Below are 47,954 nucleotides of genomic sequence, written 5' to 3'. Positions count from 1 at the left end.
ATTAGAAAAAGAGACGACAAAAAGAAGAGGAGATGATGAGAAAGTTAATGGTGGGGGTGGATGCGCGCTTCCCCGCCACTAAAATGTGGGAAGACCATCTCAGCAAATATTACGCGCCGAAAAACTTCAACTTCTTCTACTTCTTCGGCTCCCTGGCCCTGTTGGTGCTGGTCAACCAGATCGTCACTGGCGTGTGGTTGACGATGAGCTACACGCCGTCGGCGGAAGAAGCGTTTGCTTCTGTCGAATACATCATGCGTGACGTCGAGTACGGCTCGATCCTGCGCCTGCTGCACTCCACCGGCGCGTCGGCGTTCTTTATCGTCGTCTACCTGCACATGTTCCGCGGCCTGCTCTACGGCTCGTACCAGAAGCCTCGTGAGCTGGTGTGGGTCTTCGGCATGTTGATCTACCTGGCGCTGATGGCCGAAGCCTTCATGGGCTACCTGCTGCCCTGGGGCCAGATGTCGTACTGGGGCGCCCAGGTGATCATCTCGCTGTTCGGCGCAATCCCGGTGATCGGCAACGACCTGACCCAGTGGATTCGTGGTGACTACCTGATCTCCGGCATCACCCTGAACCGCTTCTTCGCCTTGCATGTGGTGGCCTTGCCGATCGTGATCCTGGGCCTGGTGGTACTGCACATCCTGGCGCTGCACGAAGTGGGTTCCAACAACCCGGATGGCGTGGACATCAAGAAGCACAAGGACGAGAACGGCATCCCGCTGGATGGCATTCCGTTCCACCCGTACTACACCGTGAAAGACATTGTCGGCGTAGTCGTGTTCCTGTTTGTGTTCTGCTCGATCGTGTTCTTTTTCCCGGAGATGGGTGGTTATTTCCTGGAGAAGCCTAACTTCGAACAGGCCAATGCCTTCAAGACACCCGAGCACATTGCCCCGGTCTGGTACTTCACGCCGTTCTACGCGATCTTGCGCGCGATCCCCGACAAACTCATGGGCGTGATCGCCATGGGCGCGGCCATCGCGGTGCTGTTCGTGCTGCCGTGGCTCGACCGTAGCCCGGTCAAGTCGATGCGCTACAAAGGCTGGCTGAGCAAGATCTGGCTGTGGGTGTTCTGCATTTCGTTCGTGATCCTGGGCGTGCTGGGCGTATTGGCGCCTACCCCTGAGCGCACGTTGCTGTCGCAGGTCTGCACCTTCCTGTACTTCGCCTACTTTATTCTGATGCCGTTCTATACCCGGCTCGAGAAGACCAAACCGGTTCCGGAAAGGGTGACTGGCTGATGAAAAAATTACTCGTTGCATTCGTGCTTGCGGCACTGCCGCTACTGTCCTTCGCCGCCGAACATGGCGCAGAGCTGGAAAAAGTCGATATCGATGTGTCTGACAAAGCCGCCATGCAGGATGGGCTGCGTACATTCACCAACTACTGCATGGGGTGCCACAGCGCCAAGTTCCAACGGTATGAGCGCGTTGCCGATGACTTGGGCATTCCCCATGAAGTGATGCTCAGCCACGCGGTGTTCACGGGTGCCAAGATCGGCGACCACATGAACATCGGCATGCAGCCGGCCGACGCCAAGACCTGGTTCGGCGCCGCACCGCCCGACCTCACCCTGGTGGCCCGTGTACGCGGTACCGACTGGCTCTACGGTTATCTCAAATCCTTCTACGAAGACCCTGCGCGCCCCTATGGTGTGAACAACAAAGTCTTCCCGAACGTCGGCATGCCGAACGTTCTGGTCGGCCTGCAGGGGCGCCAGGTGGTAGGATGCAAGCAGGTTCAGGTCGTTGAAGACGGCAAGAAGCAATATGATCCGTTGACCGGCACGCCGCTGACCCATGAAGCGTGCGATCAACTGACCATCGTGCCCAAGACCGGTACGCTGAACGAAGAGCAGTTCGACGAGAAGGTCAAGAACCTGGTGACCTTCCTGGCCTACTCGGCCAACCCGGTCAAACTGCAGCATCAGCGCATCGGTACCTACGTCTTGCTGTACCTGGCTTTCTTCTTCGTATTCGCTTATTTGCTCAAGCGTGAATACTGGAAGGATGTGCATTGATCCAACCGTAAGCAATTGCTGTTAATCTTGCGCGCCCAGCGGCATCTCTGAACACGTAGCGCCGGTTTGAACCGGTCGTTACAGGGATGCTTCTGGGCGCGCTCGTTTTTGAGCTTTCGATAATTTCAACAAGCGAGGAGGACCGCCATGGGCGTGACCAATCGGTTGGCCTGTTACTCCGACCCCGCCGACCACTATTCCCACCGAGTACGCATCGTGCTCGCAGAGAAGGGTGTCAGCGCCGAGATCATCAGTGTGGAGGCGGGCCGTCAGCCGCCGAAGCTGATCGAAGTGAACCCTTACGGCAGCTTGCCCACCCTGGTCGATCGTGACCTGGCGTTGTGGGAGTCGACCGTGGTGATGGAATACCTGGATGAGCGTTACCCTCATCCGCCTTTGCTGCCGGTGTACCCGGTGGCGCGTGCCAACAGCCGCCTGCTGATCCATCGGATCCAGCGTGACTGGTGCGGGTTGGTGGATGTGATCCTGGATTCGCGTTCCAAAGAAGCCGCTCGTGTGCAGGCGCGCAAGGAATTGCGCGAGAGCCTGACCGGCGTTTCGCCGTTGTTCGCCGATAAACCTTTTTTCCTCAGTGAGGAACAAAGCTTGGTGGATTGCTGCCTATTACCCATACTCTGGCGCTTGCCGATTCTGGGCATTGAACTGCCACGGCCGGCCAAGCCGTTGCTTGATTACATGGAGCGCCAGTTTGCGCGTGAGGCTTTCCAGGCGAGTCTGTCTGGCGCCGAACGCGATATGCGCTAAGGCTTAAGGAGCCGTTGATGAACTCCAGTCGACCTTACCTGGTCCGCGCGCTCTATGAGTGGATTGTGGACAACGATTGCACCCCGCACATGCTGGTCAATTCCGAATTTCCTGCGGTTCAGGTACCCCAGGGTTTTGCCAGTGACGGGCAAATTGTGCTGAACGTATCGCCCAGTGCCGTGCGCCACCTGCACATGGACAACGAAGCGGTGAGCTTCGAAGGGCGTTTCGGCGGTGTGCCCCATACGCTGTTCGTGCCCATCGGTGCCATCCTCGGGATCTACGCCCGGGAAAATGGCCAGGGCATGGTGTTCGATCTGGAGTCGCCTTTAGAGGATGACGAAACGATTGAAGGCGAAGACGGTGATGATGTACCGCCACCGGATGCCGAGCCGCCGCGCCCTAGCGGTCGGCCAAGCTTGAAAGTGGTGAAGTAGGCGGATTTCGCTTACAGACCCATCTGAAAAATGCCTCGACAGCTGTCGGGGCATTTTTTTTGCGTGAAGGATATGGATGAAAGTCGCGCCAGAACGGTGATCGTACAACCACCATGGGCTATGATGCGGTCTTCAGTTCGTCGAGAAAGATGGTTCATCATGGAAAACGCCAGCGCCGCCCCACGTCTTCCCCGCAAGCGCCGCAGCCTTGCCCAGGAATTGGTCACGGTGTTGTCCGAGCAGATCCGCGATGGCCAGCTCAAACGCGGCGACAAGTTGCCCACCGAGTCGGCGATCATGGATGCCCACGGCGTCAGTCGGACGGTGGTGCGTGAAGCCATCTCGCGCCTGCAAGCGGCGGGGCAGGTCGAGACTCGCCACGGTATCGGCACCTTCGTGCTGGACACGCCAAGCCCCAGCGGTTTTCGCATAGACCCTGCCACCGTGGTGACCTTGCGTGATGTGCTGGCGATTCTGGAGTTGCGTATCAGCCTGGAAGTGGAGTCTGCGGGCCTTGCTGCCTTGCGCCGCAGCGATGAGCAACTGGCGGCCATGCGCGCGGCCCTCGATGCCTTGAATGAAAGTGCGGCCCACGCTGGCGATGCGGTGGCGTCGGATTTTGCCTTTCATCTGGAAATTGCACTGTCTACCGGTAACCGCTACTTCACCGACATCATGACCCACCTGGGCACCAGCATCATTCCGCGTACCCGCCTGAATTCGGCGCGCCTGGCCCATGATGATCAACAGCACTACATGAGCCGCTTGAGCCGCGAACACGAAGAAATCTATGAGGCGATTGCCCGCCAGGATTCGGATGCGGCACGTGCGGCCATGCGCCTGCATTTGACCAACAGCCGTGAGCGGCTGCGTCATGCCCATGAAGAGGCAGAGGCGCAGCGCGGCTGATCGTTCCCACGCTCTGCGTGGTAACGCCTCTATGGACGCTCCGCGTCCCGATGCGCGTGAATTTCTCAAGCCCTCGCAGGGTGACGCGGAGCGTCATAGGCTGTATTCCCACGCAGAGCGTGGGAACGATCATGCCAGCCGTTAGTTGGCGGGTTGGTTTGGCTTGTAGTCCTTAAGCAATAAGTACGTACTCCATCCCCACCAATCATTGGTCCAGTGCTTGTCGTTCAAATCATTGACGTCCTTGCGCCGCAGCACCTTGTCCCCCTCCATCTTGAACAGCGGCGAGAAGTTATTCGCCGGGTTTTGCGCGGCGTTCAGGTCGGGCACATACAGCGGTGCCTTGAACTCAGCTGGGGAGGGCGCGATGCCGCTGATGAAGGTTTCGAAGATCTCATCGGCCGAGGCCTGTACGGCCCCTTTGACCTGCACGCGATTGTCGGCGTCGATGCTGTCGAAGTAGCGCTTGTCGCCGTAGGCATGCCACTGAGCGCCCATGGCATTGCGCACCTTGAGCCCGAATTTACTGTCTTCATCGTGCATGAAGCGGCTGATCAGCGAGCCGAGTTCTCCTGGCGTCACCACTGCCGCCAGTTGTTTGCGCGGTACCCGCAGGTGGCCGGCGGAAAACAGGTCGGTCAAAAAGTGATCGGCAAAGCTGTTCATGGCGTAAGCCAATTCCAGGGCCTGGTCGGTGCCGGTCTGATGAGCCACCACGGCCTGTTGCAGAGCCGCTGCGTGACCGGCCAAATAGGCGGACAGGGCCCATTCACCGAAGTGGTCGGCGTTGTCCGCTGCCAGCTTCAGGTAGCGGCCCAACGGTACGAGGGCCGAAACAGCACTGCCGCCGCCGGTTATGCGATTCCACTCCTCGGACAACGTATCTCCCAGGGCGTCATAGGCTTCATGAGGCTGTTTGCCGTCCTTGATCGCCTGGTTGACGGCGTTGATCTCCTTTTGCATCACCGCCAGGATCTTCTGCGCTTCTTCCCGTGAAGCAGGCAACACGGCGAGAGAATTGAACGCCGCGGTGAAGCGTTGCACGCGCTCGGTCGGAGAATTGCCATCGCTGATCGGTTGGCCGGGGATGCCATAGAAGTCGCCGCCCAGGGCGATCACTTGGCCATAGGTCAGCGCAAGCCCGTTGGGCAGGTGCAGTTCGACTTGGCGCGCAGGAATGGCCGAGGCGTCCTTGCTGAAGCGAAGCAGGGTGTCATCGCCGATGGCGGTGTGTTCACCGCCTTCGAAGCGCAGGGTAGGCGGAGTTTTTTCGGGTGCTGCGAGTTCAAGACCTGACATGTTAGCTCCTTGCTATGTCGTAGGAATCTTCCGTGATAACTGTATGCATATACAGTCACCTGAATCATAGGTGAGAAATTTCCTACGTCAAGAGCCGCGTCTTAAGCCTTCGCAGGAGTACGCCGGATGAATTGCAGTTGACGAATTTATTTATAGTTGTACGATGACGTACGACATCATCAAAACCAACAACAACCTTTCGTTAGAAAGTCTTCGCCCAGGGTGTTCGAATAATGAATCCACAAGAACTGAAGTCCATCCTCTCCCACGGTCTGCTGTCTTTCCCAGTGACCGATTTCAACGCCCAGGGTGATTTCCACCAGGCGGGTTACATCAAGCGCCTGGAATGGCTGGCCCCTTATGGCGCCAGCGCCTTGTTCGCCGCGGGTGGCACAGGTGAGTTTTTCTCACTGGCGGCCAGCGAATATTCCCAGGTGGTGAAAACCGCCGTGGATACCTGTGCGTCCAGCGTGCCGATCCTGGCCGGTGTAGGCGGTGCCACCCGCCAGGCCATCGAGTACGCCCAAGAGGCCGAACGCCTCGGCGCCAAAGGTTTGCTGCTGCTGCCGCACTACCTCACCGAAGCCAGCCAGGACGGGGTTGCCGCCCACGTTGAAGCCGTGTGCAAGTCGGTCAAGATCGGCGTGGTGGTGTACAACCGCAACGTCTGCCGCCTGACCGCACCGCTGTTGGAGCGTCTGGCCGAGCGCTGCCCGAACCTGATCGGCTACAAGGATGGCCTGGGTGATATCGAGTTGATGGTGTCGATCCGCCGTCGCCTGGGCGACCGTTTCAGTTACCTCGGTGGTTTGCCGACCGCAGAGGTTTACGCCGCAGCCTACAAGGCCCTGGGCGTGCCGGTGTACTCCTCGGCGGTGTTCAACTTCATCCCTAAGACCGCGATGGATTTCTACCACGCCATTGCCCGCGAAGATCACGCCACCGTTGGCAAGATCATCGACGACTTCTTCCTGCCGTACCTGGATATCCGTAACCGCAAGGCTGGTTACGCGGTGAGCATCGTCAAGGCTGGTGCGAAAATCGTCGGTTATGACGCCGGCCCCGTGCGCACGCCACTGACCGACCTGCTGCCGGAAGAATACGAAGCCCTTGCTGCGCTGATCGACAAGCAAGGCGCGCAATAAATTATCCACAAGGCCGCTGAGCAATCAGCGGCCTTTTGCGTCAGGAGAAGATTCGTGTCCCAAGCAAAGCGTTTTGAAAACTACATCAATGGCCAATGGGTAACCGGCGCCGACTACTGCACCAATATCAACCCGTCGGATGTGTCCGACGCCATTGGCGAATACGCCAAAGCCGACGTGGCCCAAGTCAACGCGGCCATCGACGCTGCCCGCGCCGCGTTCCCGGCGTGGTCCACCTCCGGTATCCAGGCGCGTCACGATGCGCTGGATAAAGTCGGCAGCGAAATCCTCGCCCGTCGTGAAGAGCTGGGTACTTTGCTGGCGCGGGAAGAGGGCAAGACCCTGCCTGAAGCCATTGGCGAAGTGACCCGTGCCGGCAATATCTTCAAATTCTTCGCCGGTGAATGCCTGCGCCTGTCGGGCGATTACGTGCCGTCGGTGCGCCCGGGCGTCAACGTTGAAGTGACCCGCGAAGCCCTCGGTGTGGTGGGCCTGATCACTCCGTGGAACTTCCCGATTGCCATCCCCGCGTGGAAAATCGCCCCGGCCCTGGCCTACGGCAACTGCGTGGTGATCAAGCCTGCCGAACTGGTGCCGGGCTGTGCCTGGGCCTTGGCGGAGATCATCTCCCGCGCCGGCTTCCCTGCCGGTGTGTTCAACCTGGTGATGGGCAGTGGCCGTGTGGTCGGCGACGTGCTGGTCAACAGCCCGAAAGTCGATGGCATCAGTTTCACCGGGTCTGTGGGCGTTGGGCGTCAGATCGCCGTCAGCTGTGTCTCGCGCCAGGCCAAGGTGCAGTTGGAAATGGGTGGCAAGAACCCGCAGATCATTCTCGACGATGCCGACCTCAAACAAGCTGTCGAGCTGTCGGTCCAGAGTGCGTTTTACTCCACCGGCCAGCGTTGCACCGCCTCGAGCCGTTTGATTGTTACTGCCGGGATTCACGACCAGTTCGTCGCCGCCATGGCCGAGCGCATGAAGTCGATCAAGGTCGGCCACGCGTTGAATAGCGGCACCGACATTGGCCCGGTGGTGTCCCAGGCCCAGTTGGATCAGGACATGAAATACATCGACATCGGCCAGAGCGAAGGCGCCCGGCTGGTGAGCGGTGGCGGCCTGGTCACCTGCGACACCGAAGGCTATTACCTGGCGCCCACACTGTTTGCCGACAGTGAAGGGGCGATGCGCATCAGCCGTGAAGAGATCTTCGGCCCGGTGGCCAACGTGGTGCGCGTGGCCGACTACGAGGCCGCGCTGGCCATGGCTAATGACACCGAGTTCGGCTTGTCGGCCGGCATCGCCACCACCTCGCTCAAATATGCCAACCACTTCAAGCGCCACTCCCAGGCCGGGATGGTGATGGTCAACCTGCCGACGGCGGGGGTGGATTACCACGTTCCATTTGGTGGCCGTAAGGGCTCATCCTACGGTTCGCGTGAGCAAGGTCGCTATGCGCAAGAGTTCTACACCGTGGTGAAAACCAGCTACATCGGTTCGTAACACGCAGCACCCTGTGGCACCGGCCTTATGTGGGAGCTGGCTTGCCTGCGATAGCATCACCTCGGTCTAGCTGACACACCGAGGTGCCTGCATCGCGGGCAAGCCCGGCTCCCACAGGAAAAACAAAAAATCATTACCCGCAAAAAAAATAATTAGTGGGAGTACTTCTACATGCAAGCGACCAAGCCGACCCACGTCCGCTATTTGATCCTGCTCATGCTGTTCCTGGTGACCACGATCAACTACGCCGACCGGGCCACCATCGCTATCGCCGGCTCCAGCCTGCAAAAAGACCTCGGTATCGACGCGGTCACCCTCGGTTATATCTTCTCTGCATTCGGTTGGGCCTACGTGGCCGGGCAAATTCCCGGTGGCTGGCTGCTCGACCGTTTCGGCTCGAAAAAAGTCTATGCCCTGAGCATCTTCACCTGGTCGCTGTTCACCGTGCTGCAAGGCTACGTCGGTGAGTTTGGCGTCTCCACTGCGGTGGTCGCGCTGTTTATGCTGCGCTTCATGGTGGGCTTGGCCGAGGCGCCGTCGTTTCCGGGAAATGCCCGTATTGTTGCGGCGTGGTTTCCTACGGCTGAACGCGGCACTGCGTCGGCGATCTTCAACTCGGCCCAGTACTTCGCCACGGTGCTGTTCGCGCCCTTGATGGGCTGGATCGTCTATCGCTTCGGCTGGCAGCACGTGTTTATTGTGATGGGCGTGATCGGCATTGTGTTCTCGCTGATCTGGCTGAAAGTTATCCACAGCCCGCGCCAGCATCCGATGATCAACGAGGCCGAGTTCAATCACATCGCGGCCAATGGCGCGATGGTCGACATGGACCAGGACAAGGGCAAGGGTAAGAAAACCGACGGGCCGAAGTGGGATTACATCCGTCAGCTCCTGACCAACCGCATGATGCTCGGCGTCTACCTGGGCCAGTACTGCATCAACGGCATCACCTACTTTTTCCTGACCTGGTTTCCGGTGTACTTGGTGCAGGAGCGTGGCATGACCATCCTCAAGGCGGGTTTCATTGCTTCGTTACCGGCGATCTGCGGTTTTATCGGCGGGGTGCTCGGTGGGGTGATTTCCGACTACCTGCTGCGCAAAGGCCATTCGCTGACCTTCGCGCGCAAGGCGCCGATCATCGGTGGCCTGCTGATTTCCAGCAGCATCGTGGCCTGCAATTACGTAGACATCGAATGGATGGTGGTGGGCTTCATGGCCTTGGCCTTCTTCGGCAAAGGCGTTGGCGCACTGGGTTGGGCGGTGGTGTCCGACACCTCACCGAAACAAATCGCCGGGCTCAGTGGCGGCTTGTTCAACACCTTCGGTAACCTGGCGTCGATCACCACGCCGATTGTGATTGGCTACATCATCAGCACCACCGGCTCGTTCAAATGGGCCCTGGTGTTCGTTGGCGCCAACGCGCTGGTGGCGGTGTTCAGTTACCTGGTGATTGTCGGCCCGATCAAGCGTGTGGTGCTCAAGGAGCCGCCTACCCAGGGCCCTGAGTTGACCAACCTTTCTCAAGCGCATTCCTGAGGTTCGTGTGATGCAGTTGATTGAACATGCCGACTCGCCGCGCTCGATCCGTTTGCACGAGCGCGACAATGTGGTGATCGTGGTGAACGATCAAGGGGTGCCCGCCGGTACCGAGTTTCCCGACGGCCTGGTCACCGTGGATTTCATCCCGCAGAGCCACAAGGTGACCCTGGAAGACATCCCCGAGGGCGGCCAGATTATTCGCTACGGCCAGACCATCGGTTATGCCCTGGCGCCGATTCCCCGCGGCAGTTGGGTGCAGGAGGACCAGTTGCGCATGCCCACCGCACCGCCGCTGGACAGCTTGCCGCTGTCCACCGAGGTGCCTGAAACCCAGGCACCCCTGGAGGGGTTTACCTTCGAGGGCTATCGCAATGCGGACGGCACCGTGGGCACGCGCAATATCCTCGGCATTACCACTACCGTGCAATGCGTCACGGGCGTGCTGGACCATGCGGTCAAGCGCATCAAGGACGAGTTGCTGCCCAACTACCCGCATGTCGATGACGTGGTGGCGCTGACCCACAGCTATGGCTGCGGCGTGGCGATTACGGCGACGGATGCCTACATCCCCATCCGCACCGTGCGCAACCTGGCGCGCAACCCCAACCTGGGCGGCGAAGCCTTGGTGATCAGCCTGGGCTGCGAAAAGCTCCAGGCCGGCCAGGTGATGCACGACAACGACAGTTCTGTAGACCTGAGCGAGCCGTGGCTGTATCGCCTGCAGGATTCCAGCCACGGCTTTACCGAAATGATCGAGCAGATCATGGCCCTGGCCGACGTGCGCTTGAAAAAACTCGACCAGCGTCGCCGCGAAACCGTGCCGGCCTCCGAGTTGATCCTGGGCATGCAGTGCGGCGGCAGCGATGCGTTTTCCGGCATCACCGCCAACCCGGCGCTGGGCTATGCCTCGGACCTATTGCTGCGCGCCGGCGCGACGGTGATGTTTTCCGAAGTGACTGAAGTGCGCGATGCGATTTACCTGCTGACTTCACGCGCGCAAAACGAAGACGTCGCCCGCGAGCTGGTCAGGGAAATGGACTGGTACGACCGTTACCTGGCCAAGGGCGAGGCGGACCGTAGCGCCAATACTACGCCGGGTAACAAGAAGGGCGGGCTGTCGAATATTGTCGAGAAGTCGTTGGGCTCCATTGTCAAATCCGGCAGCAGTGCGATCAACGGTGTGCTTGGCCCTGGGGAACGCTTCAAGGAAAAGGGCCTGATCTTCTGCGCCACACCGGCCAGTGATTTTGTCTGCGGCACCTTGCAACTGGCGGCGGGGATGAACCTGCACGTGTTCACCACCGGGCGCGGCACGCCGTACGGGCTGGCGATGGCACCGGTGGTGAAGGTCTCCACCCGCACCGAGCTGGCCCAGCGTTGGCCTGACCTGATTGACATCGACGCCGGGCGCATTGCCACGGGGCGCGCGAGCATCGAGGAGCTGGGGTGGGAGCTGTTCCACTTCTATCTGGATGTGGCCAGCGGCAAGAAGCTGACCTGGGCAGAGCGGCACAAGCTGCATAACGACATCACGCTGTTCAACCCGGCGCCGATTACCTGAAACCAGGCGCTAACCCTGTAGGAGCGAGCTTGCTCGCGAAAAACGTCAACGATAACGCGTGTTAACTGAATGAACGCGGCGCCTGGGAGTTTTTCGCGAGCAAGCTCGCTCCTACATTTGAAGTGCGTTGCCCACACGAACCCGCTCGTACTGGCTTATCATTAGCCAACTAACGACGCCCACCAAGGTTCTCCCCGGCATGCTGGCAATCTTCCTCACCACCCTCACCATCACCGCGCCGGTGTTTGCCATGCTGTTCCTGGGCGTGTTTCTAAAGCGCATCAATTGGATCAACGACAACTTTATCCACACCGCATCGTCCCTGGTGTTCAACGTTGCCATGCCGGCGCTGCTGTTCCTGGGCATTCTGCATGCCGACCTGCACTCGGCGCTCAAACCGGGGCTGCTGATCTACTTTTGCGTCGCCACCTTGGTGAGCTTTGCCATGGCCTGGGGCTGGGCGATCTTTCGTTGCAAGCGCGAAGACCGAGGCATCTACGCCCAGGGTGCGTTTCGTGGCAATAACGGGGTCATCGGCCTGGCGCTGGCGGCCAGTATGTACGGCGACTACGGCATATCCCTGGGCGCGATCCTCGCCGCGCTGGTGATCCTCTTTTACAACACGCTGTCGACCATTGTGCTGGCGGTGTATAGCCCGGTGATCAAGTCCGACCCGTGGAGCATCTTCAAAAGCGTATTGGCCAACCCGCTGATTATCAGCGTGATCGTCGCCACGCCGTTCGCGTACTTCCAGATCGGCGTGCCCGGCTGGCTTGAGAAATCCTTGCAGTACCTGTCCGACACCACGCTGCCGTTGGCGTTGATTTGCATCGGCGGCACCTTGTCCATGGCCGCGTTGCGCAAGAGCGGCAACATGGCGTTGAGCGCAAGCCTGATGAAGATGATCTGGCTCCCGGTGATCGCGACTCTGGGCGCGTGGTTGCTGGGGTTCCGAGGGCCGGAGTTGGGGATTCTGTTCCTGTATTTCGGCGCGCCGACTGCGGCCGCGAGCTTTGTGATGGCTCGGGCGGCGGAAGGGAATCATGAACTGGCGGCGGCGATTATCGTGATCACCACGCTGATGGCGGCGGTGACCACGAATATCGGGATTTTTGTGTTGCAGGCGGGTGGTTGGATCTGAAATAGGCGGGCAGCTTAAGGCCCCATCGCAGGCAAGCCAGCTCCCACACTTGAAGGTATTCACACATCCACATGTGGGAGCTGGCTTGCCTGCGATAGCTATCTGGCAGTCACTGCTGATCGGCCTGATACGCCTCAATCACTTCCTGCGCCGCCCGAAATGCATCAATCGCCGCCGGCACCCCGGCATACACCGCGCAATGCAGCAGCGCTTCGCGAATCTCTTCAACCGTACAGCCATTATTCAGCGCACCGCGCACATGCCCCTTGAGTTCCTGCGAGCACTTGAGGGCGGTGAGGGCGGCGAGGGTGATCAGGCTGCGGGTCTTGAGTGGCAAGCCTTCGCGGTTCCAGACGCTGCCCCACGCGTGCTCATTGACGAAGTCCTGCAGCGGTTGGGTGAACGCCGTTGCATTGCCCAGGGCGCGGTCGACGAACGCATCGCCCATGACTTGGCGACGCACTTCAACCCCTGGCTTTTTCTGATCGGTCATTGCGATTCCCTCTTGTGTTGGCGGTGCCAGGCGCGCAGTGAGGTGAATAACAGCAGAGCGCCTAACGCCGGCAGGACGTAATACAGCATCAATTGTTCAAGCTTGTTGGCCAGCGGCATGCCGGTGGTGAACGCCATCACATGCAGGCCGTAGGCCAGGTACAGCCCCAGCAGCACCACCCCTTCGATGCGTGTTACCCGGTAGCCGGTATAGAACACCGGCAGGCACAGGATGATGGCGCCGAGCATCACCGGTAAATCGAAGTCCAGGGCGTTGGGCGATACCGACAGCGGTGTCGGCGCCACCAGGGCGGTAAAACCCAGCACGCCGAGCAGGTTGAACAGGTTGCTGCCGATCACGTTGCCCACGGCGATCTCCCGTTCGCCACGCAAGGCGGCGATCAGCGACGTGGCCAGGCACGGCAGCGAGGTGCCGACGCCGATCAACGTGAGGCCGATGACGCGCTCCGATAATCCGAGATCGCCCGCCACCTCAACCGCTGCGCCGAGCAACAAATGCCCGGCCAGCACCAGCACCAGCAAGCCGCCGAGCATCAGCAGTACACTGCTCAGCCATGGCGCTTTGGCCACGGTGTCGAGGGTGCGCGGGCGGCGGGAGTGGCGTGTCTGGTAATGCAATACGCCCAGGTAAGCCAGCAGCGCCACCAGCAGCACGGCGCCATCGAAGGGCGTCAGCATTTCATTGGCGGCCAGGATAAACACCAGCAGGCCGGCGACGATCATCACCGGGATATCCACGCGCACCAGCTGCCGCGAGACTCGCAGTGGAATGATCAGTGCGGACAAGCCCAGGGTCACGAGGATATTGAAGATGCTGCTGCCGATGACACTGCCCACGGCAATGTCCGTGTTACCGGCCAGCGTGGCCTGCAGGCTGACGGTCATCTGCGGCGCACTGCTGCCGAAGGCGACGATGCTCAAGCCGATGATCAGTGGCCGCACCTTGAGGCTGGCCGCCAGGCGCACCGCAGCGCGCACCAGGATTTCAGCGCCGACGATCAGCAAGATCAGGCCGCCCACCAGTTCGAGCAGGCTCCAGGGCGATAGGGCGTTCAATCCGAAAATGCTCAAGGCTGCCTCGATCAGTTGTTCAGGGCTTGCACGCGAACCCGCGCGGTGCCGCTGCTCAGCATGCGCAGTTGCTCGGCAGCCTTGCGTGAAAGGTCGATCAGGCGGCCACGGGTATGCGGGCCGCGATCATTGATACGCACCACGACAGAACGGTTGTTGTCGAGGTTGGTCACCTTGACCTGGGTGCCGAAGGGCAGGCGCCGATGGGCGGCGGTCAAGGCGTTCTGGTTGAAAGGTTCACCGCTGGCAGTTCTCTTGCCATGGTGCTTGGCGCCGTAATAGGACGCGGTGCCGGTTTCGTCGTAGCCGTTGGGGTCGATGAGGCCGCTGGCGCAACCGGCCAGCAGGGAGGACAAGGCCAGGAGGCCGAGTAGACGCTTCATTTCAAGATGTCCCCGTTGGATCGTTCCCACGCTCTGCGTGGGATTGCAGCTGGTGACGATACGCGTCACAAAAGCGGACGCGGAGCGTCCCGTGAGACGTTCCCACGCAGAGCGTGGGAACGATCATGGATCAGCCTTCGAGCTTGCTTTTGAGCAGTTCGTTCACCTGTTGCGGGTTGGCTTTGCCCTTGGAGGCTTTCATCGCCTGGCCGACAAAGAAGCCGAACATCTTGCCGCGCTTGGCTTCGTCCGCCGCGCGGTATTGCTCGACCTGCTCGGCATTGGCCGCGAGCATTTCATCGAGTACGGCCGAGATAGCGCCGCTGTCGGTGACTTGCTTGAGGCCACGCTTTTCGATGATCTCGTCGGCACTGCCTTCACCGGCGGCCATCGCTTCGAACACGGTCTTGGCAATTTTGCCGGAGATGGTGTTGTCCTTGATGCGCAGCAGCATACCGCCCAGTTGTTCGGCGGTGACCGGCGCTTCGTCGATTTCCAGGCCCTGTTTGTTCAACAGGCTGCCCAGCTCGACCATCACCCAGTTGGCCGCCAGCTTGGCGTCGCCGGCAATGCTCACGACTTTTTCGAAGTAGTTGGCTTGTTCGCGGCTGGAAGCCAATACGCTGGCATCGTAGACCGACAGGCCGAACTGTTCCTGGAAGCGTTCGCGTTTTTGCTGCGGCAGTTCCGGCAGGGTGGCGCGGATGTCATTGAGGAAGGAATCCTCCAGCACCACCGGCAACAGGTCCGGGTCGGGGAAGTAGCGGTAGTCGTTGGCTTCCTCTTTGCTGCGCATGGCGCGGGTTTCGTCTTTGTTCGGGTCGTACAGGCGCGTTTGCTGGATCACCTTGCCGCCGTCTTCGATCAGCTCGATCTGGCGACGTACTTCGCTGTTGATCGCCTTCTCGATGAAGCGGAACGAGTTGACGTTCTTGATCTCGCAGCGGGTGCCGAACTCAACCTGACCCTTGGGGCGGATCGACACGTTGCAGTCGCAACGCAGCGAGCCTTCGGCCATGTTGCCGTCGCAGATGCCCAGGTAGCGCACCAGCGCGTGGATGGTCTTGACGTAGGCCACGGCTTCCTTGGCGCTGCGCATGTCCGGCTCGGACACGATCTCCAGCAGCGGCGTGCCGGCACGGTTCAGGTCGATACCGGTAGCGCCCGGGAATTCTTCGTGCAGGCTTTTGCCGGCGTCTTCTTCCAGGTGCGCACGGGTGACGCCGACGCGCTTGATGGTGCCGTCTTCCAGGGGAATGTCCAGGTGGCCCTTGCCGACAATCGGCAGTTCCATCTGGCTGATCTGGTAGCCCTTGGGCAGGTCCGGGTAGAAGTAGTTCTTGCGCGCAAACACGTTGTGCTGGCCGATCTCGGCGTCAATCGCCAGGCCGAACATCACCGCCATGCGCACCGCTTCCTGGTTCAGCACCGGCAGCACGCCGGGCATGCCCAGGTCTACCAGGCTGGCCTGGGTATTGGGCTCAGAGCCGAACGTGGTGGCGCTACCGGAGAAAATCTTCGATTGGGTGGCGAGCTGGGTATGAATCTCCAGCCCGATCACAACTTCCCATTGCATAGTGTTCTCCTCAGAAGCCGGTAGGGGTGCGGGTGTGCCAGTCGGTGTTCAACTGGTACTGGTGCGCCACATTGAGCAGGCGGCCTTCCTGGAAATACGGGGCGAGCAATTGTACGCCCACCGGCAGGCCATCGACGAAACCTGCGGGCATGGACAAGCCCGGCAAGCCCGCGAGGTTGGCGGTGATGGTGTAGAGGTCTTCCAGGTACTCGGCGATCGGGTCGCCGGTCTTGGCGCCGATCTTCCACGCCAGGTTCGGCGCGGTCGGGCCGAGGATCACATCGACTTCTTCAAAGGCGGCCATGAAGTCGTTCTTGATCAGGCGACGGATTTTTTGCGCCTTGAGGTAGTACGCGTCGTAGTAGCCGGCCGACAGGGCGTAGGCGCCGACCATGATTCGGCGCTGCACTTCACTGCCGAAGCCTTCGCCACGGGAGCGTTTGTACAGGTCGGTGAGGTCTTTCGGGTTTTCGCAGCGATAGCCGAAGCGCACGCCGTCGAAACGCGACAGGTTGGAAGACGCCTCTGCTGGCGCGATCACGTAGTAGGCGGGAATCGCATGCTGGTTGTTCGGCAGGCTGATTTCCTTGATCACGGCGCCAAGTTTTTCCAGCTCTTTGATGCTGTTTTGCACCAGATCGGCGATACGCGGGTCGAGGCCGGCGCTGAAGTATTCCTTCGGCACGCCGATGCGCAGGCCCTTGATCGAGGTGTTCAGGCTGGCGCTGTAGTCCGGCACGGGCTCGTCGATGCTAGTGGAGTCCTGTTTATCGAAGCCTGCCATGCCTTGTAACAATATTGCGCAGTCTTCAGCGGTGCGTGCCAACGGGCCGCCCTGATCGAGGCTGGACGCATAGGCAATCATGCCCCAGCGAGACACACGACCGTAGGTCGGCTTCAGGCCGGTGAGGTTGGTGAAGGCCGCTGGCTGGCGGATCGAACCGCCAGTGTCGGTGGCGGTAGCGGCGGGCAGGAAGCGCGCGGCCACGGCCGCCGCCGAACCACCGGACGAACCACCCGGCACGTGTTCCAGGTTCCACGGGTTTTTCACCGCGCCGTAGTAGCTCGACTCGTTGGCCGAGCCCATGGCGAATTCGTCCATGTTGGTCTTGCCCAGGGTCACGGCACCGGCAGCGGCCAGCTTGGCGACCACAGTGGCGTCGTAGGGCGCCTTGAAGTTGTCGAGCATCTTCGAGCCGCAGCTGGTGCGAATGCCCTGGGTGCAGAACAGGTCCTTGTGGGCGATCGGTGCGCCAAGCAGCGCGCCGTTCTCACCGTTGGCGCGACGGGCGTCGGCGGCCTTGGCCTGGCTCAGGGCCAGCTCCTCGGTGAGGCTGATGAAGCTGTTGACCTTCGGATCGAGCGCGGCGATACGCGCCAGCAAGGTCTGGGTCAGCTCTTCGCTGGAAAACGATTTGTCGGCGAGACCGCGGGCGATCTCGGCCAGAGTCATGTGATGCATGAAAGGCTCTTTCCCTTTAGTCGATGACTTTCGGAACCAGGTACAGGCCGTTTTCGACCGCTGGCGCGATGGACTGGTAGGCCTCGCGATTATTGCGTTCGGTCACGACGTCTGCGCGCAGGCGCTGGCTGGCTTCCAGTGGGTGAGCCAGGGGCTCGATGCCGTCGGTATTCACGGCTTGCATTTGGTCGACCAGCCCGAGAATGCTGTTCAGGGCTGCGGTGGTCTGTGGAAGATCGGCATCATTAAGGCCAAGCGAGGCCAAATGTGCGATTTTTTCCACGTCGGAGCGTTCAAGCGCCATGGGATTCTCCAGTGGAAAACAGAACGGAGGGCGTCCGTGTGTTAGATTGTCGGAACACTACCGCATTTCTACGGTCATAAGGCCGCGATTGTGGGGGTTGGTGCACAGAAAGTCGGCCAATTTAGCACATTGGCGCCTTGCCCAAAATCCCTGTCGTTGTTAGAGTTTGCCGCACTTTTTTACCCACGCGTTGCCTAGGGTCCTTTCCCCATGTTCAAGAAACTGCGTGGCATGTTTTCCAGCGATCTCTCCATTGACCTGGGCACTGCCAACACCCTTATTTACGTGCGCGAGCGCGGTATCGTTCTGAATGAGCCATCGGTTGTGGCCATTCGGACCCATGGTAATCAGAAAAGTGTCGTTGCCGTTGGCACCGAGGCCAAGCGCATGCTCGGCCGTACACCAGGCAATATTGCTGCCATTCGTCCGATGAAGGATGGCGTGATCGCCGATTTCAGCGTCTGCGAAAAGATGCTGCAGTACTTCATCAACAAAGTTCACGAAAACAGTTTTCTGCAGCCCAGCCCTCGCGTGCTGATCTGCGTTCCGTGCAAGTCCACCCAGGTTGAGCGTCGCGCCATCCGTGAATCGGCCCTTGGCGCCGGTGCCCGTGAAGTCTTCCTGATCGAAGAGCCGATGGCCGCTGCGATCGGTGCCGGCCTGCCGGTTGAAGAAGCACGCGGTTCGATGGTGGTGGATATCGGTGGTGGTACCACCGAAATCGCCCTGATTTCCCTGAACGGTGTGGTGTATGCCGAATCCGTACGCGTGGGCGGCGACCGTTTCGACGAAGCGATCATCACGTATGTGCGTCGTAACTACGGCAGCCTGATCGGCGAATCCACCGCCGAGCGCATCAAGCAGGAAATCGGCACCGCTTACCCAGGCGGCGAAGTGCGCGAAGTCGATGTGCGCGGTCGCAACCTGGCCGAAGGCGTTCCACGTGCCTTCACCCTGAACTCCAATGAAGTGCTGGAGGCTCTGCAGGAGTCCCTGGCCACCATCGTTCAGGCCGTGAAAAGCGCCCTGGAGCAATCGCCGCCGGAGCTGGCTTCCGATATCGCCGAGCGTGGCCTGGTACTGACCGGTGGTGGCGCCTTGCTGCGCGACCTCGACAAGTTGCTGGCCCAGGAAACCGGCCTGCCGGTGATCGTCGCCGAAGACCCGCTGACCTGTGTTGCCCGTGGCGGTGGTCGTGCGCTGGAAATGATGGATAAACACACCATGGACCTGCTCTCCAGCGAATAAGATTGCCTGGATGGTTCATGCTTCGTCGGCAGGCAGCACTTTGCAGTGCTGCCTGTTGGCGTTTATCTTCTTCAATCTGCATCCAGGCCGGTTTGATGCCGTATGAATAAAGAGAACATTTGCCTGGGAGGAGCGGCTTATTAAACCGCTTTTCGCCAAAGGCCCCTCATTGGGTGTGCGCTTATTGGTGCTGACCGTGCTTTCGGTCGCGCTGATGGTGGTCGATGCCCGCTTTGCACTGCTCAAGCCGGTGCGTAGCCAGATGTCGCTGGTGTTGATGCAGACCTACTGGATCACCGACCTGCCGCAACGTCTATTCCAGGGTGTGTCCAGCCAATTTGGCAGCCGCACCGAACTGGTCGCCGAGAACGAAAAACTCAAGACTGAAAACCTGCTGTTGCAGGGGCGCATGCAAAAGCTGGCGGCCCTCACCGAGCAGAACGTTCGGCTGCGCGAGTTGCTCAATTCTTCCGCGCTGGTCAACGAAAAGGTCGAAGTGGCCGAACTGATCGGCATGGACCCCAACCCCTTTACCCACCGCATCATCATCAACAAGGGTGAGCGCGACGGTGTGGTGCTTGGCCAGCCGGTGCTCGACGCCCGTGGCCTGATGGGCCAGGTGGTGGAGTTGATGCCCTACACCTCGCGGGTGCTGTTGCTGACGGACACCACCCACAGCATCCCGGTACAGGTCAACCGTAACGGCCTGCGCGCGATTGCCAGCGGCACCGGCAACCCGGAACGCCTGGAGCTGCGCCATGTGGCCGACACTGCGGATATCAAGGAAGGCGACCTGCTGGTCAGTTCTGGCCTGGGCCAGCGCTTCCCGGCGGGTTATCCGGTGGCGACGGTCAAAGAGGTGATCCATGATTCCGGCCAGCCGTTCGCTATCGTTCGGGCGGTACCGACTGCCGCGCTGAACCGCAGCCGTTACCTGCTGTTGGTGTTCAGCGACAACCGCACCCCGGAAGAGCGCGCCAACGACGCCGCCCAGGCCCAGGAAGCGGAAGACCAGCAGAATGGTACCGCGCCTATCGTGCCGGCCACGGTGCCGAAACCGGCTTTCGTCGGTCCGCCTGCCCCTGCGGCAACAACTGCACCGGCACCGGCGGCAACGCCCGCTCAACCGGCAGCGCACAACGCGCGCCCGGCTAAGCCGCCTGTAGCCAAACCCCCGGCTACTGCGCCGAGCACCGCTCCGACCACCACACGGCAGAGGGAGCAATAATGGCCGGTACTCATTCACGCAATGGCTGGATCGTCTGGCTGACCTTCGCCATCGGCTTGCTGCTCAGCGTTTCGCCGCTGCCGCAGTTTATGGAAATCCTGCGCCCGCTCTGGCTGGCCTTGTTGCTGGCGTTCTGGTCATTGAACCTGCCGCACAAGGTGGGCATGGTCACGGCGATGTGCCTGGGGTTGGCCGAAGATGTGCTGTATGGCACCTTGCTGGGCCAGAACGCATTGATCCTGACCCTGATTACCTTTCTGGTGCTGTCGTTGCAACAGCGCTTGCGCATGTTCCCGATGTGGCAGCAGTGTTTGGTGATCCTGGTGATCTTCGGCCTGGCGCAGTTGGTGCAACTGTGGCTCAGCGCGTTGACTGGCAACCGCCAGCCGACCCTGGCGCTGGTCTTGCCGGCGCTGGTCAGTGCCTTGTTGTGGCCCTGGATCAGTTTTGGCCTGCGTGGGCTGCGTCGTCGCTATAAAATCAATTGAATGGATTGCGAGGCTCTGCCTGGTTATCGAACCCCACAGGGAGAGGCTGCAATGAATTCGCTTTATCTGGCCTCGGGCTCCCCGCGGCGACGTGAACTGCTGGTCCAGATCGGTGTGCCCTTTACCCTGGTCAGCGCCGCTATTGATGAAACGCCCCTTAACAACGAACCTGCCGTTGCCTATGTCGAGCGCCTTGCGCGGGGCAAGGCGACGGCGGGTTTTGTTGCGCTTGGCCACACCTCAAACACCTGCGTGCTAGGGGCTGACACGGCGGTGATTGTCGACGGGCGGATCCTGGGCAAACCGGTGGACCAGGCTGATGCACTGGCCATGCTGATGGCCCTTTCCGGCCGCGAGCATGAAGTGCTTACCGCCATTGCCCTGACCGACGGCCAGCAATGTGAAACCCGATGTGTCAGCAGCCGTGTACGTTTCCGCGAGGTTTCTGTGCAGGAGGCTACCACCTACTGGCACAGTGGCGAACCGCAGGACAAGGCTGGCGGCTATGCTATCCAAGGGCTGGGTTCGGTGTTTGTGGCCGGGCTTAATGGCAGTTATTCCGCCGTGGTGGGCCTGCCAGTCTGCGAAACCGCGCAACTGCTCGCCCAATTCGGCATACCCTGTTGGCAAAACCTTACCGTGTGCTGAACGCCGTATTCCAGCGCCAAGCCTTAAGCGACCGGTCACTATTGTGAAAACGCCTGAACGAGACCCAGCCATGAGTGAAGAGATTCTGATCAATATCACGCCGATGGAATCGCGCGTGGCGGTGGTAGAGAACGGTGTTCTGCAAGAAGTGCATGTCGAACGCACCCAAAAGCGCGGGATCGTCGGCAATATCTACAAAGGCAAGGTGGTGCGTGTATTGCCGGGCATGCAGGCGGCCTTCGTCGACATCGGCCTGGACCGTGCAGCGTTTATCCATGCCTCGGAAATTTCCCTGCGCGAGGGCCCTGCGGTGGAAAGCATCAGCGCTCTGGTGCACGAGGGCCAGAGCCTGGTGGTGCAAGTCACCAAGGACCCTATCGGTTCCAAGGGCGCCCGCTTGACCACCCAGTTGTCGATTCCCTCGCGCTACCTGGTGTACATGCCGCGCACCGCCCATGTGGGCATTTCCCTGAAGATCGAAGATGAAGCCGAGCGCGAGCGCCTGAAGAAGGTGGTCAGCGACTGCGTCGCCGCCGAGGGCATCAAGGAAGCGGGTGGGTTTATCCTGCGCACCGCCGCAGAAGGCGCTGGCGCGGATGAAATCCTCATGGATATTCGCTACCTGCGGCGCCTGTGGGACCAGATCGACGCACAGATCAAGACCATCGGCGCGCCCAGCGTCATCTATGAAGACCTCGGCCTGGCGCTGCGCACGCTGCGCGACCTGGTCAGCCCGAAGATCGAGAAAATTCGCATCGACTCGCGGGAAACCTTCCAGCGCACCACGCAATTTGTCGCCGAGTTGATGCCAGAAATCGCCGATCGCCTGGAACACTACCCCGGCGAGCGGCCGATATTCGACCTGTATGGCGTTGAAGATGAAATCCAGAAAGCCCTGGAACGCAAGGTGCCACTCAAGTCCGGCGGCTACCTGGTGGTAGACCCGGCAGAAGCCATGACCACCATCGACGTCAATACCGGTGCATTCGTGGGCCATCGCAACCTTGAAGAAACCATCTTCAAGACCAATCTCGAAGCGGCCACGGCTATTGCCCGCCAACTGCGCCTGCGCAACTTGGGCGGCATCATCATCATCGACTTCATCGATATGGAAGATGAAGAGCACCAGCGCCAGGTGCTGCGTACGCTTGAGAAGCAACTGGAACGCGATCACGCCAAGACCAACATCATCGGCATCACCGAGCTGGGCCTGGTGCAGATGACCCGCAAGCGCACGCGCGAAAGCCTTGAACAGGTACTGTGCGAACCGTGCAGCAGTTGCCAGGGCCGCGGCAAATTGAAGACCCCGGAAACGGTTTGCTACGAGATTTTCCGCGAGATCCTGCGCGAGGCACGCGCCTACCAGGCCGAAGGTTATAGAGTACTTGCCAATCAGAAGGTGGTGGATCGCCTGCTGGACGAAGAGTCCGGTAACGTCGCCGAACTGGAAAGTTTTATCGGTCGCACCATTCGCTTCCAGGTCGAAACCATGTATTCACAGGAACAATACGACGTGGTGTTGCTCTGATCCCCAGCTGTGCACTTTCTTCGAGACCGGCAGACCTTGATCTGCCGTCCGCTAACTGTTTTTTGAGGGTCGCCTGACATGGAGCGTCTGATACGCTTTTTTGCCGCTTTGACCCGTTGGGGCCTGGGCCTGTGCGCCTTGTTGCTGGTATTGGCAGCGGTGTACGTGAGCCTGGGGCGCGAACTCACCCCGCTGGTGGCCGAATACCGCGCCGAAGTCGAAGCCAAGGCTCAGGCGGCGCTGGAGACGCCGCTGCATATCGGTAGCCTTGAAGGCCGCTGGAGCGGGTTTGCCCCGGTATTGCTGGCTCACGACGTCATGGTCGGCGAGGGTAGCAGTGCCTTGCGCCTGGACCAGGTGGAAGTGGTGCCGGATATATGGGCCAGCCTGTTGGCCCGCGAAGTGCGCATCGCTCATCTGCAAGTCAGTGGCCTGCAACTGAGTGTCAAGGAAGACCAGGACGGCCGCTGGACCCTGCAAGGCTTGCCGGTGCAGGACGACCAGCCGTTGGACCCGCAGCAACTGCTGACGCGCATGCAAATGGTCAAGCGCGTGTCGGTGCTGGACAGCCAGGTGACCCTGCAACCGTTCGACCAGGCGCCGGTGACCGTGACCTATGTGGGCCTGAGCCTGCATACCGGCATGAGCCAGCAGCGTCTGGACGCTCGCCTGACCTTGCCCGATGGCCAACCGTTGGCCGTCAGCCTGCGTAGCCGCATTCGCGCCAGCCAGTGGCAAGACGCTGAGGTCGATGCCTACCTGAGCCTGCCGCAAAGCGACTGGGCCAAGTGGATTCCCGCGAGGCTGACCCAGCAATGGAGGCTGACGCAATTGAAGGCCGGCGGCGAGTTGTGGCTCAGTTGGGCCAAGGGTACGGTGCAAAGCGCGGCGGTACGCCTCAATTCGCCCCAAGTGAAGGGCAGCTACGCCGACCGTAAGCCGGTACACCTTGAAAACCTGGCCCTGACCGCCTACCTGCAGCGCAGTGACACTGGCCTCAAGGTGCTGTTCGATTCCCTGGCGATGAACATTGGCGAAACCCGTTGGGAGTCGCGTCTGCAATTGCAGCAAAGCCTGGCCACCGACAAGGAGCAGGAAGTGTGGAAGTTGCAGGCCGATCGTCTCGACCTCACTCCCATCACACCGCTGCTCAACGCCTTGGCACCGCTGCCGGACGGCTTTGCCAAGGCCGTCGAACACCTCAAAGCCACCGGCCTGTTACGCAATGTGCTGGTGGACTTCCGACCACAAGACACCACTGACCGCAAACTCAGTTTTGCCGCCAACCTGGAGCGTGTCGGCTTCGATGCCTACTTTGGCGCGCCGGCCGCACGCAATGTGTCCGGCAGCATCAGTGGCGACCTGGGCCAGGGCGAGTTGCGCATGGACAGCAAGGACTTTTCCTTGCATCTGTATCCGATCTTCGCCAAACCTTGGCAGTACATCCAGGCCAATGCGCGCCTGACCTGGAAGCTGGACAAGCAAGGCTTCACCCTGATTGCCCCGTATATCAAGGTACTGGGCGAGGAAGGCAAGGTGGCGGCGGACTTCCTGATTCGCCTGCATTTCGACCACAGCCAGGAAGACTACATGGACCTGCGGGTCGGCATGGTCGATGGCGATGGCCGTTTCACTCCCAAGTACCTACCGGCCGTGTTGAGCCCGGCGCTGGATGAATGGCTGCGCACGGCGATCCTCAAGGGCGCGGTGGACGAAGGCTTCTTCCAGTACCAGGGTTCGCTCAGCCACAATGCGCTGCCGGCGTCGCGCAATATCAGCCTGTTCTTCAAGGTGCATGATGCCGAACTGGCCTTCCAGCCCGGCTGGCCTCATGCGAACAAGGTCAATGGTGAAGTGTTCGTCGAGGAAAGCGGCGTACGCATCCTGGCGAGCAAGGGCCAGTTGCTCGACACCCAGGTCAAGGATGTCTACGTCAATATCCCCCACGCCCCAGCGGGCGGGGACAGTCATCTGCTGCTCACGGGCGGGTTCTCCGGCGGTTTGGGCGACGGCCTGAAGATCCTTCAAGAAGCCCCTATCGGCACGGCGTCTACGTTCGCCGGTTGGAAAGGCGAGGGCGACCTGCAAGGTAGCCTGGACCTGGACGTACCGCTGGCCAAAGGCACTGAGCCCAAGATCGTGGTGGACTTCAAGACCGACAAGGCGCGCCTGCAATTGGCGGAACCGCCCCTGGAACTGACCCAGCTCAAGGGTGATTTTCGCTTCGACAGCGCCAAGGGCCTGAGCGGGCAGAAGATTTCGGCCCAGGCGTTCGACCGCCCCATCACGGCGCAGATTTTTGCCGAAGGCAAGCCGGGCAATATCAGCACTCGCGTGACCGCCAATGGTCAGGTCACCGTCAAGCGCCTCACGGACTGGTTGAAAATCAGCCAGCCGTTGCCGGTTTCCGGCGATATTCCCTACCAGTTGCAAGTGATCCTCGACGGCGCAGACAGCCAGTTAATGGTCAATTCCAACCTCAAGGGTGTCGCGGTGGACCTGCCGGCACCGTTCGGCATGCCGGCCAGCCAGGGACGTGACAGCACCTTTCGCATGACTTTGCAGGGCGCTGAGCGCCGTTACTGGTTTGATTACGGCGAGCTGGCTAACTTCACCTTTGCTGCGCCGCCGGACAAGTTCAATGATGGCCGCGGCGAACTGTTCCTAGGCGATGGTGATGCCGTGCTGCCGGGGGCCAAGGGCCTGCGCATTCGTGGCGTGCTGTCGGAACTGGATATCGATCCCTGGAAGAAACTTGTGGATCGCTACGCGGGCAATGATCCAGGTGGCAATGCCAAGCAACTGCTCAGCGGTGCGGACTTCAAAGTGGGCAAGCTGACCGGGTTTGGTACCCAGTTTGACCAGGTCAGCTTGCAGCTCGATCGCAAACCAGCGGCCTGGGGCCTGCAACTCGATAGCCAGCAAGCCAAGGGCGCGGTGAACCTGCCGGACGCCAAAGGCGCGCCGATTGCGGTCAACCTCAAGTATGTGAAATTGCCTGCGCCAGACCCGACCGCGCAGGCGGACGAAAACGCGCCGGACCCGCTGGCCGATATCGACCCAAAAAGCATTCCGGCGCTGGATATTGCCGTCGACCAGTTGTTCCAGGGCTCGGACCTGATCGGCGCCTGGTCGCTGAGGATCCGCCCCACCGCCAAGGGCCTGGCCTTCAATAACCTCGACCTGGGCCTCAAGGGCATGCTGCTCAAGGGCGCCGGGGGTTGGGAAGGTGCGCCAGGCGCCAGCAGCAGTTGGTACAAGGGCCGCCTTGATGGCCGCAACATTGCCGACGTGCTCAAGGGCTGGGGCTTTGCGCCTACGGTGACCAGCGAAGACTTTCATCTGGACGTGGATGGCCGCTGGCCGGGTTCGCCGGCCTGGGTCGGGCCCAAGCGCTTTTCCGGCAGCCTGGATGCTGCGTTCCGTAAAGGTCAGTTCGTCGAAGTGGAGGGCGGGGCCCAGGCATTGCGAGTGTTTGGCCTGCTTAACTTCAACTCCATTGGCCGGCGTTTGCGTTTGGACTTTTCCGACTTGTTCGGCAAGGGTTTGAGTTATGACCGGGTCAAAGGCTTGTTGGCCGCCAGTAATGGTGTGTTCGTGACCCGCGAGCCCATCACCATGACCGGGCCTTCCACCAATCTTGAGCTTAACGGCACCCTGGATCTGGTTGCCGATCGCGTCGACGCCAAGTTGCTGGTCACCTTGCCTGTGACCAACAACCTGCCGATTGCAGCGCTGATTGTCGGCGCGCCGGCCATTGGTGGTGCGCTGTTTTTGATCGACAAGCTGATCGGTGACCGGGTTTCGCGCTTTGCCAGTGTGCAATACAAGGTGCAGGGCCCTTGGAAGGATCCGAAAATCACCTTCGACAAGCCATTTGAAAAGCCAAACTGAGAGGCTGTGGAGTAGCATGGCCCAATGCCCTGTATGGAGTGTCGGCCCATGTCCTTTGCGGTAATTCAAATGGTCAGCCAGAGTGACGTGCTGGCCAACCTCGCCCAGGCGCGTCGCCTGTTGGAACAGGCGGCGGCCGGTGGCGCGAAACTCGCGGTGCTGCCGGAGAATTTCGCCGCCATGGGGCGCCGTGACGTGGCCGACATTGGCCGCGCCGAGGCGTTGGGCCAAGGGCCTGTGTTGCCCTGGTTGAAACAGGCCGCCCGCGACCTCACCTTATGGATAGTGGCCGGCACATTACCGTTGCCGCCCAAGGACCAGCCCCACGCCAAGCCCAACGCTTGCTCGCTGCTGATCAACGATCAGGGTGAAATCGTCGCTCGCTACGACAAACTCCATCTGTTTGATGTGGACGTAGCGGACGCTCGCGGTCGTTATCGCGAATCTGACGACTATGCTTTCGGTAACCAGGTGGTGGTGGCGGATACGCCGGTGGGCCGTGTGGGGTTGACGGTGTGTTACGACCTGCGTTTCCCGGAGCTGTACAGCGAGTTGCGCGCGGCGGGGGCTGAACTGATTACCGCGCCTTCGGCTTTCACGGCGGTGACCGGGGCTGCGCACTGGGATGTGCTTATTCGTGCGCGGGCCATTGAAACCCAGTGCTACTTGCTGGCGGCCGCCCAGGGTGGTGTGCATCCAGGGCCACGGGAAACTTTTGGCCACGCAGCGATTGTCGACCCTTGGGGCCGAGTGCTGGCGCAACAGGATCAAGGCGAAGCGGTGTTACTGGCCGAACGCGATAGCAGTGAACAGGCGTCGATACGGGCGCGCATGCCGGTGGCCAATCACCGGCGCTTTTTCTCGCAGGGCGCGCAGCGGCCTGCTTCAGAACGATGAATTTAAGGCCAAACCTATGAGCGAGTTGTTGTCCTCAGTCAGTGATCACCTCCTGGCACCCGGTGGCGTGACCATCGAAAGCCTGCAAACCGTGCTCGGCGATCTTGCCGGGCCGGGTATCGATGCGGCTGACCTGTATTTCCAGGGGCAGATTTCCGAGTCATGGGCGCTGGAAGATGGGATCGTCAAGGAAGGCAGTTTCAACCTTGACCAGGGCGTAGGCGTTCGCGCGCAATCGGGTGAGAAGACCGGCTTTGCCTACAGCAATGCGATCACCCTGGAGGCCTTGGGCCTGGCGGCGCGTGCCGCCCGTTCGATTTCCCGTGCCGGCCAGAATGGCACGGTGCAGGCATTCAGTACCCAGGACGTGGCCCAGTTGTATGCGCCGGATAACCCCTTGGAAGTGATCAGCCGTGCGGAAAAAGTCGAGCTGCTCAAGCGTATCGACGCAGCTACCCGCGCTCTGGACCCGCGTATCCAGCAAGTGACCGTAAGCATGGCCGGCGTGTGGGAGCGCATCCTTGTGGCGTCCACCGACGGTGGGCTGGCGGCGGATGTGCGGCCGCTGGTGCGTTTCAATGTGAGCGTGATCGTCGAACAGAACGGGCGCCGCGAGCGCGGTGGCCATGGCGGCGGCGGGCGCACCGACTACCGTTATTTCCTCGCTGACGACCGTGCCATGGGCTATGCCCGTGAGGCGCTGCGCCAGGCATTGGTCAACCTGGAGGCGATACCGGCACCGGCCGGCACCTTGCCGGTGGTGCTGGGCTCGGGTTGGTCTGGCGTGTTGCTCCACGAAGCCGTGGGCCATGGCCTGGAAGGCGATTTCAACCGCAAGGGCAGTTCCGCCTATAGCGGGCGCATGGGCGAAATGGTTGCGTCCAAGCTGTGCACCATTGTCGATGACGGCACCCTGGCCGGCCGCCGTGGTTCGCTGAGTGTCGATGACGAAGGTACGCCGACCGAATGCACCACCCTGATCGAGAACGGCGTGCTCAAGGGCTACATGCAAGACAAGCTCAACGCCCGCCTGATGGGCGTGGCGCGCACCGGTAATGGTCGCCGTGAATCCTATGCGCACCTGCCAATGCCGCGCATGACCAACACTTACATGCTCGGTGGCCAAAGCGATCCGGCAGAAATCATTGCCTCGGTCAAACGCGGTATCTACTGCGCCAACCTCGGCGGCGGCCAGGTGGACATCACCAGCGGCAAGTTCGTGTTCTCCACCAGCGAGGCGTACCTGATCGAAGACGGCAAGATTACCGCGCCGGTCAAAGGGGCGACGTTGATTGGTAACGGGCCGGAAGCCATGAGCAAAGTGTCGATGGTCGGTAACGACCTGTCGCTGGACAGCGGCGTGGGCACGTGCGGCAAGGATGGGCAGTCGGTGCCGGTAGGTGTCGGCCAGCCAACCTTGAAAATTGATGCGATTACCGTGGGTGGCACGGGATCGTAGGAACCGGAGCTTCGGGTGGCGAAGACCGCCACCCGGGGAAGAGGATCAGCGCAGGCCGCGTTGAGTCTCGTCCAGCTCACGGATGTACTTGAAGATTTTACGGCTGGTGGCTGGCGCCTTGTTATGCGCCAGCTCGTGCTGAGCCTGACGGATCAGGGAGCGCAATTGCTGGCGGTCCGCGTCCGGGTAGTCCAGTACGAATTTCTCCAGCACCGCGTCATCGCCCGAGATCAGGCGGTCACGCCAACGTTCCAGGTTGTGGAAGCGTTCGTTGTACTGGCGAGTGGAGGCATCGGTTTGATCGAGCAAAGTCAGAATGGCGTCAATGTCTTGATCGCGCATCAGTTTGCCGATAAACGAGATGTGCCGTTTACGCGCGATATTCGCGGTGTGCTTGGGCGCATCCGCCAGGGCCCGACGCATTTCGTCGGTCAGTGGCAGTTTGGCAACCAAATCCTTTTTGAGCGTTGTAAGGCGCTCGCCAAGGTCAACCAGAGCATGCAGCTCGCGTTTGACCTGGGTTTTGCTTTTCTCCCCATCGAGGGAGTCGTCGTAAGAATCAACCATGGTGGCAGTCCGCAAAGAAACGCCGCCATGATAACCAGTCGGGGGCCGCTTGTCCGGCCCGGTCGCTCGATGGCCATTACCGAAAGCAGAATTTGAGTGGAGAAAACCATGAGTGCAGCCCAAAGCGTCGGTCCACAAGCGTTACCGGCACTGCAGGAACAAGTCGAGCAGATCCTTGCCGAGGCCAAGCGCCAGGGGGCCAGCGCCTGTGAAGTGGCGGTGTCGCTGGAGCAAGGGTTGTCGACTTCGGTGCGCAAGCGGGAAGTGGAAACGGTTGAATTCAATCGTGACCAAGGGTTTGGCATTACCTTGTATGCGGGCCAGCGCAAAGGCTCGGCCAGCACTTCCGCCAGTGGCCCTGAGGCAATTCGCGAGACCGTCGCCGCAGCACTGGCGATTGCCAAGCACACCTCCGAGGATGAAAGCTCGGGCCTGGCCGACAAGGCGCTGATGGCCAAGGAGGTGCAGGATTTTGACCTGTTCCATGCCTGGGATATCACCCCTGAGCAAGCCATCGAGCTGGCGCTGACCTGCGAAGCGGCAGCCTTCGATGCCGATGCCCGCATCAAGAATGCGGACGGCACCACCTTGAGCACCCATCAGGGTTGTCGCGTCTACGGCAACAGCCATGGCTTTATCGGTGGTTATGCCTCCACGCGTCACAGCCTCAGTTGCGTGATGATTGCCGAAGCCAACGGGCAGATGCAGCGTGATTACTGGTACGACGTAAACCGCCAAGGCGATTTACTGGCAGACCCTGCAAGCATTGGCCAGCGTGCGGCGCAACGGGCTGCGAGCCGCCTGGGCGCGCGCCCGGTGCCGACCTGCGAAGTGCCTGTGCTGTTTTCCGCAGAGTTGGCCGGTGGTTTATTCGGCAGCTTCCTGGGGGCGATTTCAGGAGGCAACCTGTATCGCAAGTCTTCGTTCCTGGAAGGCGCCATCGGCCAGAAGCTGTTTCCTGAGTGGCTGACCATCGACGAGCGCCCGCATTTGATGCGCGCCATGGGCAGTTCGTCGTTCGACGGCGATGGCTTGTCGACCTATGCCAAGCCGTTTGTCGAGAAAGGTGAGCTGGTGTCTTATGTGCTGGGCACTTATGCCGGTCGCAAGTTGGGCCTGCCCAGTACCGCCAACGCGGGGGGCGTTCATAACCTGTTCGTGACCCATGGCGATGAAGACCAGGCCGCGTTGTTGCGGCGTATGGGGCGTGGGTTGCTGGTGACTGAATTGATGGGCCATGGCCTGAACATGGTCACCGGTGACTACTCGCGCGGTGCGGCGGGCTTCTGGGTGGAGAACGGCGAAATTCAGTTCGCCGTCCAGGAAGTGACCATCGCCGGCAATATGCGCGATATGTTCAAGCAGATCGTTGCCGTGGGTAACGACCTGGAACTGCGCAGCAATATCCGTACGGGTTCGGTGCTGATCGAACGCATGACGGTCGCTGGCAGCTAATCCTCCAGCACGTCCTCAAAAGGCGCGCCATCGCAAGATGGCGCGCCTTTTTTATTGCAGCTCTTTTCGCAGGATCAATAGGCCACTCTTGTTTTGATTCTCAATATCATTTAATAATAAATATCATTACCGAGTGAGTGTGGCTCATGAGTTCTGTCCTGCATGAGGATCCCTATCTGGAAAGCTGGCGTTGGATGAGCCGCCAGATTCGCTGTGGCCTGGATCCCAATGAACCCCGCCTGATCGAGCATTACCTGAACGAAGGTCGGTACCTGGCGTGTTGCACCGCAACCCATCCGTGGACGATCGCCGAAACCTCATTCCGCTTGTTGATCGACACCGCCGCTGATGTCGCCTTGCCCTGGCATTGGCGCTCCCTGTGCCTGGACCAGGCCTGGCGACCACTGCGCGACCTGGAAAAACTCTCCCACTGTGCCTGCCGCCTCAAGCGCTGGCAGACCTTTGCCTGGCAATTGGCGAGCTGCGAATTACTGCCTTCGATTTCCGTTTCTGACTTGGTGCAAGGATCTAATGATGAGTAACACCCGTATCGAACGCGACAGCATGGGCGAACTGCATGTGCCGCAAGAAGCTTTGTATGGCGCACAAACACAGCGTGCGGTGAACAACTTTCCGATCAGTCATCAACCCATGCCGGCGCAATTCATCCGCGCCCTGATCCTGGCCAAGACCGCCGCCGCGAGGGTCAACGTCGACCTCAAGCAAATCAGCGAAGGGCAGGGCAAGGCCATTGTCGATGCCGCCCAAGGCCTGCTGGAAGGCGACTACATGCAGCACTTCCCGGTGGATATCTTCCAGACCGGCTCCGGCACCAGCTCCAACATGAACGCCAACGAAGTGATCGCGACGCTTGCCAGCCGTTTGCTGGGCGAGGCGGTTAACCCCAACGATCATGTGAATTGCGGCCAGAGCAGCAACGACATCATCCCCACCACCATCCACGTCAGTGCCGCGTTGGTGCTGCATGAGCAAACGCTGCCGGCCCTGCTGCATCTGGTGCAGGTCATCGAGCAAAAAGCCGAGGCAGTTCACCCGTTCATCAAGACCGGCCGCACGCATTTGATGGACGCCATGCCGGTGCGCATGAGCCAGGTGCTCAACGGCTGGGCGCAGCAGCTCAAGGCCAATATCGGCCACTTGCAGGACCTGCTGCCGGCGCTGCAAGCACTGGCACAGGGCGGCACGGCGGTCGGTACCGGGATCAACGCGCACCCCGAGTTTGCCGGGCGCTTCAGCCAGCAACTGAGCCTTTTGACCGGGGTGAAGTTCACCCCTGGCAAGAACCTGTTCGCGCTGATTGGCTCCCAGGACACCGCCGTTGCAGTCTCTGGCCAGTTGAAAGCCACGGCGGTGTCACTGATGAAGATCGCCAATGACCTGCGCTGGATGAACTCCGGCCCATTGGCTGGCCTCGGTGAAATCGAACTGGAGGCGCTGCAGCCGGGCTCGTCGATCATGCCGGGCAAGGTCAACCCGGTCATCCCGGAAGCGACCGCCATGGTGGCTGCCCAGGTCATCGGCAATGACACAGTGATCACCGTGGCCGGCCAATCGGGCAACTTCGAGCTGAATGTGATGCTGCCGATCATTGCCCAGAACCTGCTCAGCAGCCTGGAGTTGCTGGCCAATGCCAGCCGGTTGCTGGCGGACAAGGCCATTGCCAGCTTCAAGGTCAACGAACCCAAGCTCAAGGAAGCGCTGTCACGCAATCCGATCCTGGTCACCGCACTTAACCCGATCATCGGCTACCAGAAAGCCGCTGAAATCGCCAAGAAGGCGTATCAGCAAGGCCGCCCGGTGATCGAGGTCGCCCTCGAACACACCGACCTGCCGCGCAGCCAACTGGAAGTCCTGCTGGACCCGGAAAAGCTCACGGCTGGCGGCGTGTAATCAACGACCCTGCTTTGGAGGCTCACCATGGAGCACTGGAAACGCACGATCGAACGGGCCAATCGCTGCTTTATGGCGGGTGAGCTGGTTGACGCTCGCGAGGCCTATCTGCAAGCCCTGGCCCTGGCCCAAGTGTTGTTCGAACGCTGGGCGGATGCTGACGAAGCGGTGGCCGCTTGCGTCATTTCCCATCACAACCTGGCAGACCTGCACTTGCGTCTGAACCAGCCTGAGGAAAGCGCGGAATACCTGTGCGCTATTCATCAGCGCCTTTTGCAGACCATGCAGGACCCGCGCCTCAGCCCGTCATTGCGCGAGGCCGCGCTGCGCCAGAGCAGCAAGACCTACGTCGAGCTGCTGAATTTCATCAGCGATCACGGCGAATACCCACGCACTCATCGGCTACTGGGCAGTGCTGCGACGCCAACGTCCACGTCCCACTATGGAGCACATTGATATGACCTATACCTTGCCGGCCTTGCCTTACGCCTACGACGCCCTCGAGCCGCATATTGACGCGCAAACCATGGAAATTCACTACACCAAGCACCACCAGACCTACATCAATAACCTCAATGCTGCGGTCGAGGGCACTGAGTTCGCCGGCTGGCCGGTGGAGAAGCTGGTGTCCAGCGTCCAAACATTGCCGGAGAAATTACGCGCTGCCGTGGTCAACCAAGGAGGCGGGCATGCGAACCACTCGTTGTTCTGGGCAGTCATGTCACCGACAGGGGGCGGCAAACCCGATGGCGCGCTGGGTAAGGCTATCGACGAGCAATTGGGTGGTTTCGACAGCTTCAAGGAGGCGTTCACCAAGGCGGCGTTGACGCGTTTCGGCAGCGGCTGGGCCTGGTTGAGCGTTACGCCGCAGAAAACGCTGGTGGTGGAAAGCAGCGGCAACCAGGACAGCCCGCTGATGAGCGGCAATACACCCATCCTCGGTCTGGACGTCTGGGAACACGCTTACTACCTGCAATATCAAAACCGACGACCCGAGTACATCAATGCCTTTTACAGCGTCATCAACTGGCCGGAAGTTGCCGCGCGCTATCAGGCGGCCTTGGCCTGACACTCACTCCATAACAAGATCTAAGGCCGACTATGGGCACTCAAACACTGGCGATCGGTAGCGTACGAATGTTTCGTTATGCGTTTGGCACGCTGCTGCTATTGGCAGGTACTGCGTTATTGGTGGCCCATGGGCTGGCCTGGTTGAACCTGGAACCGCGCATTCTGCGTGCTTTGCAGGGCGGGGCGATCTGCGCGCTCGGCACCGCGCTGGGGGCGGTGCCGGTGTTGGTGATTCGGCGCATGCCGATGGCGCTGAGCGATACCCTGCTGGGCTTTGGGGCTGGTGTGATGCTGGCGGCGACCGCGTTTTCCCTGGTCGTGCCGGGTATCGCGGCTGCTGAAAGCCTGGGGCTGTCGCCCTGGGGCGCCGGTGGCCTGATCAGCTTCGGCATCATGCTCGGAGCGTTCGGCCTGTACCTGGTGGACCGCAAGGTCTCTGGCGCCAGCCCGGAAATGCTGGTGGGTACAGCGGATAAGCCGGTTATCCCGCCGCGTATTTGGTTATTCGTGTTTGCCATCATTGCGCACAACATTCCTGAAGGCATGGCTGTGGGTGTTTCGGCGGGCGGAGGCATGACGGATGCCGACAGCCTCGCCATGGGCATTGCCCTGCAGGATGTCCCCGAAGGGCTGGTGATTGCGTTGGTATTGGCGGGAGCGGGAATGTCGCGGGTCAAGGCCTTCCTGATTGGCGCTGCATCGGGCTTGGTTGAACCGGTATTTGCGGTGCTCTGCGCATGGCTGGTGAGCCTTGCCGAAGTGCTATTGCCGTTGGGTTTGGCGCTGGCCGCCGGGGCAATGTTGCTGGTAGTGACTCATGAAGTCATCCCCGAATCGCGCCGCAATGGCCATGAAAAGCTCGCCAGCCTTGGGCTGTGCCTCGGGTTTTGCCTGATGATGGTGATGGATACGGCGTTGGGCTGAGGATGGCTTTATCTATGTAGGAGCGAGCTTGCTCGCGAAGAACGCAAGAGCACCGCGTTAAACAACGATGCCCGCGTTATCGTTGACGTTTTTCGCGAGCAAGTTCGCTCCTACAGTAGGGGTTACTCGCCTTCGTCGAAGTAGTTGTTGATCAACTCGACCAGCGCGGCCATTGCTTCGTCTTCTTGCTCACCTTCGGTGCTCAGGTGGATCTTGGTGCCTTTCCCGGCCGCCAACATCATCATCGCCATGATGCTCTTGCCATCGACCATGGACTCTGGCGTACGCCCAGCACGTATCTGGCAGGGGAACTGCCCGGCCACTCCAACGAATTTAGCCGACGCCCGGGCGTGCAGGCCCAGCTTGTTGATGATTTCAATTTCCAGAGCAGGCATCGCGCAGGTGTTCCTTTCAACTCAGGTCGCGGTGGCGAACCTGGACGTTCTTGAGGGTTTGTTGCAGCACCTGGCCCAGCCGTTCAGTCAAATAGACCGAGCGGTGGTGACCACCGGTACAACCAATGGCAATGGTGACATAGGCCCGATTGCTGGCGGCAAAGCGCGGCAACCATTTGAGCAGGTAGCTGGAGATGTCCTGGAACATCTCTTCTACGTCGGGTTGCGCGGCCAGGTAGTCGACCACAGGCTGATCCAGCCCGGACTGATCGCGTAATTCCGGCTTCCAGTAAGGGTTGGGCAGGCAGCGCACGTCGAAGACCAGGTCGGCATCGACCGGCATGCCACGCTTGAAGCCAAACGACTCGACCAGAAACGCCGTCCCCGGCTCAGGCTGGTTCAGCAGGCGCAGCTTGATCGCATCGCGCAACTGATACAGGTTCAGGTTGGTGGTGTTGATCTTCAGGTCGGCCAGGTCAATGATCGGCCCCAGCAGTTTGGTCTCGTCCTCGATGGCTTCGGCCAGGGAGCGGTTGGCACTGCTGAGGGGGTGACGTCGACGGGTTTCGGAGAAACGCTTGAGCAGGGTTTCTTCGTCGGCATCCAGGTACAGCACGTCGCAATGAATGTGCTTGGCACGCACTTCTTCCAGCAGTTCCGGGAACCGCGAGAGGTGGCTGGGCAGGTTGCGCGCATCAATCGAGACAGCCACAAGTGGCTGTGCCAATTCGGTATGGATCAATGCACGTTCCGCCAGCTCTGGCAGCAGGCCGGCTGGCAGGTTGTCGATGCAATAGAAGCCGTTGTCCTCAAGCACATTGAGGGCGGTGCTCTTACCCGAGCCGGAGCGACCGCTGACGATGATCAAACGCATGATTACTGCCCGTTTTGTTCATCCAGGACAACTTGGTACAACGCTTCATTGCTGGAGGCGCTGCGCAGTTTGTCGCGTACATCCTTGCGGTCCAGCATGCTGGCGATCTGCCGGAGCAGTTCCAGGTGCGCATCGGTGGCGGCTTGCGGGACCAGCAGAACGAACAGCAGGTCAACCGGGGCACCGTCGATGGCGTCGAAGTCGATGGGTTTTTCCAAGTGCAGCAGAGCGCTGACCGGGGTATCGCAGCCTTCGAGACGGCAGTGAGGAATGGCGATGCCGTTGCCAAAACCGGTCGAGCCGAGTTTTTCACGGGCGATCAGGGCTTCGAAAACATCTTGCATCTCCAGCTCAGGCACTTGGCTGCTGATCAGGTTGGCAATTTGTTCGAGGGCGCGCTTTTTACTGCCGCCCGGCACGTTCACGAGGGAACGGCCGGGGGTCAGGATGGTTTCAAGTCGGATCATGGGGGGAGAGTTAACGACCTGTACCTTGCATCAGGTGCAGATTCTTTTCCTTATGCTTTATGAGTTGGCGGTCGAGCTTGTCGTAGAGCGAGTCGATTGCCGCGTACATATCTTCATGTTCCGCATTGGCGACGAGCTTGGCATTCGGTACGTGCAGGGTGGCCTCGATTTTCTGCTTGAGCTTATCGACCTCCATGATGACCTGCACGTTGGTGATCTTGTCAAAATGCCCCGCAAGCTTGTTCAGTTTGCTCTCGGTGTATTCACGCAGGGGCTTGGTGACTTCCAGCTGGTGTCCACTGATGTTGACTTGCATACAGCTTCTCCTTCGTTGCCAGTGCATAAAGCGGTGGGCAGGAATACCCACCACTGGAACGCTGTGGCCCGCCCGTCACATCAAACGCTTACGCTCGCTGGAAGGCGCGATCCCTAGGGACTCGCGGTACTTGGCGACGGTTCGACGGGCGACCTGAATGCCTTGTGCCTCCAGTAAACCAGCGATCTTGCTGTCACTCAACGGCTTTTTCTGATTTTCCGCGGCAACCAGTTTTTTGATGATCGCGCGGATCGCCGTGGACGAGCATTCGCCGCCTTCGGAGGTGCTGACGTGGCTGGAGAAAAAGTATTTCAGCTCATAAATACCCCGTGGGGTATGCATGAATTTCTGCGTGGTGACCCGGGAAATCGTCGATTCGTGCATACCGACGGCTTCGGCGATGTCGTGCAGCACCAGAGGCTTCATGGCCTCGTCGCCGTATTCCAGGAAACCGCGCTGGTGCTCGACGATCTGGGTCGCGACTTTCATCAGGGTTTCGTTGCGGCTTTGCAGGCTCTTGATGAACCACCGCGCTTCCTGCAACTGGTTGCGCATGAAGGTGTTATCGGCGCTGGTGTCAGCGCGGCGCACAAAACCGGCGTACTGCGGGTTGACCCTCAGACGCGGTACCGACTCCTGGTTCAGCTCCACCAGCCAGCGTTCGTTGTCCTTGCGCACGATGACGTCGGGGACCACGTATTCGGCTTCGCTGGATTCGATCTGCGAGCCCGGACGCGGGTTGAGGCTTTGCACCAGCTCGATGACCTGGCGCAAGTCATCTTCCTTGAGCTTCATGCGGCGCATCAGTTGGCTGTAGTCGCGACTGCCCAACAGGTCGATGTAGTCACTGACCAGCCGTTGCGCTTCGGTGAGCCATGGCGTCTTGGCCGGCAGTTGGCGCAGTTGCAGCAACAGGCACTCGCTGAGCGTGCGGGCACCAATGCCGGCGGGTTCGAATTGCTGGATGCGGTGCAGGACGGCTTCGATTTCGTCCAGTTCGATGTCCAGTTCCGGGTCGAAGGCCTCGAGGATCTCGTCGAGGGTTTCGTCCAGGTAGCCCTGGTTGTTGATGCAGTCGATCAGGGTGACCGCGATCAGGCGATCGGTATCGGACATCGGCGCCAGGTTCAGTTGCCACAACAAGTGGCTCTGCAGGCTCTCGCCCACCGACGTACGGGTGGTGAAGTCCCACTCGTCGTCATCGTTGCTCGGCAGGCTGCTGGCGCTGGTCTGGTAGACGTCTTCCCATGCGGTGTCCACGGGAAGCTCGTTGGGAATGCGTTCATTCCAGTCGCCTTCCTCCAGGTTGTCCACCGTCGGGGCGGTTTCCTGATAGGAGGGTTCCTGCACGTCGGGATTGGGTTTTTGCTCGATGTTGTCGGCCAGCGGATCTGCGTTGTCGAAGTCGTCGCCTTCTTCCTGGCGTTCGAGCATCGGATTGGACTCCAAGGCCTCCTGGATTTCCTGTTGCAGGTCCAGGGTCGACAATTGGAGCAGGCGGATGGCCTGTTGCAGCTGCGGTGTCATCGTCAGCTGCTGGCCCATTCTCAGGACTAGCGATGGTTTCATGGCAGGGGCTTAACACCTTATTCGCCGGCGCAATGCGCCATCCACGACAGGGCGCGTGAGCGCCAAACATAAGCAAATTATATGCCTGATCTCGGGGCCTTTGCCTAGAGCGCGGTAACAATAAAAAAACCGAGGTTTCTATTGACTCCCGCGCGCTCAAGGGAAAAGCGCGATACCCCTGTGTTTACAGGCGGAACTCGTGACCCAGGTACACTTCCTTCACCAGCTCGTTAGCCAGGATCGTCTCGGCATCGCCTTCGGCAATCAGCTGACCATCGTTGACGATATAAGCGGTTTCGCAGATATCCAGGGTCTCGCGTACGTTGTGGTCCGTGATCAGCACCCCAATGCCCTTGGCCTTGAGGTGATGGATGATCTGCTTGATGTCACCCACCGAAATCGGGTCGACACCGGCGAAGGGTTCATCCAGCAGGATGAATTTCGGCGCAGTCGCCAGGGCGCGAGCGATTTCCACGCGGCGACGCTCACCACCGGACAAGCTCATGCCGAGGTTGTCGCGAATGTGGTTGATGTGGAATTCCTGCAACAGGCTTTCCAGCTCCTGGCGGCGGCCATCGCGATCAAGTTCCTTGCGGGTCTCGAGGATCGCCATGATGTTGTCGGCTACCGACAGTTTGCGGAAGATCGACGCTTCCTGGGGAAGATAGCCGATACCTGCCCGTGCACGGCCGTGCATGGGTTGGTGGCTGACGTCCAGGTCGTCGATCAATACACGACCCTGGTCTGCCTGGACCAGCCCGACGATCATATAGAAGCAGGTGGTTTTGCCGGCACCGTTAGGGCCTAGCAGGCCGACGATCTGGCCGCTGTCGATCGACAGGCTGACGTCGCGTACCACCTGGCGGCTTTTATAGGCCTTGGCCAGATGCTGGGCTTTCAGGGTTGCCATTACTCGGCCTTCTTCTTCGGCTGGATAACCATGTCGATGCGTGGGCGGGGTGCGGTGACCTTGTTGCCGTTGGCGCGACCGGCGTTAGCGATCTGCTTCACGGTGTCATAGGTGATTTTTTCACCTTCCGTGGAGTTGCCGTCCGGGCTCAGCACCTTGGCCTGGTCAATCAGTACGATGCGATTCTGCTGGGCGTGATACTGGATAGTCTTGCCGTAGCCCTTCATCGGGCCGGTGTCGGTGGCGGACTGTTTCTGCTCGAAATAAGCCAGGTTGCCCACCGACGTCACCACGTCAATGTCGCCTGCCGGGGTGCGCGTCAGGGTCACCGTGTTGCCGGTTATCTTCATCGACCCTTGGGTGATGATTACGCCGCCGGTGTAGGTGGCGACACCTTTCTTGTCATCGAGCTGCGCATCGTCAGCCGAGATGTGGATCGGTTGCTGGCTATCGTTCGGCAGAGCCCAGGCGCTCACGCTTCCCAGTGCTGCGCCCAGACCGAGCAAAATAGGGAGGGTTTTAACGAGCCTCATACTGTCCTCTTACGTTCGATAGCAGGTGTATCCTGCTTTCTTTCAAATACGCTTTCATTCCCTTGCCAGTCGATACACCGCCAGCGCCGTCGATTCTAACGTCTTGCTCGGTCTGCGCATATTGCTTCTGTGGGAATACGGTCATGCGACTGCTGGTAATGATGGTGTCGCGGTTCTGCGCGTCTGTACGTGCGACGCGAACCGAGTCGATCAGTTCAACTTCGGTGCCGTCCGCGTTCACTTCGCCACGCTTGCTGGTGACGTGCCAGGGAAATTCGGTGCCGCGATACAGGTTCAGGTCCGGATTGGTCAGCAGGCTAACGTCGGCTACCTTCAAGTGTTCGACCTTGTCCGACCTCAATTCATACTGCACCTTGCCGTCGGGCAGGTACTGAATGCTGTAGGCATTGGTGGCGTAATAGTCGATAAGGCCTTCGTCAACCTGCGCAACAGGCTTGTCGAGAAAGCGCTCCGGGCTGATATTCCAGTAGCCCACCGCCAGGAGCAGCGCGGCGATGACCCCGAATAACAGGAAGTTGCGAATCTTTTTGCTCAGCATATAACGCTCTATAGGTAGGCGGCGTGGGCCGCTTCAAGACTGCCCTGGGCACGCAGGATCAACTCGCAGAACTCGCGGGCGGCACCTTCGCCGCCACGGGCGGTGGTGATGCCATGGGCGTGTTCGCGCACAAACGCTGCGGCATTCGCGACGGCCATGCCCAGGCCCACCCGGCGAATCACCGGCAGGTCTGGCAGGTCGTCGCCCAGATAGGCGACCTGTTCATAGCTTAGGTTGAGTTGGCCAAGAAGCTCGTCCAGCACCACCAGTTTATCCTCGCGGCCCTGATACAGGTGAGGAATACCGAGGTTTTGTGCGCGGCGTTCCACAACCGGTGTTTTTCGACCGCTGATAATTGCGGTTTGCACGCCAGCTGCCATCAGCATCTTGATGCCTTGGCCGTCGAGGGTGTTGAAGGTCTTGAATTCGCTGCCGTCTTCGAGGAAGTACAGGCGGCCATCCGTCAGCACGCCGTCAACGTCGAAAATCGCCAGTTTGATGTTTTTACCGCGTTGCATCAGGTCGCTGGTCATTTACATCACTCCTGCGCGCAGCAAGTCGCCAAGGTTAAGGGCCCCGATCGGCCGATCATCGTGGTCGACCACGATCAGTGCGCCTATCCGGTGGTCCTCCATGATCTTCAACGCTTCAGCCGCGAGCATTTCGGCGCGCGCGGTCTTGCCGTGAGGGGTCATCACGGCGTCGATGGTGGCGGTGTGGATATCAATGGTGCGGTCCAGGGTGCGACGCAGGTCGCCGTCGGTGAAGATCCCGGCCAGCCGACCATCGGTCTCGACGATGGCGGTCATGCCCAAGCCCTTGCGGGTCATTTCCATCAGCGCATCCCGCAGCAGGGTGCCGCGTGGAACGCTCGGCAATTCTGTGCCGCTGTGCATCACATTTTCCACTTTCAGCAACAGGCGACGGCCCAGTGCACCACCGGGATGGGAAAACGCGAAGTCTTCAGCGGTAAACCCGCGAGCCTCCAGCAGTGCCACCGCCAGGGCATCGCCCATCACCAGTGCGGCGGTGGTGGAGGAGGTGGGCGCCAGGTTCAGCGGGCAGGCCTCGTGGGCCACGTGCACGTTCAGGTTGACGTCGGCGGCCTTGGCCAGCGTTGACTCAGGGTTGCCTGTGAGGCTGATCATCTGGATGCCCAGGCGCTTGATCAGCGGCAACAGGGTCACGATTTCGTTGGTGGTGCCGGAGTTGGACAGCGCCAAAATCACGTCATCCTTGGTGATCATGCCCATGTCTCCGTGGCTGGCTTCGGCCGGATGCACGAAAAACGCCGTGGTCCCGGTGCTCGCCAAGGTCGCGGCGATCTTGTTGCCAATGTGGCCGGACTTGCCCATGCCGACCACCACAACGCGGCCCTTGCTGGCCAGAATCATCTCGCAGGCGCGCACGAAATCCGCGTCGATATGCGCCAGCAAGCCTTCTACGGCTTCAAGCTCAAGGCGTATGGTGCGTTGTGCGGATTGAATAAGGTCGCTGGATTGGCTCATGTCTGAAATCGTATAGCCTGACGAAAAGTCGGCGATTATAGCGGTAATGATCGATTCCCTCACGCAAGTTCGTCAGGCTTTGTGCGCGGGATAACTGAAAAGCACCTTCGGTAACATAGCAAGCAACGTTTTTTCCCTGTCTCAAATCTGAACCAGCGCTGTTCCGGCCTTGGGCGCTCTGTACCAGCAGTGATATAGTTCGCCGCCAGTTCGGTCCGCCCAACCCATGTGCCTTACTATTGCGCATCAGTTGAAAACCAAAGTCGCACACATGGTGTCTGAGTGAAAGGCTGCATCCCAAGGAGATTAGATGAGTGCCGATAACGCCTACGCGGTCGAGCTGAAGGGTCTTACCTTCAAGCGCGGGACGCGCAGCATCTTCAATAACGTCGATATTCGCATTCCTCGCGGCAAGGTCACGGGCATCATGGGGCCTTCCGGTTGCGGCAAGACCACCCTGTTGCGCCTGATGGGCATGCAATTGCGCCCCAGTGCCGGGGAAGTGTGGGTCAACGGCCAGAACCTGCCGACGCTGTCGCGCAGCGATCTGTTCGATGCGCGCAAGCACATGGGCGTGCTGTTCCAGAGCGGCGCGCTGTTCACCGACCTCGATGTGTTCGAAAACGTGGCCTTCCCGCTGCGGGTGCACACCCAGCTGTCCGACGAGATGATTCGTGACATCGTGTTGCTGAAACTGCAGGCCGTGGGCCTTCGCGGTGCCATCGACCTGATGCCGGACGAGTTGTCCGGCGGCATGAAGCGCCGTGTCGCCCTGGCACGGGCCATCGCCCTCGACCCACAGATCCTCATGTACGACGAGCCATTCGTGGGCCAGGACCCGATCGCCATGGGCGTGTTGGTGCGCCTGATCCGCCTGCTCAACGATGCACTGGGGATCACCAGTATCGTGGTGTCCCACGACCTGGCCGAAACCGCGAGCATTGCCGACTACCTGTATGTAGTAGGTGATGGTCAGGTGCTGGGGCAGGGTACGCCTGAAGAGTTGATGAATGCCGATAACCCGCGTATTCGCCAATTCATGACCGGCAACCCCGATGGCCCGGTGCCTTTTCACTTTCCGGCAGCGGACTACCGCTCAGATCTTCTGGGGAAGCGCTGATGCGCAAGACATCTCTTATCGAGAAGGTTCGCCTTTTCGGTCGCTCGGGCATCGACATCGTCGAAGTGCTGGGGCGTTCGACCATTTTCCTGTTCCACGCCTTGCTGGGGCGCGGCGGCATCGGCGGCGGCTTTGGCCTGCTGGTCAAGCAGCTGCACTCGGTGGGGGTGATGTCCCTGGTGATCATCGTGGTCTCCGGCGTGTTCATCGGCATGGTGCTGGCGCTGCAGGGTTTCAATATCCTCTCCAGCTACGGCTCGGAGCAGGCGGTAGGGCAGATGGTGGCCCTGACCCTGTTGCGCGAGCTTGGCCCCGTGGTCACCGCCTTGTTGTTCGCGGGGCGTGCAGGTTCGGCGCTGACGGCTGAAATCGGCAATATGAAGTCCACCGAGCAGCTGTCCAGCCTGGAAATGATCGGCGTGGACCCGCTCAAGTACATTGTTGCCCCGCGCCTGTGGGCCGGCTTCATTTCCCTGCCATTGCTGGCGATGATCTTCAGCGTGGTGGGTATCTGGGGCGGTTCGTGGGTGGCGGTTGACTGGCTGGGGGTCTACGACGGCTCCTACTGGGCCAACATGCAAAACAGCGTGACCTTCACCGGTGACGTGCTCAACGGCATCATAAAGAGCATTGTCTTTGCCTTTGTGGTGACCTGGATTGCCGTATTCCAAGGCTATGACTGTGAGCCCACCTCAGAAGGGATCAGTCGTGCCACTACCAAGACCGTTGTGTACGCCTCGCTGGCGGTACTGGGCCTTGACTTCATTTTGACCGCCTTGATGTTTGGAGATTTCTGATGCAAAACCGCACTGTGGAAATCGGTGTCGGCCTTTTCTTGCTGGCTGGCATCCTGGCTTTACTGTTGTTGGCCCTGCGAGTCAGCGGCCTTTCGGCCAGCCCTACCGCCGATACCTATAAACTTTACGCGTACTTCGACAATATCGCCGGTTTGACGGTCAGATCCAAAGTGACCATGGCCGGTGTCACCATCGGCAAGGTCACGGCAATCGATCTGGATCGCGACAGCTTTACCGGTCGGGTGACGATGCAACTGGACAAGAAGGTAGATAATCTGCCGACTGACTCCACAGCATCTATCCTCACTGCGGGGTTGCTGGGCGAGAAGTACATCGGTGTCAGCGTGGGCGGGGAAACAGCCCTGCTCAAGGATGGTTCGACCATCCACGACACACAGTCGTCGCTGGTGCTTGAAGACCTGATCGGAAAATTTTTGCTCAATACGGTCAATAAAGACGCCAAATGAGGAATCTGTTCATGATCTCTACCTTGCGACGTGGCCTGCTGGTACTGCTTGCAGCATTGCCGATGATGGCCAACGCGGCAGGTTCTGCCCACGATTTGGTGCAGGACACCACCAGCAGAATGCTGGCTGACCTCAAGGCTAACAAAGAACAGTACAAGCAAGACCCTTCCAAGTTCTACAACGCGCTCAACACGATCGTTGGCCCTGTGGTCGATGCTGAAGGTATTTCCAAAAGCATCATGACGGTCAAGTATTCGCGCAAGGCTACGCCTGCGCAGATGCAGACGTTCCAGGAAAACTTCAAGAAGGGCCTGTTCCAGTTCTACGGTAACGCTCTGCTGGAATACAACAACCAGGGCATTGTCGTTGATGCGCCCAAGGACGAGTCGGGCGACCGTGCTGAAGTCGGGATGAAAGTCTCCGGCAGCAATGGCGCCGTGTACCCAGTGTCCTACACCCTGACGAAGATCAACGGCGAGTGGAAACTGCGCAACGTGATCATCAACGGTATCAACATCGGCAAGCTGTTCCGTGATCAGTTCGCCGACGCAATGCAGCGCAATGGCAACGACCTGGACAAGACCATCAATGGTTGGGCCGGTGAAGTGGCCAAGGCCAAGGAAGAAACCGACAAAGCTGCCGGGAAGCCTGCGCAATGACCGAGTCGGCTGTTCGTATCGGCGATGCCGGCGAGCTGTTCCTCAGCGGCGTGCTGGATTACCGCACTGGGCCTGACCTGCGCAAGCAGGGCCAGGCGCTGATCAAGGCCAGCAAGGCGCCAGAACTGGTGCTCGATTGCTCGGCGGTGACCAAGTCCAGCAGTGTTGGCCTGTCGTTGTTGCTGTGCTTCATGCGTGATGCCGAGGCGGCGAAAAAACCGGTCAGCATCCGTGCGTTGCCAGAAGACATGCGCGAAATTGCCGAAGTTTCCGGTTTGACCGAGCTGTTGGCGCATCCTTAATACACATTATTAAAGAAGCCCCCCGTCAGAGTCCTGCTATGCGGGGTTCGCAGGCGCGGGGCTTTTTTGTATGATGTGCGACCCGTGCGCACTGGGCGCCGATAGAGGTTGAGCATGCAGGCCCTAGAAGTTAAGAGCTTCCTTGAAGGAAAGCTGCCGGAAACGACTGTAGAAGTTGAAGGCGAAGGCTGCAATTTCCAGCTGAACGTGATTAGCGATGAACTGGCGGCATTGAGCCCGGTCAAGCGTCAGCAGCAGATCTATGCCCATTTGAACCCATGGATCACGGATGGCAGCATCCATGCGGTCACTATGAAATTTTTCAGCCGCGCGGCCTGGGCCGAGCGCACCTGAGCCCCCAAGGCGTCGAGATTCTTATGGATAAATTGATTATTACCGGCGGTGCCCGCCTTGATGGCGAGATCCGCATTTCCGGTGCGAAAAACTCTGCCTTGCCGATCCTGGCAGCGACCCTGCTGTGCGATGGCCCGGTGACTGTGGCCAACCTGCCGCACCTGCACGACATCACCACCATGATCGAACTGTTCGGTCGCATGGGCATTGAGCCGGTGATCGACGAGAAGCTGGCGGTCGAAATCGACCCGCGCACCATCAAGACCTTGATCGCCCCGTACGAACTGGTGAAAACCATGCGTGCGTCGATCCTGGTGCTGGGCCCGATGGTTGCCCGTTTCGGCGAAGCCGAAGTGGCCTTGCCTGGCGGTTGCGCCATTGGTTCGCGTCCGGTCGACCTGCACATCCGTGGCCTTGAGGCCATGGGCGCAGTCATCGACGTCGAAGGCGGCTACATCAAGGCCAAGGCGCCGGAAGGCGGCCTGCGTGGCGCGAACTTCTTCTTCGATACCGTCAGCGTCACCGGTACCGAGAACATCATGATGGCTGCTGCCCTGGCCAACGGTCGCAGCGTGCTGCAGAACGCCGCGCGCGAGCCGGAAGTGGTCGACCTGGCCAACTTCCTCAACGCCATGGGCGCCAAAGTTTCCGGCGCTGGCACCGACACCATCACTATTGATGGTGTAGAGCGTCTGCACACCGCCACTTACAAAGTCATGCCTGACCGCATCGAGACCGGCACCTACCTGGTTGCCGCTGCCGTGACCGGTGGCCGTGTGAAGGTCAAGGACACCGATCCGACTATCCTTGAAGCCGTCCTGGAAAAACTCAAGGAAGCCGGCGCAGAGATCACCACCGGCGAAGACTGGATCGAGCTGAACATGCACGGCAAGCGGCCAAAAGCTGTCAACGTGCGTACTGCTCCGTATCCGGCGTTCCCGACCGACATGCAAGCGCAGTTCATCTCCTTGAACGCGATTGCCGAAGGCACCGGTGCCGTGATCGAGACCATCTTCGAAAACCGTTTCATGCACGTGTATGAACTGCACCGCATGGGCGCCAAGATCCAGGTCGAAGGCAACACCGCTATCGTCACCGGCATCGACAAGCTCAAGGGCGCGCCAGTCATGGCCACCGACCTGCGTGCTTCGGCCAGCCTGGTGATCTCGGCGCTGTGCGCCGAAGGCGACACCCTGATCGACCGCATCTACCACATAGACCGTGGTTATGAGTGCATCGAAGAGAAACTGCAGATGCTCGGCGCGAAGATTCGCCGCGTACCGGGCTAGTCCCCGCTGCCCTGTAGGAGCGAGCTTGCTCGCGAAGGCCTCATGTGCACCGCGTTGACTCTGAATAAACGCGTTATCGTTGACGTTCTTCGCGAGCAAGCTCGCTCCTACAAACACTGGTTTGTTTCAAATCGAGGCTGTCATGGCCTCGATCTGTGTCTGGCGCCGTTTGTGACCGGACAGCAATAGCCTGATGAAGGACTGACATTTCCCATGTTGACCATCGCACTGTCCAAGGGCCGCATCCTTGACGACACGTTGCCGCTTCTGGCTGAAGCGGGCATCGTGCCGACCGAGAATCCGGACAAGAGCCGCAAGCTGATCATCCCCACGACCCAGGACGACGTGCGCCTGCTGATCGTGCGGGCTACCGACGTGCCGACCTACGTTGAACATGGCGCCGCCGACCTGGGTGTTGCCGGCAAGGACGTGCTGATGGAATACGGCGGCCAGGGCCTGTACGAGCCCCTGGACCTGCGCATCGCCCTGTGCAAACTGATGACCGCCGGCCGCGTCGGTGACGTCGAGCCCAAGGGCCGCCTGCGGGTCGCCACCAAGTTCGTCAACGTTGCCAAGCGCTACTACGCCGAACAAGGCCGTCAGGTCGATATCATCAAGCTCTACGGCTCCATGGAGCTGGCGCCGCTGATTGGCCTGGCCGACAAGATCATCGACGTGGTCGACACCGGCAACACCCTGCGTGCCAACGGTCTGGAACCCCAGGATTTCATCGCTGACATCAGCTCCCGCCTGATCGTCAACAAAGCATCGATGAAGATGCAGCATGCCCGTATTCAGGCGTTGATCGACACCCTGCGCAAGGCAGTGGAGTCTCGACACCGCGGTTGACTCACCCGCGTAGCTGAAGAGCTACGCCCGTCTATCC

50 protein-coding genes are annotated in these 47,954 nt (G+C 60.1%); 32 read left to right on the top strand and 18 right to left on the bottom strand.

Features of this window, described 5'->3' with window-relative positions:
* Positions 1-35 precede the first annotated feature (35 nt).
* The 5 genes from GIW04_RS06250 to GIW04_RS06230 all read left to right on the top strand — a co-directional run bounded on the left by GIW04_RS06250 (position 36) and on the right by GIW04_RS06230 (position 4,137).
* Positions 36-1,247: a cytochrome b gene (locus tag GIW04_RS06250; protein ID WP_236478945.1), complete on the top strand. Its 1,212-nt coding sequence runs from the start codon at positions 36-38 to the stop codon at positions 1,245-1,247.
* Complete coding sequence (locus tag GIW04_RS06245; protein WP_003188528.1) at positions 1,247-2,026, top strand: cytochrome c1; 780 nt, start codon at positions 1,247-1,249, stop codon at positions 2,024-2,026. Before GIW04_RS06250 ends, GIW04_RS06245 begins: the two co-directional genes overlap by 1 nt.
* A 147-nt stretch (positions 2,027-2,173) precedes the next feature.
* On the top strand, positions 2,174-2,791 hold the full coding sequence (locus GIW04_RS06240; RefSeq protein ID WP_003188529.1) for a glutathione S-transferase N-terminal domain-containing protein: 618 nt from the start codon (positions 2,174-2,176) through the stop codon (positions 2,789-2,791).
* Positions 2,792-2,808: 17 nt separating this feature from the next.
* Positions 2,809-3,228, top strand: coding sequence for a ClpXP protease specificity-enhancing factor (locus GIW04_RS06235; protein ID WP_003188531.1), 420 nt, complete (start codon positions 2,809-2,811; stop codon positions 3,226-3,228).
* Between the two features lie 159 nt (positions 3,229-3,387).
* Positions 3,388-4,137 (top strand): FadR/GntR family transcriptional regulator, encoded by a 750-nt coding sequence (locus GIW04_RS06230; RefSeq protein WP_003188534.1) that lies wholly within the window; start codon positions 3,388-3,390, stop codon positions 4,135-4,137.
* A gap of 141 nt (positions 4,138-4,278) precedes the next feature.
* On the opposite strand, the gene GIW04_RS06225 is transcribed toward GIW04_RS06230, so the two are convergent.
* Entirely contained in the window at positions 4,279-5,436 is a 1,158-nt protein-coding gene (locus GIW04_RS06225; protein WP_057710924.1) for a hypothetical protein, read from the bottom strand.
* Positions 5,437-5,669: 233 nt separating this feature from the next.
* Here GIW04_RS06225 and kdgD point away from each other — a divergent pair, with 233 nt between their 5' ends.
* The 5 genes from kdgD (at position 5,670) to GIW04_RS06200 (ending at position 12,322) form a co-directional block, all read left to right on the top strand.
* The gene (gene kdgD / locus GIW04_RS06220) at positions 5,670-6,581 is read left to right on the top strand and encodes a 5-dehydro-4-deoxyglucarate dehydratase (RefSeq protein ID WP_003188537.1); all 912 of its coding nucleotides are present in this window, start codon (positions 5,670-5,672) and stop codon (positions 6,579-6,581) included.
* Between the two features lie 54 nt (positions 6,582-6,635).
* Positions 6,636-8,081, top strand: coding sequence for an aldehyde dehydrogenase family protein (locus GIW04_RS06215; protein ID WP_120248659.1), 1,446 nt, complete (start codon positions 6,636-6,638; stop codon positions 8,079-8,081).
* 171 nt (positions 8,082-8,252) lie between these two features.
* Positions 8,253-9,617, top strand: a complete 1,365-nt coding sequence (locus GIW04_RS06210) for an MFS transporter (protein ID WP_003188541.1) — start codon at positions 8,253-8,255, stop codon at positions 9,615-9,617.
* 10 nt (positions 9,618-9,627) lie between these two features.
* Positions 9,628-11,181: a galactarate dehydratase gene (gene garD, locus GIW04_RS06205; protein WP_120248660.1), complete on the top strand. Its 1,554-nt coding sequence runs from the start codon at positions 9,628-9,630 to the stop codon at positions 11,179-11,181.
* Between the two features lie 199 nt (positions 11,182-11,380).
* Entirely contained in the window at positions 11,381-12,322 is a 942-nt protein-coding gene (locus tag GIW04_RS06200) for an AEC family transporter (RefSeq protein ID WP_003188544.1), read from the top strand.
* A 109-nt stretch (positions 12,323-12,431) separates the two neighbouring features.
* Here the strand turns inward: GIW04_RS06200 and GIW04_RS06195 are convergent, their stop codons facing one another.
* The 6 genes from GIW04_RS06195 to gatC form a co-directional block, all read right to left on the bottom strand.
* Positions 12,432-12,815: a carboxymuconolactone decarboxylase family protein gene (locus GIW04_RS06195; protein WP_003188545.1), complete on the bottom strand. Its 384-nt coding sequence runs from the start codon at positions 12,813-12,815 to the stop codon at positions 12,432-12,434.
* Positions 12,812-13,867: a calcium/sodium antiporter gene (locus GIW04_RS06190; protein ID WP_183043796.1), complete on the bottom strand. Its 1,056-nt coding sequence runs from the start codon at positions 13,865-13,867 to the stop codon at positions 12,812-12,814. The genes GIW04_RS06195 and GIW04_RS06190 overlap by 4 nt, the downstream gene beginning before the upstream one ends.
* A 50-nt stretch (positions 13,868-13,917) precedes the next feature.
* A complete protein-coding gene (locus tag GIW04_RS06185) occupies positions 13,918-14,289 on the bottom strand; it encodes a septal ring lytic transglycosylase RlpA family protein (RefSeq protein ID WP_003188549.1) in 372 nt (123 codons plus the stop codon).
* 130 nt (positions 14,290-14,419) lie between these two features.
* A complete protein-coding gene (gene gatB / locus GIW04_RS06180) occupies positions 14,420-15,865 on the bottom strand; it encodes an Asp-tRNA(Asn)/Glu-tRNA(Gln) amidotransferase subunit GatB (RefSeq protein WP_003188551.1) in 1,446 nt (481 codons plus the stop codon).
* A 10-nt stretch (positions 15,866-15,875) separates the two neighbouring features.
* Positions 15,876-17,327: an Asp-tRNA(Asn)/Glu-tRNA(Gln) amidotransferase subunit GatA gene (gatA, locus tag GIW04_RS06175; protein WP_047712591.1), complete on the bottom strand. Its 1,452-nt coding sequence runs from the start codon at positions 17,325-17,327 to the stop codon at positions 15,876-15,878.
* Positions 17,328-17,343: 16 nt separating this feature from the next.
* Positions 17,344-17,631 (bottom strand): Asp-tRNA(Asn)/Glu-tRNA(Gln) amidotransferase subunit GatC, encoded by a 288-nt coding sequence (gene gatC / locus GIW04_RS06170; RefSeq protein ID WP_003188556.1) that lies wholly within the window; start codon positions 17,629-17,631, stop codon positions 17,344-17,346.
* Positions 17,632-17,841: 210 nt separating this feature from the next.
* Here gatC and mreB point away from each other — a divergent pair, with 210 nt between their 5' ends.
* The 8 genes from mreB (at position 17,842) to tldD (ending at position 29,021) form a co-directional block, all read left to right on the top strand.
* Positions 17,842-18,879: a rod shape-determining protein MreB gene (gene mreB / locus GIW04_RS06165; RefSeq protein WP_002555108.1), complete on the top strand. Its 1,038-nt coding sequence runs from the start codon at positions 17,842-17,844 to the stop codon at positions 18,877-18,879.
* 139 nt (positions 18,880-19,018) lie between these two features.
* A complete protein-coding gene (mreC, locus tag GIW04_RS06160; RefSeq protein WP_120248661.1) occupies positions 19,019-20,107 on the top strand; it encodes a rod shape-determining protein MreC in 1,089 nt (362 codons plus the stop codon).
* Positions 20,107-20,595, top strand: a complete 489-nt coding sequence (gene mreD / locus GIW04_RS06155) for a rod shape-determining protein MreD (protein WP_003188558.1) — start codon at positions 20,107-20,109, stop codon at positions 20,593-20,595. Before mreC ends, mreD begins: the two co-directional genes overlap by 1 nt.
* A gap of 51 nt (positions 20,596-20,646) precedes the next feature.
* Entirely contained in the window at positions 20,647-21,243 is a 597-nt protein-coding gene (locus GIW04_RS06150) for a Maf family protein (RefSeq protein WP_003188560.1), read from the top strand.
* 70 nt (positions 21,244-21,313) lie between these two features.
* The gene (gene rng / locus GIW04_RS06145; protein ID WP_003188562.1) at positions 21,314-22,771 is read left to right on the top strand and encodes a ribonuclease G; all 1,458 of its coding nucleotides are present in this window, start codon (positions 21,314-21,316) and stop codon (positions 22,769-22,771) included.
* A 78-nt stretch (positions 22,772-22,849) separates the two neighbouring features.
* Positions 22,850-26,665 (top strand): YhdP family protein, encoded by a 3,816-nt coding sequence (locus GIW04_RS06140; RefSeq protein WP_120248662.1) that lies wholly within the window; start codon positions 22,850-22,852, stop codon positions 26,663-26,665.
* Between the two features lie 48 nt (positions 26,666-26,713).
* Positions 26,714-27,562: a carbon-nitrogen hydrolase family protein gene (locus GIW04_RS06135; RefSeq protein ID WP_094774472.1), complete on the top strand. Its 849-nt coding sequence runs from the start codon at positions 26,714-26,716 to the stop codon at positions 27,560-27,562.
* A gap of 16 nt (positions 27,563-27,578) precedes the next feature.
* The gene (gene tldD / locus GIW04_RS06130; protein ID WP_003188566.1) at positions 27,579-29,021 is read left to right on the top strand and encodes a metalloprotease TldD; all 1,443 of its coding nucleotides are present in this window, start codon (positions 27,579-27,581) and stop codon (positions 29,019-29,021) included.
* 45 nt (positions 29,022-29,066) lie between these two features.
* On the opposite strand, the gene yjgA is transcribed toward tldD, so the two are convergent.
* The gene (gene yjgA, locus GIW04_RS06125) at positions 29,067-29,588 is read right to left on the bottom strand and encodes a ribosome biogenesis factor YjgA (RefSeq protein ID WP_003188568.1); all 522 of its coding nucleotides are present in this window, start codon (positions 29,586-29,588) and stop codon (positions 29,067-29,069) included.
* A 108-nt stretch (positions 29,589-29,696) separates the two neighbouring features.
* Here yjgA and pmbA point away from each other — a divergent pair, with 108 nt between their 5' ends.
* The 6 genes from pmbA (at position 29,697) to GIW04_RS06095 (ending at position 34,949) form a co-directional block, all read left to right on the top strand.
* Positions 29,697-31,043, top strand: coding sequence for a metalloprotease PmbA (gene pmbA, locus GIW04_RS06120; RefSeq protein WP_120248663.1), 1,347 nt, complete (start codon positions 29,697-29,699; stop codon positions 31,041-31,043).
* Between the two features lie 146 nt (positions 31,044-31,189).
* Positions 31,190-31,585 (top strand): hypothetical protein, encoded by a 396-nt coding sequence (locus tag GIW04_RS06115; RefSeq protein ID WP_003188570.1) that lies wholly within the window; start codon positions 31,190-31,192, stop codon positions 31,583-31,585.
* The gene (locus tag GIW04_RS06110; protein ID WP_003188571.1) at positions 31,578-32,954 is read left to right on the top strand and encodes a class II fumarate hydratase; all 1,377 of its coding nucleotides are present in this window, start codon (positions 31,578-31,580) and stop codon (positions 32,952-32,954) included. The genes GIW04_RS06115 and GIW04_RS06110 overlap by 8 nt, the downstream gene beginning before the upstream one ends.
* Before the next feature lie 27 nt (positions 32,955-32,981).
* Positions 32,982-33,410 carry a hypothetical protein gene (locus tag GIW04_RS06105; protein WP_003188573.1) on the top strand — a complete coding sequence of 143 codons (429 nt, stop codon included), beginning with the start codon at positions 32,982-32,984 and terminating at the stop codon, positions 33,408-33,410.
* Position 33,411: 1 nt separating this feature from the next.
* Positions 33,412-34,023 carry a superoxide dismutase gene (locus tag GIW04_RS06100; RefSeq protein WP_034134872.1) on the top strand — a complete coding sequence of 204 codons (612 nt, stop codon included), beginning with the start codon at positions 33,412-33,414 and terminating at the stop codon, positions 34,021-34,023.
* A 32-nt stretch (positions 34,024-34,055) separates the two neighbouring features.
* The gene (locus tag GIW04_RS06095) at positions 34,056-34,949 is read left to right on the top strand and encodes a ZIP family metal transporter (protein ID WP_034134873.1); all 894 of its coding nucleotides are present in this window, start codon (positions 34,056-34,058) and stop codon (positions 34,947-34,949) included.
* A gap of 122 nt (positions 34,950-35,071) precedes the next feature.
* Here the strand turns inward: GIW04_RS06095 and GIW04_RS06090 are convergent, their stop codons facing one another.
* The 10 genes from GIW04_RS06090 to GIW04_RS06045 all read right to left on the bottom strand — a co-directional run bounded on the left by GIW04_RS06090 (position 35,072) and on the right by GIW04_RS06045 (position 42,080).
* Entirely contained in the window at positions 35,072-35,344 is a 273-nt protein-coding gene (locus GIW04_RS06090) for an HPr family phosphocarrier protein (RefSeq protein WP_003188577.1), read from the bottom strand.
* Between the two features lie 16 nt (positions 35,345-35,360).
* Positions 35,361-36,218: an RNase adapter RapZ gene (gene rapZ, locus GIW04_RS06085; RefSeq protein WP_003188578.1), complete on the bottom strand. Its 858-nt coding sequence runs from the start codon at positions 36,216-36,218 to the stop codon at positions 35,361-35,363.
* Between the two features lie 2 nt (positions 36,219-36,220).
* Positions 36,221-36,685, bottom strand: coding sequence for a PTS IIA-like nitrogen regulatory protein PtsN (gene ptsN, locus GIW04_RS06080; RefSeq protein ID WP_003188579.1), 465 nt, complete (start codon positions 36,683-36,685; stop codon positions 36,221-36,223).
* A gap of 10 nt (positions 36,686-36,695) precedes the next feature.
* Entirely contained in the window at positions 36,696-37,001 is a 306-nt protein-coding gene (hpf, locus tag GIW04_RS06075) for a ribosome hibernation-promoting factor, HPF/YfiA family (RefSeq protein ID WP_003171804.1), read from the bottom strand.
* 75 nt (positions 37,002-37,076) lie between these two features.
* Positions 37,077-38,570, bottom strand: coding sequence for an RNA polymerase factor sigma-54 (locus GIW04_RS06070; RefSeq protein ID WP_003188580.1), 1,494 nt, complete (start codon positions 38,568-38,570; stop codon positions 37,077-37,079).
* 184 nt (positions 38,571-38,754) lie between these two features.
* Positions 38,755-39,480 carry an LPS export ABC transporter ATP-binding protein gene (gene lptB, locus GIW04_RS06065; RefSeq protein ID WP_003188582.1) on the bottom strand — a complete coding sequence of 242 codons (726 nt, stop codon included), beginning with the start codon at positions 39,478-39,480 and terminating at the stop codon, positions 38,755-38,757.
* Positions 39,480-40,013, bottom strand: coding sequence for a lipopolysaccharide transport periplasmic protein LptA (gene lptA / locus GIW04_RS06060; protein WP_003188584.1), 534 nt, complete (start codon positions 40,011-40,013; stop codon positions 39,480-39,482). The genes lptB and lptA overlap by 1 nt, the downstream gene beginning before the upstream one ends.
* On the bottom strand, positions 40,000-40,572 hold the full coding sequence (lptC, locus tag GIW04_RS06055) for an LPS export ABC transporter periplasmic protein LptC (protein ID WP_120248664.1): 573 nt from the start codon (positions 40,570-40,572) through the stop codon (positions 40,000-40,002). The genes lptA and lptC overlap by 14 nt, the downstream gene beginning before the upstream one ends.
* 8 nt (positions 40,573-40,580) lie before the next feature.
* Entirely contained in the window at positions 40,581-41,105 is a 525-nt protein-coding gene (locus tag GIW04_RS06050; protein ID WP_003188588.1) for a KdsC family phosphatase, read from the bottom strand.
* Complete coding sequence (locus tag GIW04_RS06045; RefSeq protein ID WP_003188589.1) at positions 41,106-42,080, bottom strand: KpsF/GutQ family sugar-phosphate isomerase; 975 nt, start codon at positions 42,078-42,080, stop codon at positions 41,106-41,108.
* Positions 42,081-42,390: 310 nt separating this feature from the next.
* On the opposite strand from GIW04_RS06045, the gene GIW04_RS06040 reads away from it, so the two are divergent.
* From GIW04_RS06040 to hisG, 8 genes are all read left to right on the top strand, one after another.
* Complete coding sequence (locus GIW04_RS06040) at positions 42,391-43,200, top strand: ATP-binding cassette domain-containing protein (protein ID WP_003188590.1); 810 nt, start codon at positions 42,391-42,393, stop codon at positions 43,198-43,200.
* Positions 43,200-43,997, top strand: coding sequence for a lipid asymmetry maintenance ABC transporter permease subunit MlaE (gene mlaE, locus GIW04_RS06035; RefSeq protein WP_003188592.1), 798 nt, complete (start codon positions 43,200-43,202; stop codon positions 43,995-43,997). Before GIW04_RS06040 ends, mlaE begins: the two co-directional genes overlap by 1 nt.
* Positions 43,997-44,464 carry an outer membrane lipid asymmetry maintenance protein MlaD gene (gene mlaD / locus GIW04_RS06030; RefSeq protein WP_003188593.1) on the top strand — a complete coding sequence of 156 codons (468 nt, stop codon included), beginning with the start codon at positions 43,997-43,999 and terminating at the stop codon, positions 44,462-44,464. The genes mlaE and mlaD overlap by 1 nt, the downstream gene beginning before the upstream one ends.
* Positions 44,465-44,475: 11 nt before the next feature.
* Entirely contained in the window at positions 44,476-45,123 is a 648-nt protein-coding gene (locus GIW04_RS06025) for an MlaC/ttg2D family ABC transporter substrate-binding protein (protein WP_094774465.1), read from the top strand.
* Positions 45,120-45,425, top strand: a complete 306-nt coding sequence (locus GIW04_RS06020) for an STAS domain-containing protein (RefSeq protein WP_003188596.1) — start codon at positions 45,120-45,122, stop codon at positions 45,423-45,425. The genes GIW04_RS06025 and GIW04_RS06020 overlap by 4 nt, the downstream gene beginning before the upstream one ends.
* A 114-nt stretch (positions 45,426-45,539) precedes the next feature.
* Positions 45,540-45,779 carry a BolA family protein gene (locus GIW04_RS06015; RefSeq protein ID WP_003188597.1) on the top strand — a complete coding sequence of 80 codons (240 nt, stop codon included), beginning with the start codon at positions 45,540-45,542 and terminating at the stop codon, positions 45,777-45,779.
* Between the two features lie 23 nt (positions 45,780-45,802).
* A complete protein-coding gene (murA, locus tag GIW04_RS06010) occupies positions 45,803-47,068 on the top strand; it encodes a UDP-N-acetylglucosamine 1-carboxyvinyltransferase (protein ID WP_003188598.1) in 1,266 nt (421 codons plus the stop codon).
* A 213-nt stretch (positions 47,069-47,281) separates the two neighbouring features.
* The gene (gene hisG / locus GIW04_RS06005; protein WP_003188599.1) at positions 47,282-47,917 is read left to right on the top strand and encodes an ATP phosphoribosyltransferase; all 636 of its coding nucleotides are present in this window, start codon (positions 47,282-47,284) and stop codon (positions 47,915-47,917) included.
* The last annotated feature ends 37 nt before the right edge of the window (positions 47,918-47,954 follow it).

The organism is Pseudomonas sp. PA-4-8C (genome assembly GCF_021606625.1).
GTDB lineage: Bacteria > Pseudomonadota > Gammaproteobacteria > Pseudomonadales > Pseudomonadaceae > Aquipseudomonas > Aquipseudomonas lactis.
Note: the sequence above shows the minus strand (reverse complement) of the source record. Positions and strands in the feature narration are given on the sequence as shown.

Bases quoted from the DNA above. Each gene is read 5' to 3' on its own strand.
- yjgA (WP_003188568.1), bottom strand. From the start codon at position 29,588: ATGGTTGATTCTTACGACGACTCCCTCGATGGGGAGAAAAGCAAAACC.
- ptsN (WP_003188579.1), bottom strand. From the start codon at position 36,685: ATGATCCGACTTGAAACCATCCTGACCCCCGGCCGTTCCCTCGTGAAC.
- mlaE (WP_003188592.1), top strand. From the start codon at position 43,200: ATGCGCAAGACATCTCTTATCGAGAAGGTTCGCCTTTTCGGTCGCTCG.
- GIW04_RS06185 (WP_003188549.1), bottom strand. From the start codon at position 14,289: ATGAAGCGTCTACTCGGCCTCCTGGCCTTGTCCTCCCTGCTGGCCGGT.
- hpf (WP_003171804.1), bottom strand. From the start codon at position 37,001: ATGCAAGTCAACATCAGTGGACACCAGCTGGAAGTCACCAAGCCCCTG.
- gatB (WP_003188551.1), bottom strand. From the start codon at position 15,865: ATGCAATGGGAAGTTGTGATCGGGCTGGAGATTCATACCCAGCTCGCC.
- GIW04_RS06015 (WP_003188597.1), top strand. From the start codon at position 45,540: ATGCAGGCCCTAGAAGTTAAGAGCTTCCTTGAAGGAAAGCTGCCGGAA.
- GIW04_RS06115 (WP_003188570.1), top strand. From the start codon at position 31,190: ATGAGTTCTGTCCTGCATGAGGATCCCTATCTGGAAAGCTGGCGTTGG.
- pmbA (WP_120248663.1), top strand. From the start codon at position 29,697: ATGAGTGCAGCCCAAAGCGTCGGTCCACAAGCGTTACCGGCACTGCAG.
- GIW04_RS06095 (WP_034134873.1), top strand. From the start codon at position 34,056: ATGGGCACTCAAACACTGGCGATCGGTAGCGTACGAATGTTTCGTTAT.
- GIW04_RS06105 (WP_003188573.1), top strand. From the start codon at position 32,982: ATGGAGCACTGGAAACGCACGATCGAACGGGCCAATCGCTGCTTTATG.
- lptC (WP_120248664.1), bottom strand. From the start codon at position 40,572: ATGCTGAGCAAAAAGATTCGCAACTTCCTGTTATTCGGGGTCATCGCC.
- GIW04_RS06210 (WP_003188541.1), top strand. From the start codon at position 8,253: ATGCAAGCGACCAAGCCGACCCACGTCCGCTATTTGATCCTGCTCATG.
- GIW04_RS06200 (WP_003188544.1), top strand. From the start codon at position 11,381: ATGCTGGCAATCTTCCTCACCACCCTCACCATCACCGCGCCGGTGTTT.
- lptA (WP_003188584.1), bottom strand. From the start codon at position 40,013: ATGAGGCTCGTTAAAACCCTCCCTATTTTGCTCGGTCTGGGCGCAGCA.
- GIW04_RS06020 (WP_003188596.1), top strand. From the start codon at position 45,120: ATGACCGAGTCGGCTGTTCGTATCGGCGATGCCGGCGAGCTGTTCCTC.
- GIW04_RS06050 (WP_003188588.1), bottom strand. From the start codon at position 41,105: ATGACCAGCGACCTGATGCAACGCGGTAAAAACATCAAACTGGCGATT.
- tldD (WP_003188566.1), top strand. From the start codon at position 27,579: ATGAGCGAGTTGTTGTCCTCAGTCAGTGATCACCTCCTGGCACCCGGT.
- GIW04_RS06135 (WP_094774472.1), top strand. From the start codon at position 26,714: ATGTCCTTTGCGGTAATTCAAATGGTCAGCCAGAGTGACGTGCTGGCC.
- garD (WP_120248660.1), top strand. From the start codon at position 9,628: ATGCAGTTGATTGAACATGCCGACTCGCCGCGCTCGATCCGTTTGCAC.
- GIW04_RS06245 (WP_003188528.1), top strand. From the start codon at position 1,247: ATGAAAAAATTACTCGTTGCATTCGTGCTTGCGGCACTGCCGCTACTG.
- mlaD (WP_003188593.1), top strand. From the start codon at position 43,997: ATGCAAAACCGCACTGTGGAAATCGGTGTCGGCCTTTTCTTGCTGGCT.
- mreD (WP_003188558.1), top strand. From the start codon at position 20,107: ATGGCCGGTACTCATTCACGCAATGGCTGGATCGTCTGGCTGACCTTC.
- rapZ (WP_003188578.1), bottom strand. From the start codon at position 36,218: ATGCGTTTGATCATCGTCAGCGGTCGCTCCGGCTCGGGTAAGAGCACC.
- gatA (WP_047712591.1), bottom strand. From the start codon at position 17,327: ATGCATCACATGACTCTGGCCGAGATCGCCCGCGGTCTCGCCGACAAA.
- murA (WP_003188598.1), top strand. From the start codon at position 45,803: ATGGATAAATTGATTATTACCGGCGGTGCCCGCCTTGATGGCGAGATC.
- kdgD (WP_003188537.1), top strand. From the start codon at position 5,670: ATGAATCCACAAGAACTGAAGTCCATCCTCTCCCACGGTCTGCTGTCT.
- hisG (WP_003188599.1), top strand. From the start codon at position 47,282: ATGTTGACCATCGCACTGTCCAAGGGCCGCATCCTTGACGACACGTTG.
- GIW04_RS06025 (WP_094774465.1), top strand. From the start codon at position 44,476: ATGATCTCTACCTTGCGACGTGGCCTGCTGGTACTGCTTGCAGCATTG.
- lptB (WP_003188582.1), bottom strand. From the start codon at position 39,480: ATGGCAACCCTGAAAGCCCAGCATCTGGCCAAGGCCTATAAAAGCCGC.
- GIW04_RS06045 (WP_003188589.1), bottom strand. From the start codon at position 42,080: ATGAGCCAATCCAGCGACCTTATTCAATCCGCACAACGCACCATACGC.
- GIW04_RS06195 (WP_003188545.1), bottom strand. From the start codon at position 12,815: ATGACCGATCAGAAAAAGCCAGGGGTTGAAGTGCGTCGCCAAGTCATG.
- GIW04_RS06235 (WP_003188531.1), top strand. From the start codon at position 2,809: ATGAACTCCAGTCGACCTTACCTGGTCCGCGCGCTCTATGAGTGGATT.
- GIW04_RS06090 (WP_003188577.1), bottom strand. From the start codon at position 35,344: ATGCCTGCTCTGGAAATTGAAATCATCAACAAGCTGGGCCTGCACGCC.
- GIW04_RS06240 (WP_003188529.1), top strand. From the start codon at position 2,174: ATGGGCGTGACCAATCGGTTGGCCTGTTACTCCGACCCCGCCGACCAC.
- GIW04_RS06230 (WP_003188534.1), top strand. From the start codon at position 3,388: ATGGAAAACGCCAGCGCCGCCCCACGTCTTCCCCGCAAGCGCCGCAGC.
- GIW04_RS06070 (WP_003188580.1), bottom strand. From the start codon at position 38,570: ATGAAACCATCGCTAGTCCTGAGAATGGGCCAGCAGCTGACGATGACA.
- GIW04_RS06100 (WP_034134872.1), top strand. From the start codon at position 33,412: ATGACCTATACCTTGCCGGCCTTGCCTTACGCCTACGACGCCCTCGAG.
- GIW04_RS06250 (WP_236478945.1), top strand. From the start codon at position 36: ATGAGAAAGTTAATGGTGGGGGTGGATGCGCGCTTCCCCGCCACTAAA.
- GIW04_RS06110 (WP_003188571.1), top strand. From the start codon at position 31,578: ATGAGTAACACCCGTATCGAACGCGACAGCATGGGCGAACTGCATGTG.
- GIW04_RS06040 (WP_003188590.1), top strand. From the start codon at position 42,391: ATGAGTGCCGATAACGCCTACGCGGTCGAGCTGAAGGGTCTTACCTTC.
- mreB (WP_002555108.1), top strand. From the start codon at position 17,842: ATGTTCAAGAAACTGCGTGGCATGTTTTCCAGCGATCTCTCCATTGAC.
- GIW04_RS06225 (WP_057710924.1), bottom strand. From the start codon at position 5,436: ATGTCAGGTCTTGAACTCGCAGCACCCGAAAAAACTCCGCCTACCCTG.
- GIW04_RS06140 (WP_120248662.1), top strand. From the start codon at position 22,850: ATGGAGCGTCTGATACGCTTTTTTGCCGCTTTGACCCGTTGGGGCCTG.
- GIW04_RS06150 (WP_003188560.1), top strand. From the start codon at position 20,647: ATGAATTCGCTTTATCTGGCCTCGGGCTCCCCGCGGCGACGTGAACTG.
- rng (WP_003188562.1), top strand. From the start codon at position 21,314: ATGAGTGAAGAGATTCTGATCAATATCACGCCGATGGAATCGCGCGTG.
- gatC (WP_003188556.1), bottom strand. From the start codon at position 17,631: ATGGCGCTTGAACGCTCCGACGTGGAAAAAATCGCACATTTGGCCTCG.